The organism is Flavobacterium algoris, assembly GCF_048158525.1.
Taxonomy (GTDB): Bacteria; Bacteroidota; Bacteroidia; order Flavobacteriales; family Flavobacteriaceae; genus Flavobacterium; species Flavobacterium algoris.
This window is the reverse complement of record NZ_JBLNKT010000005.1, coordinates 57,672-115,342: the sequence shown is the minus strand read 5'-3', so window position 1 is coordinate 115,342 and position 57,671 is coordinate 57,672. Positions and strand designations below refer to the sequence as shown.

General features: G+C 33.2%; 52 protein-coding genes and 1 pseudogene (2 of these 53 cut by a window edge). 22 read left to right on the top strand and 31 right to left on the bottom strand.

The window, feature by feature from the left end:
• The 17 genes from ACM55I_RS04255 to ACM55I_RS04175 all read right to left on the bottom strand — a co-directional run.
• Positions 1-152: the beginning of a LysR family transcriptional regulator gene (locus ACM55I_RS04255; protein ID WP_416845525.1), read on the bottom strand. Its footprint begins 745 nt before the window's first position; the window shows 152 of its 897 coding nt (coding positions 1-152); its start codon is at positions 150-152; the stop codon falls past the left edge of the window.
• A 31-nt stretch (positions 153-183) separates the two neighbouring features.
• Positions 184-2,211, bottom strand: coding sequence for a hypothetical protein (locus tag ACM55I_RS04250; RefSeq protein WP_416845524.1), 2,028 nt, complete (start codon positions 2,209-2,211; stop codon positions 184-186).
• 87 nt (positions 2,212-2,298) lie between these two features.
• A complete protein-coding gene (gene fabG / locus ACM55I_RS04245; RefSeq protein WP_416845523.1) occupies positions 2,299-3,045 on the bottom strand; it encodes a 3-oxoacyl-[acyl-carrier-protein] reductase in 747 nt (248 codons plus the stop codon).
• 261 nt (positions 3,046-3,306) lie between these two features.
• Entirely contained in the window at positions 3,307-6,006 is a 2,700-nt protein-coding gene (locus tag ACM55I_RS04240) for a T9SS type A sorting domain-containing protein (RefSeq protein WP_416845522.1), read from the bottom strand.
• Positions 6,007-6,144: 138 nt separating this feature from the next.
• Positions 6,145-6,567, bottom strand: a complete 423-nt coding sequence (locus ACM55I_RS04235; RefSeq protein ID WP_314896715.1) for a hypothetical protein — start codon at positions 6,565-6,567, stop codon at positions 6,145-6,147.
• A gap of 216 nt (positions 6,568-6,783) precedes the next feature.
• Complete coding sequence (gene sucD, locus ACM55I_RS04230) at positions 6,784-7,656, bottom strand: succinate--CoA ligase subunit alpha (protein WP_035672307.1); 873 nt, start codon at positions 7,654-7,656, stop codon at positions 6,784-6,786.
• An 86-nt stretch (positions 7,657-7,742) separates the two neighbouring features.
• Positions 7,743-8,105 carry a nuclear transport factor 2 family protein gene (locus ACM55I_RS04225; protein WP_416845521.1) on the bottom strand — a complete coding sequence of 121 codons (363 nt, stop codon included), beginning with the start codon at positions 8,103-8,105 and terminating at the stop codon, positions 7,743-7,745.
• A gap of 2 nt (positions 8,106-8,107) precedes the next feature.
• On the bottom strand, positions 8,108-9,037 hold the full coding sequence (locus ACM55I_RS04220; RefSeq protein WP_416845520.1) for a UDP-3-O-(3-hydroxymyristoyl)glucosamine N-acyltransferase: 930 nt from the start codon (positions 9,035-9,037) through the stop codon (positions 8,108-8,110).
• A gap of 90 nt (positions 9,038-9,127) precedes the next feature.
• On the bottom strand, positions 9,128-9,694 hold the full coding sequence (efp, locus tag ACM55I_RS04215; RefSeq protein ID WP_416844515.1) for an elongation factor P: 567 nt from the start codon (positions 9,692-9,694) through the stop codon (positions 9,128-9,130).
• Positions 9,695-9,864: 170 nt separating this feature from the next.
• Positions 9,865-10,650, bottom strand: coding sequence for an acyl-ACP--UDP-N-acetylglucosamine O-acyltransferase (lpxA, locus tag ACM55I_RS04210; RefSeq protein WP_416845519.1), 786 nt, complete (start codon positions 10,648-10,650; stop codon positions 9,865-9,867).
• Between the two features lie 86 nt (positions 10,651-10,736).
• A complete protein-coding gene (locus tag ACM55I_RS04205; RefSeq protein ID WP_416845587.1) occupies positions 10,737-12,125 on the bottom strand; it encodes a bifunctional UDP-3-O-[3-hydroxymyristoyl] N-acetylglucosamine deacetylase/3-hydroxyacyl-ACP dehydratase in 1,389 nt (462 codons plus the stop codon).
• Positions 12,118-13,161: a UDP-3-O-(3-hydroxymyristoyl)glucosamine N-acyltransferase gene (lpxD, locus tag ACM55I_RS04200; RefSeq protein ID WP_416845518.1), complete on the bottom strand. Its 1,044-nt coding sequence runs from the start codon at positions 13,159-13,161 to the stop codon at positions 12,118-12,120. Before lpxD ends, ACM55I_RS04205 begins: the two co-directional genes overlap by 8 nt.
• A gap of 40 nt (positions 13,162-13,201) precedes the next feature.
• A complete protein-coding gene (locus ACM55I_RS04195; protein WP_416845517.1) occupies positions 13,202-14,431 on the bottom strand; it encodes an HD domain-containing protein in 1,230 nt (409 codons plus the stop codon).
• A gap of 153 nt (positions 14,432-14,584) precedes the next feature.
• Positions 14,585-15,379 carry a 3-keto-disaccharide hydrolase gene (locus ACM55I_RS04190; protein WP_416845516.1) on the bottom strand — a complete coding sequence of 265 codons (795 nt, stop codon included), beginning with the start codon at positions 15,377-15,379 and terminating at the stop codon, positions 14,585-14,587.
• 362 nt (positions 15,380-15,741) lie between these two features.
• Positions 15,742-15,909, bottom strand: coding sequence for a hypothetical protein (locus ACM55I_RS04185; RefSeq protein ID WP_416845515.1), 168 nt, complete (start codon positions 15,907-15,909; stop codon positions 15,742-15,744).
• A gap of 149 nt (positions 15,910-16,058) precedes the next feature.
• On the bottom strand, positions 16,059-16,538 hold the full coding sequence (locus tag ACM55I_RS04180; RefSeq protein ID WP_416845514.1) for a DinB family protein: 480 nt from the start codon (positions 16,536-16,538) through the stop codon (positions 16,059-16,061).
• Positions 16,539-16,620: 82 nt separating this feature from the next.
• On the bottom strand, positions 16,621-16,899 hold the full coding sequence (locus ACM55I_RS04175) for a toxin-antitoxin system YwqK family antitoxin (protein ID WP_416845513.1): 279 nt from the start codon (positions 16,897-16,899) through the stop codon (positions 16,621-16,623).
• A gap of 548 nt (positions 16,900-17,447) precedes the next feature.
• Between ACM55I_RS04175 and porX the strand changes: the two genes are divergently transcribed.
• The 5 genes from porX (at position 17,448) to ACM55I_RS04150 (ending at position 21,677) form a co-directional block, all read left to right on the top strand.
• Positions 17,448-19,001, top strand: a complete 1,554-nt coding sequence (porX, locus tag ACM55I_RS04170) for a T9SS response regulator signal transducer PorX (protein ID WP_039108168.1) — start codon at positions 17,448-17,450, stop codon at positions 18,999-19,001.
• A gap of 82 nt (positions 19,002-19,083) precedes the next feature.
• Positions 19,084-19,491 (top strand): tRNA (adenosine(37)-N6)-threonylcarbamoyltransferase complex ATPase subunit type 1 TsaE, encoded by a 408-nt coding sequence (gene tsaE / locus ACM55I_RS04165; protein ID WP_416845512.1) that lies wholly within the window; start codon positions 19,084-19,086, stop codon positions 19,489-19,491.
• An 8-nt stretch (positions 19,492-19,499) separates the two neighbouring features.
• On the top strand, positions 19,500-19,973 hold the full coding sequence (locus ACM55I_RS04160; protein ID WP_416845511.1) for a GNAT family N-acetyltransferase: 474 nt from the start codon (positions 19,500-19,502) through the stop codon (positions 19,971-19,973).
• Between the two features lie 93 nt (positions 19,974-20,066).
• On the top strand, positions 20,067-21,266 hold the full coding sequence (locus ACM55I_RS04155; RefSeq protein WP_416845510.1) for an alanine dehydrogenase: 1,200 nt from the start codon (positions 20,067-20,069) through the stop codon (positions 21,264-21,266).
• Positions 21,267-21,302: 36 nt separating this feature from the next.
• A complete protein-coding gene (locus tag ACM55I_RS04150) occupies positions 21,303-21,677 on the top strand; it encodes a DUF4258 domain-containing protein (protein ID WP_416845509.1) in 375 nt (124 codons plus the stop codon).
• A 232-nt stretch (positions 21,678-21,909) separates the two neighbouring features.
• On the opposite strand, the gene ung is transcribed toward ACM55I_RS04150, so the two are convergent.
• Complete coding sequence (gene ung / locus ACM55I_RS04145; RefSeq protein WP_416845508.1) at positions 21,910-22,581, bottom strand: uracil-DNA glycosylase; 672 nt, start codon at positions 22,579-22,581, stop codon at positions 21,910-21,912.
• A 112-nt stretch (positions 22,582-22,693) separates the two neighbouring features.
• Between ung and ACM55I_RS04140 the strand changes: the two genes are divergently transcribed.
• The 3 genes from ACM55I_RS04140 (at position 22,694) to ACM55I_RS04130 (ending at position 25,550) form a co-directional block, all read left to right on the top strand.
• Positions 22,694-24,859 (top strand): endonuclease MutS2, encoded by a 2,166-nt coding sequence (locus ACM55I_RS04140; RefSeq protein ID WP_416845507.1) that lies wholly within the window; start codon positions 22,694-22,696, stop codon positions 24,857-24,859.
• Between the two features lie 72 nt (positions 24,860-24,931).
• Positions 24,932-25,348, top strand: a complete 417-nt coding sequence (locus tag ACM55I_RS04135) for a thiol-disulfide oxidoreductase DCC family protein (protein ID WP_416845506.1) — start codon at positions 24,932-24,934, stop codon at positions 25,346-25,348.
• Positions 25,349-25,424: 76 nt separating this feature from the next.
• Entirely contained in the window at positions 25,425-25,550 is a 126-nt protein-coding gene (locus tag ACM55I_RS04130) for a hypothetical protein (RefSeq protein ID WP_416845505.1), read from the top strand.
• Positions 25,551-25,615: 65 nt separating this feature from the next.
• Here ACM55I_RS04130 and ettA read toward each other — a convergent pair whose 3' ends face one another.
• Genes ettA through holA form a run of 3 tightly spaced genes read right to left on the bottom strand, consistent with a single transcriptional unit; the run spans position 25,616 to position 28,601 of the window.
• On the bottom strand, positions 25,616-27,310 hold the full coding sequence (ettA, locus tag ACM55I_RS04125) for an energy-dependent translational throttle protein EttA (protein WP_039108176.1): 1,695 nt from the start codon (positions 27,308-27,310) through the stop codon (positions 25,616-25,618).
• A 44-nt stretch (positions 27,311-27,354) separates the two neighbouring features.
• Positions 27,355-27,537 (bottom strand): CAL67264 family membrane protein, encoded by a 183-nt coding sequence (locus ACM55I_RS04120; protein ID WP_416845504.1) that lies wholly within the window; start codon positions 27,535-27,537, stop codon positions 27,355-27,357.
• A gap of 59 nt (positions 27,538-27,596) precedes the next feature.
• Positions 27,597-28,601 (bottom strand): DNA polymerase III subunit delta, encoded by a 1,005-nt coding sequence (holA, locus tag ACM55I_RS04115; protein WP_416845503.1) that lies wholly within the window; start codon positions 28,599-28,601, stop codon positions 27,597-27,599.
• Between the two features lie 91 nt (positions 28,602-28,692).
• On the opposite strand from holA, the gene ACM55I_RS04110 reads away from it, so the two are divergent.
• From ACM55I_RS04110 to ACM55I_RS04100, 3 genes are all read left to right on the top strand, one after another.
• Entirely contained in the window at positions 28,693-29,142 is a 450-nt protein-coding gene (locus ACM55I_RS04110; protein ID WP_416845502.1) for a type I restriction enzyme HsdR N-terminal domain-containing protein, read from the top strand.
• A 13-nt stretch (positions 29,143-29,155) separates the two neighbouring features.
• On the top strand, positions 29,156-30,142 hold the full coding sequence (locus ACM55I_RS04105) for a glycosyltransferase family 2 protein (RefSeq protein WP_416845501.1): 987 nt from the start codon (positions 29,156-29,158) through the stop codon (positions 30,140-30,142).
• A gap of 74 nt (positions 30,143-30,216) precedes the next feature.
• Positions 30,217-31,050 carry an OmpA/MotB family protein gene (locus tag ACM55I_RS04100; RefSeq protein WP_416845500.1) on the top strand — a complete coding sequence of 278 codons (834 nt, stop codon included), beginning with the start codon at positions 30,217-30,219 and terminating at the stop codon, positions 31,048-31,050.
• A gap of 301 nt (positions 31,051-31,351) precedes the next feature.
• Here the strand turns inward: ACM55I_RS04100 and ACM55I_RS04095 are convergent, their stop codons facing one another.
• The 3 genes from ACM55I_RS04095 to ACM55I_RS04085 form a co-directional block, all read right to left on the bottom strand.
• Positions 31,352-31,972 carry an L-threonylcarbamoyladenylate synthase gene (locus ACM55I_RS04095; RefSeq protein WP_416845499.1) on the bottom strand — a complete coding sequence of 207 codons (621 nt, stop codon included), beginning with the start codon at positions 31,970-31,972 and terminating at the stop codon, positions 31,352-31,354.
• 109 nt (positions 31,973-32,081) lie between these two features.
• Positions 32,082-34,418 (bottom strand): ATP-dependent helicase, encoded by a 2,337-nt coding sequence (locus tag ACM55I_RS04090; RefSeq protein WP_416845498.1) that lies wholly within the window; start codon positions 34,416-34,418, stop codon positions 32,082-32,084.
• Positions 34,419-34,537: 119 nt separating this feature from the next.
• Positions 34,538-35,305 (bottom strand): sulfite exporter TauE/SafE family protein, encoded by a 768-nt coding sequence (locus tag ACM55I_RS04085; protein WP_416845586.1) that lies wholly within the window; start codon positions 35,303-35,305, stop codon positions 34,538-34,540.
• Positions 35,306-35,436: 131 nt separating this feature from the next.
• On the opposite strand from ACM55I_RS04085, the gene ACM55I_RS04080 reads away from it, so the two are divergent.
• Positions 35,437-35,958: a DUF7935 family protein gene (locus ACM55I_RS04080; protein WP_416845497.1), complete on the top strand. Its 522-nt coding sequence runs from the start codon at positions 35,437-35,439 to the stop codon at positions 35,956-35,958.
• 162 nt (positions 35,959-36,120) lie between these two features.
• On the opposite strand, the gene ACM55I_RS04075 is transcribed toward ACM55I_RS04080, so the two are convergent.
• A complete protein-coding gene (locus tag ACM55I_RS04075) occupies positions 36,121-38,184 on the bottom strand; it encodes a M1 family metallopeptidase (protein WP_416845496.1) in 2,064 nt (687 codons plus the stop codon).
• A 104-nt stretch (positions 38,185-38,288) separates the two neighbouring features.
• On the opposite strand from ACM55I_RS04075, the gene ACM55I_RS04070 reads away from it, so the two are divergent.
• Positions 38,289-39,026, top strand: a complete 738-nt coding sequence (locus ACM55I_RS04070; RefSeq protein ID WP_416845495.1) for a Dph6-related ATP pyrophosphatase — start codon at positions 38,289-38,291, stop codon at positions 39,024-39,026.
• 73 nt (positions 39,027-39,099) lie between these two features.
• On the opposite strand, the gene ACM55I_RS04065 is transcribed toward ACM55I_RS04070, so the two are convergent.
• From ACM55I_RS04065 to ACM55I_RS04050, 4 genes are all read right to left on the bottom strand, one after another.
• Positions 39,100-40,584, bottom strand: a complete 1,485-nt coding sequence (locus tag ACM55I_RS04065) for an aminopeptidase P N-terminal domain-containing protein (protein WP_416845494.1) — start codon at positions 40,582-40,584, stop codon at positions 39,100-39,102.
• Positions 40,585-40,831: 247 nt separating this feature from the next.
• Positions 40,832-41,254, bottom strand: a complete 423-nt coding sequence (locus ACM55I_RS04060; protein ID WP_416845493.1) for a hypothetical protein — start codon at positions 41,252-41,254, stop codon at positions 40,832-40,834.
• 208 nt (positions 41,255-41,462) lie between these two features.
• The gene (locus ACM55I_RS04055; protein ID WP_416845492.1) at positions 41,463-42,008 is read right to left on the bottom strand and encodes a DUF1697 domain-containing protein; all 546 of its coding nucleotides are present in this window, start codon (positions 42,006-42,008) and stop codon (positions 41,463-41,465) included.
• Positions 42,009-42,188: 180 nt separating this feature from the next.
• Positions 42,189-42,635: a NanQ anomerase/TabA/YiaL family protein gene (locus tag ACM55I_RS04050; RefSeq protein ID WP_416845491.1), complete on the bottom strand. Its 447-nt coding sequence runs from the start codon at positions 42,633-42,635 to the stop codon at positions 42,189-42,191.
• Positions 42,636-42,939: 304 nt separating this feature from the next.
• On the opposite strand from ACM55I_RS04050, the pseudogene darT reads away from it, so the two are divergent.
• The 8 genes and pseudogenes from darT (at position 42,940) to ACM55I_RS04010 (ending at position 54,859) form a co-directional block, all read left to right on the top strand.
• A pseudogene (darT, locus tag ACM55I_RS04045) lies at positions 42,940-43,529 on the top strand (type II toxin-antitoxin system toxin DNA ADP-ribosyl transferase DarT).
• A gap of 1 nt (position 43,530) precedes the next feature.
• On the top strand, positions 43,531-44,568 hold the full coding sequence (gene darG, locus ACM55I_RS04040; protein WP_465245404.1) for a type II toxin-antitoxin system antitoxin DNA ADP-ribosyl glycohydrolase DarG: 1,038 nt from the start codon (positions 43,531-43,533) through the stop codon (positions 44,566-44,568).
• A 247-nt stretch (positions 44,569-44,815) separates the two neighbouring features.
• On the top strand, positions 44,816-46,921 hold the full coding sequence (recG, locus tag ACM55I_RS04035; protein WP_416845489.1) for an ATP-dependent DNA helicase RecG: 2,106 nt from the start codon (positions 44,816-44,818) through the stop codon (positions 46,919-46,921).
• Between the two features lie 306 nt (positions 46,922-47,227).
• Entirely contained in the window at positions 47,228-48,289 is a 1,062-nt protein-coding gene (locus ACM55I_RS04030; RefSeq protein WP_416845488.1) for an efflux RND transporter periplasmic adaptor subunit, read from the top strand.
• 100 nt (positions 48,290-48,389) lie between these two features.
• On the top strand, positions 48,390-51,485 hold the full coding sequence (locus ACM55I_RS04025) for an efflux RND transporter permease subunit (protein WP_416845487.1): 3,096 nt from the start codon (positions 48,390-48,392) through the stop codon (positions 51,483-51,485).
• Between the two features lie 172 nt (positions 51,486-51,657).
• The gene (locus ACM55I_RS04020) at positions 51,658-52,968 is read left to right on the top strand and encodes a TolC family protein (protein ID WP_416845585.1); all 1,311 of its coding nucleotides are present in this window, start codon (positions 51,658-51,660) and stop codon (positions 52,966-52,968) included.
• Positions 52,969-52,996: 28 nt separating this feature from the next.
• Entirely contained in the window at positions 52,997-53,860 is an 864-nt protein-coding gene (locus tag ACM55I_RS04015) for a bestrophin family protein (RefSeq protein ID WP_416845486.1), read from the top strand.
• Between the two features lie 72 nt (positions 53,861-53,932).
• On the top strand, positions 53,933-54,859 hold the full coding sequence (locus tag ACM55I_RS04010; protein ID WP_416845485.1) for an AraC family transcriptional regulator: 927 nt from the start codon (positions 53,933-53,935) through the stop codon (positions 54,857-54,859).
• A 3-nt stretch (positions 54,860-54,862) separates the two neighbouring features.
• Here the strand turns inward: ACM55I_RS04010 and ACM55I_RS04005 are convergent, their stop codons facing one another.
• Both ACM55I_RS04005 and ACM55I_RS04000 read right to left on the bottom strand, forming a co-directional pair.
• On the bottom strand, positions 54,863-55,237 hold the full coding sequence (locus tag ACM55I_RS04005) for a DUF779 domain-containing protein (protein WP_416845484.1): 375 nt from the start codon (positions 55,235-55,237) through the stop codon (positions 54,863-54,865).
• Positions 55,238-55,433: 196 nt separating this feature from the next.
• The gene (locus tag ACM55I_RS04000; protein WP_416845483.1) at positions 55,434-56,939 is read right to left on the bottom strand and encodes an aldehyde dehydrogenase family protein; all 1,506 of its coding nucleotides are present in this window, start codon (positions 56,937-56,939) and stop codon (positions 55,434-55,436) included.
• A 294-nt stretch (positions 56,940-57,233) separates the two neighbouring features.
• Between ACM55I_RS04000 and pheT the strand changes: the two genes are divergently transcribed.
• On the top strand, positions 57,234-57,671 hold the 5' portion of the coding sequence (pheT, locus tag ACM55I_RS03995; RefSeq protein WP_416845482.1) for a phenylalanine--tRNA ligase subunit beta. 1,983 nt of this gene lie beyond the right edge of the window; 438 of the gene's 2,421 nt are visible here — the first part of the coding sequence; it begins with the start codon at positions 57,234-57,236; the stop codon falls past the right edge of the window.

Below are 57,671 nucleotides of genomic sequence, written 5' to 3'. Positions count from 1 at the left end.
CCGTTTCTTTCAAAAAGCTTGATTTTATACTCTTCTTCCAGCTCTTGAATATGCTTCGAAATGGCAGGTTGCGTAATGAATAATTCCGTTGCGGCTTTGGTAAAACTCAATCTATTGGCGACAGTAAAAAATACTTTTAATCTAAAATCCATGATTTATATTTTTATTAAACGCAATTTAAATTTATAACAATCCGTTATATTTTCTAACAAACCATTCGGTTGAAAGAAAAATCGAAATTAAAACGAGCAACCAAACCCAATCAATCAAAGGTGTTTTGGTCACAGTATTCTTTTGAACGGCTTTGTATTCTTCATTATCCAAAAGCGATTTTATTAACACCTCAATTTGATCCGGAAAATAAGCTTTACCTTGTGTTTGCGAAGCTAATTGTGTCAATTTTTCTACATCAGGGTTAACGAATTGCTTTTCTATATCAAAATCCAGTATTTCAAAATGATTGGAATAGGTAGTTTTTGAATTCAATTCTTTTACCAAAAAATCATAATTCCCAGCCGTAAGTCCATCAAGATTAACTTTATAGGAATTATTGCTTTTTAATAAATCGTAATTTTTAGTTTCTTTGGTTTTAGTATTAGTTACAGCAATTGTCAAACGAGCTTTCTCATCAAACTCATAGTTTTTATTGAAAAATTGCGCAGAAATTTCAATTGCATCTCCTGAATTATAGAAACTTTCGTGTTCGACAACGAGTGATTTTTTTGAATTATTAGAAGCCAAAAACTGGATAATCTTGTCTATAAATACATCAAACTTATCAAAAGACTGATTATCAATATGACTTTGTAGACGCCATTTCCAACTATTTTCCCCTAAAAAATAAGCCGTTCGCTTGCCTTGATTTTCAGTAAAAGCCAATAATGGGTAATTGGTAGCAATGTTTCTTATTTTGGAAGAAAGCAATACCGAAACGTTTCCATTTGTAGTTATATTTCCAAAAGGATTTTGCAGAGGAGGGAAATTTTCGAAACCAATATTATCAATTGCAAATAGATTAAATTGAGAATTAAATACCGCCAAATAATCTTCTTTTTGACCACTCATTTTGAAAGACAAATTATTCTGTTGTTGATTCAAAAAATTGAAGTCCGTATTGTTTCCGGTAATAATGAACGTGTTGATACCAGCCAATTTAGCAGTGTCAAAAATAGATTTAAATTCAGGTGTAGGTTGGTACAAAATTAAAATTTTATAATCTTGTAATGATTTGATATCATTAGGCTTAATTAAAGTTACTTTACGTTGTGCATTAGTTTCAATTGCATGTTTTAAAGCACCAATATCGGGATGGTTTATAGCAGAAATAATGGCGATATTCGTTTTCTGGTCAATCACTTCTACCGCAAAATTCTTGGTATTATTATAGGTGTTTTTTTCTTTTTCTTTAGATGAAATCGTAGCTTTAAAAACTTGCAATCCTACTTTATTAGCGGGTAAAAGTACATTTATAACTGCTGTTTTTTTCGATGGAGAAAAGGAAACTGATTGTTTACTAAAAACCGAATTTCCTTGTGAAATGATAAAATCCGCGGTTACATTTTTGGTTCCTGAATAGTGCAAAAAAGCTTCTACTGGAAACTTATTTTTATAAAAAGCATATTTATTGACATTCAATTGATCAATTTTAAAATCCAAAAAAGTGGTTGTATCGCCTACAATTAATGGAAATACTTTATTGGCGGCAGCAAAAGCATAAACATAATCGTTACCCGAAGTTTGGTTTCCGTCAGTTATGATTACGGTTGGAAAAATAACATTTTTGTTAATGCTTTTCAGGTTTTTGGCTACGGCATCCAGATTAGTTTGTGTTCCTTTAAAATCAAATTTTTCCGATGCTTGAAATTCACTGTCAAATTGATACGATTGAATATCAAATTTATCTTGCAATGCTGCATTCGAAATCAATTTTTGATACAATTCTAATGCTTTTTCATTCCCTTTCAAGAACGAGATGGAACTGGAATTATCAACAACAATTGGCAATGGTGTTTTTACTGTCTCTAAAGTATTTTTAGTTAGTATTGGATTAATCAACAGTAATAATAGTCCAAAAATGGACATAAAACGCAAAAAAGCCAAAAACAAACTAACTGTAGATTTGTTTTTGGCTTTGTATAAATATTGAAAAAAAGATAGACTACCAGCTATTACTAACGAAAGTAGTATTAATAAAAGGGTAGTTGTTGTCATTCTTTTTTATTTTAAATGATGAATTTTAAATTTTAAATTCTTCCTCATTTGAAATTTTAAATTCATCATTTATAATTTATAATTATTTTAGGTGAGCATTCCTCCGCAAACATTCATAACCTGCCCGGTTACATAAGCGCTCATATCTGAGGCAAAGAAAAGACACGCATTAGCAACATCTTCAGTAGTTCCGCCACGTTTCAACGGAATTCCGTCTCTCCATCCTTTTACGACATCTTCGTTCAATTTGGCCGTCATTTCGGTTTCAATAAATCCTGGGGCAATTACATTGCAACGAATATTACGAGATCCTAATTCCAGTGCCACTGATTTTGAAAAACCAATAACTCCTGCTTTAGAAGCGGCATAATTGGTTTGACCCGCATTTCCCTTCACGCCTACTACAGAACTCATATTGATTATTGATCCGGAACGTTGTTTTAAGAACGTTCTTTGAATCGCTTTGGTCATATTAAAAACCGATTTCAAATTCACATCAATTACTTGATCAAAATCACCTTCAGACATGCGCATCAAAAGGTTGTCTTTAGTAATTCCGGCGTTGTTTATTAGAATATCAACAGTTCCAAATTCAGCTAAAACCGCATCTACAAATATTTGAGCTTCATTAAAATTAGCAGCATTTGATTGATATCCTTTAGCTTTAATTCCTAAAGCGTTCAATTCATTTTCAAGAGCCAAAGCTGATTCTACTGATGAACTATAAGTAAATGCAACATTTGCACCATGTTTCGCAAAAACTTCTGCAATTCCTTTTCCAATTCCGCGGCTTGCACCTGTAATTATGGCAACTTTTCCTTCTAGTAATTTCATGTTCTAAAATTAGTTTAATTTTTATTTGTAGCTATTCCTGCTATTCGTTTCAATCTTTTATGTTTTAAAGAAAAACATAAAAGGATTTCCACTGCTATCAGGGCTATTTTACACCCGTCAAATATAGCAATAATTGTGGTTTGAAAAAAAATTACAAACCCAATAACATTTAAACAGCTATAGTTTTCTGTATTAATTATTTAAAAATTAAAATAAGGCTTATTAATTAATTATTCTATTAGATAACGTAACATTTGAAACTTAATTTTTAATAATCTTCGTACTTGAAGTCCCTTTATCCGTATTCATTTTCAAGAAATAATTTCCAGTTGTTAGTTTAGAAACATCAATTTTTGAAATGTTTCGTGCATTCGGAACTGCAATTACTAAATGTCCTAAAATATCATAAACAGCCATTGATTGCACTTCAATCGTATTTTTAACATCAATATTCAAAATGTCTTTTACAGGATTTGGATACACATTAAAATAATCAGCAAACTCAAAATCTGAAATTCCTAATGTTTTGAAAGTAGATGTTGCTTTATTAGTCAGAATCGGGAAATTATAATCAAAATAAATATTCGCTTCATTCGCAAAAGAATCGCCTATAAGAAGAGTTGGCTGCGTTTTGATTTTAAAAGCAATATAACCGTCATTTGTTGTATTATCAAAAGGAAGATTGATGTTTTCAAAGATAAATTCCACTTTGTTACCATCGGATATTTTGGTAGTGAAGTCATGACTGGCTTTGGTTGGAACTAAAGTTGAAATATCAAATTTTGTCAAATCAATCAAATCTTTCACCACAATATTTTGGGCTGGATAGGTTCCTGTATTTTCAAAACGGATCAAATAATGCACATATTCACCTATCAGATTTGGAGTAATGACATCGCCTTCCAAGCAGGTTTTATTATTTGGATCAAAAGAACCAACAACTGTTTGTTTAAAATCAAAAGTATTATCAATTGGCGTTTCGTCAGTTTCTAATGAATTGATTGTTGTGGTATATCCTAAAATATCTCCATTATTTACCGGCGGTATTTCTGCGGGAGTATTTACGTTTAACTTAATAGAAATTTCTCTGGTTTCAAACGGTGCCAAATTTGTAAAATTCCAAGATAAGTTATTCATTGTTTGGCTAAAAGGAACTGGAGTTGCTGAAACTAAATCTAAAACTGCATCATTAAAAGTTTGATTTACAGAGCCAGATTGTGTAATATTCCCCTTGTTTTTATAAATGATTTTATAGGTAGCATCAAATCCGGGTCTCGCAGCTTCTAATGGAATTAAAGTGATTTCTAAATCTTTATGAGTAGCAATTGGAGTGATACAAAAGTCCTGAATAAATGGACTCGTTTCTAATGGAAAACTAACATTTACTGATGTTGGTGAAATTGTAAAATAGTCAAAATTCTCTAATATTGGAGTAATAGTATAAGTACCTTCTTGAACTTTTAAAGCATAATTTCCCGATGAATCGGATATTACAGTTCCTGTTGTAGTTCCATCAGTAATAGTAAATTTAATATTTGCAGCAGTAATATCTGATGCGTCACAACCATTATTATTACTATCTAATCTATTCTTTCCTTGAATAGTATAATTTACACCTCCTGAATTATAGGAACAATAACTACCCACTGCACAATTAGTATAATTATAACCTGAAATTTTTTGTGAAATAGCTTCTAATTCGGTTTCATCTCCACAAATATATTGTAGTTTTGGACAGTTATAAAAATTTCTGCCGTCTAACTGAATATTTGGTAAATCAGTTTCTAAAAAAGTCAGATCTTCAATTATTCCGTTTTTTAAACTAATGAATTCTAAATTAGGGCAATTGGAAACATTTATTCCATTAAGATTTTTTAAAATACTTAAATCAAGTGAACTAATAGGTGTATATCCAATCCATAATTTTTGGAGATTTGGTGTTTTCGAATAGTCTAAAGGTGTTAATGCATTATAACCTGCGTATAATTCTTCTAAATTAGTTGAATTAGATAAATCAATAGTAGTTATTTGATTTTTCCAAAATCCTAAATATTTAAGCTCAGGCAATCCTGTTACATCTATGCTAGTTAATTGATTTCCTCCACATTCTAAGTCCGTTAGATTGATTGGTCCAGTTAAATCCAAAGAAGAAATTTTATTTGAATTGCAATTTAAAGCATGAAGATTACTTAATCCTGATACGTTTAAACTTGTTAATTGGTTTCCGTTACAAAATAAATTTGTAAGATTGTCTAAACCGGTCAAATCTAATAAAGCCAATTGATTATCAGAACATTCTAAATAGGACAACTGACCTAGATTAGCAACATTCAAATTGACTAAATTATTTTTGTAACAATCTAGAGACCTAAGACTACTATTCTGATTTGATAAATCCAATGTGGAAATTTTATTATTTTGGCAGTCTAAAATATCTAAATTACTTATACCGGTTAAATCCAGTCCAGTTAATAGATTGTCATTACATTGCAATACATAAAGATTGTTTACTCCCGTAAGATTTAAACTGGTTAATTGATTTTCATCGCACCCCAAAGAAGTTAAACTACTTAATCCTGAAATATTTAGATTTGTTATGAGATTAGTAGAACAAAACAAACTGTCTAGTTTAGTAAGTTTACTAACATCTAAACTAGTTAATTTATTATCAGTACACTGTAAAATAATAAGATTTGTAAAGAATTCAATACCTGTTAAATTTGAAATTTCGAAATTATTAAGGTATAAATTGGAGACGTTTAAGGCTTCGTTTATTTGAATTTCTCCATCACTATTGGCATCAATAATCATTGGATTACTATTACTATCTGTAGCAATGGAATTAAAAGTACTGGCGTTTAATAATTTTGCCTTAAAATTTACATCAGGAATAGTAATAATCTGTGCACTCGCAATTGAAAATAAGCTAAAAGTTAAAAATAGAAAGTAGAATTTTTTCATTTATATTTATTTTTAATGTAAATATAAAAAAAATAAATAGATTTTTCTTACTAAATAGATTTTAATATAACAATAAAGGTTCTCAATTCCAATGTTTTAGAACTGAGAACCTTTATTGTTATATTAAAATTTAGCTATTTAAAAAGCAACATTCCATTTTGGTAATCTTCCATTTTCGTCAAGGAAATTTTGTAAAACTTGTCCTTCTACGAATGTTGGTATTGCTTTAGTCTTATCGTTGAAAGTCTCATACCATACTACTTCCAAAGTACTGATATCTTCGATTTTCATTTGTGCTGGCCAAGAATATTTTCTTCCTGTTTTTGCAAACTGATGTCCTTCTACAATTTTATCTTTTAAACCACCATTTTTAATTTTCAAAGTTCCGTTGTTCTGAACAGTTCCGGTAGAACCAACCATAATTAACTCTTTTTCATCCCCTACTGAATACACTAAAAATACTCCAGATCCTTCTGAAGCATTGCATACTTCTTCTAAACTATCGTCTATAGTAAATGAAAACTGATTGCTAACTTTGAATTTTTTTAACTCTTTGTACATATTATTTTATTTTTATGTGAATTGGCTTCGGCAAAAAAATACCCCACAAAATCGTGAGGCCCATTAGAAACCATTCGTTTATGTTTGCTCTTATTAGTATTACATCTGAAAAAACAGATCAATTTAATAAAGTGCAAAGGTATTTCTTTAATTCAGTTTATACTAAAAAAGCCCCACAAATTGTGAGGCTTTTAAAATATTTAATTCTCGGTTAGATTAACCTAAAACTTCTTTTACTTTTTTACCAATTTCAGCTGGTGAATCCACAACGTGAATACCACATTCTCTCATAATTTGTTTTTTAGCTTCGGCAGTATCATCAGATCCACCAACAATAGCACCTGCATGTCCCATTGTACGTCCTGGAGGAGCCGTAACTCCTGCAATGAATCCTACAACTGGTTTACGGTTTCCATCAGCTTTAATCCAATGAGCAGCGTCAGCTTCTAATTGTCCACCAATTTCACCTATCATTACGATACATTCTGTTTCTGGGTCATTCATCAATAATTCAACCGCTTCTTTTGTCGTAGTTCCAATAATTGGATCTCCACCAATACCAATTGCAGTAGTAATTCCTAATCCTTGTTTTACTACTTGGTCAGCTGCTTCGTACGTTAATGTTCCTGATTTAGAAACAATTCCAACAGTTCCTTTTTTGAAAACAAAACCTGGCATAATACCAACTTTAGCTTCTCCTGGAGTTATTATTCCTGGACAGTTAGGTCCTATTAATCTAGCATTTCTTTCTTTAACATAACTATTTGCTTTTATCATGTCAGCCACAGGAATTCCTTCCGTAATTGCAATAATTACTTTTATTCCTGCATCAGCAGCTTCCATAATTGCATCAGCAGCAAAAGCTGGCGGTACAAAAATGATAGTAGTATCAGCTCCTGCTTGTTCTACAGCATCTTTTACAGTATTAAAAACAGGTCTGTCTAAGTGAGTGGTCCCACCTTTTCCCGGAGTTACACCACCAACAACGTTAGTACCGTACTCAATCATTTGAGAAGCATGGAAAGTTCCTTCGCTTCCTGTAAATCCTTGGACAATTATTTTGGAATCTTTATTAACTAAAACACTCATGATATATATTTTATGTAGTTTTTAAATTTGTGATACAAAAGTAAGGTTTTGTAAATTATTTTGAAGCCTTTTTTTGTCAAAATGTATTATGATAATTGACTCATTTGGTAGCCTCTGAACAATTTATTATCTTTTATTTGCCAAATAGTAATAAAATGTGCCAATAACATTTCTTCTCGTGGGTTTTCAATTGTTTTTACAAAATGAGAATACCGTACCGAAATTAAATCTTTTTCTGCAATAATATGGCTTATTCTAACTTTAGAGCGAACATAAGCTTTACTTAAATCATTCGCTAAATGGAGTAACGATTCATAATTCAATTGAACAAATCCTTTACTGCTATTCCATTCAACAATTACTTCGGGATGCAAAAAATCTTTCATGACTTCGCTGTCAATTAGTGCATCCGATTTATAAAATTTCTGAACGATTTCTTTAGCAGACATAATTATTTTAGTTTATTTAAAATTTCTGGTATCTTTTTAATATTAGCCAGCTGCTTTAATTTCTCTCTTGATTCTTCAATTGGTGTCCCAAAATAAGATTTACCGCCTTCTACTGATTTTGTAACGCCTGTTTGACCAAGTATGACAGCCTTCGCTCCTATTGTAATTCCGCTAGTGGTTCCTACTTGTCCCCAAATTGTAACTTCATCTTCAATAATTACGCAACCTGCAATTCCCGTTTGTGATGCAATCAAACATTTTTTTCCAATCACAGTATCATGACCTACATGTACCTGATTGTCAATTTTTGTACCTTCGCCAATGGTTGTATCACCAGTAACACCTTTGTCAATAGTACAAAGTGCTCCTATCCCGACATTGTCTTTGATTACTACTCTTCCGCCGGAAAGTAATTGATCGTATCCTTCGGGGCGTTTTTTATAATAAAAAGCATCCGCACCCAAAACCGTTCCTGCATGAATGATTACATTATTTCCAATTACGGTATAATCATAAATTGATACATTGGAATGTATTAAACAATTTTCTCCAATAACAACATGATTTCCAATAAAACTATTAGGCTGAATTACAGTTCCTGAACCTATTGAAGCTGAAGTGGCTATTGAAACATTGGAAAATTGAAAAGGCTTGAAATAATTCGTTAATTTATTGAAATCTCTAAATGGATCATCCGAAATCAACAATGCTTTTCCTTCTGGACATGTTACATTTTTATTTATTAAAACTATAGTAGCTGCTGAATTTAATGCTTTATCATAATACTTGGGGTGATCCACAAAAACTATATCTCCAGATTCGACAACATGAATTTCATTCATTCCAGTTACTGGAAAATTTTTATCACCAACATATTCACAGTTGATAATAGTCGCAATTTCTTCTAAAGAATAAATTTTTTGGAATTTCATTTATTTAGTTTTTAGTTCTAGTTTTAAGTCTTAATTTTCAATCGCAATGACACAAAATCTCTACTGCGACTGAAAACCGAATACTCTAAACTATTCCTTAACGCGTTCCATGTAAGAACCCGATGTAGTATCAATTTTAATTTTGTCACCTTCATTTATAAACAAAGGAACATTTACAGTTGCACCTGTTTCAACAGTCGCTGATTTTGTTGCATTTGTGGCAGTATTTCCTTTAATTCCTGGTTCAGCATAAGTCACCTCAAGTATTACTGAAGCTGGCATATCTACTGAAAGTGGTAAATCAGTTTCTGTATTGATACTTACCATTACATTTTCTCCTTCTTTCAATAAATCTGGTGAATCTAAAATGTTTTTATTTAAAGTAATTTGTTCGAAAGTTTCCGTGTTCATAAAATGAAAATCATCACCTTCAGGATATAAATATTGAAATTTATGGTTTTCTACTCTAACTTCTTCTATTTTATGTCCTGCAGAAAAAGTATTGTCCAATACTTTTCCATTCGTCAAACTTCTAAGTTTAGTTCTAACGAAAGCCGGACCTTTGCCTGGTTTAACGTGAAGAAATTCTATGATTTTGTATATATCATTGTTGTATTTTATACACAATCCGTTTTTAATATCTGATGTAGATGCCATTTTTATGTTTATTTGTTTCCCCACCGCGGCCCTCCCCGAAGGGGAGGGAGAATAGATGGAAATGTGTTACTTATTATTTTATATTATTACTTTATTTTGTATCATGCTATATTTTTTAGAATATAGTTACGGTTACACTCCCTCCCCTTCTGGGAGGGCTGGACTGTGAATTAATAATTCCCTGAATATCCTTTCATTATTCCTCTTGACGAATTTCTGATAAAATCAATAATTTCATCTCTTTCCGTAGTAGCTTCCATCTCAGCTTCGATAATATCTAATGCCTGAGAAGTATTATAATTTTTCTGGTATAGAATTCTATAGATATCTTGGATTTCTCTGATTTTTTCAGTTGTAAAACCACGTCTTCTTAATCCAACAGAATTAATTCCAACATATGATAAAGGCTCTTTAGCCGCTTTTGTATAAGGCGGAACGTCTTTTCTTACCAAAGAACCACCTGAAATCATCGCATGATCTCCAATACTAATAAATTGATGAATTGCTGCCAAACCACCAATAACTGCAAATTTACCTACTGTAACGTGACCAGCTAAAGCTACTCCATTAACAATAATAGCATTGTCACCTATGTGACAATCGTGAGCTATATGCGCCGTTGCCATTACCAGACAATTATTTCCTAAAGTAGTTTGTCCGGATGCAATTGTACCTCTATTAATTGTTACACACTCTCTAATTGTACAATTATCGCCAATTATCGCTAAAGAATCTTCTCCTCCAAACTTCAAATCCTGCGGTACCGCCGATATTACTGCACCAGGGAAAATATTACAATTTTTTCCAATTCTCGCGCCTTCCATAATGGTAACATTCGAACCTATCCAAGTTCCATCTCCAATAACTACATTATTATGAATGGTTGTAAAAGGTTCTATGACTACATTTTTGGCGATTTTTGCGCCAGGATGAACATATGCTAATGGTTGATTCATCTGCTTTTTTGTTTTTATATTTATTAGAGAAAAAAAATAAATCACTTGCTCTTTTTCAAACGAAGTAATAATTTTTCAATCTAAATCTATTGTTTTTTGGCAATTTGCGCCATTAACTCTGCCTCAGCAACTAGTTTTCCATTTGCGTAAGCATTCGCTTGCATATGACAAATTCCTCTTCTGATTGGTGTTATTAAATCACATTTAAAAATTAAAGTATCACCAGGTAACACTTTATGTTTGAATTTGACATTATCAATTTTCATAAAATAAGTCAAATAATTTTCTGGATCCGGAACGGTGCTTAATACCAGAATCCCTCCTGTTTGCGCCATGGCTTCTACAATAATAACGCCAGGCATTACTGGAGCACCTGGGAAATGACCAACAAAAAAACCTTCGTTCATGGTAACGTTTTTCAACCCTACAATATGACTTTCGGACATTTCTAAAATTCTGTCAATAAATAAAAATGGAGGTCTGTGAGGAAGAACCGACATAATTTTATGGATATCCATTAATGGTTCTTGATGTAAATCATAAACCGGCACAAAATTTCTTTGTTCTATTTTTATAATTTTAGCCATTTTTTTTGCAAATTGAGTATTCACAAAATGTCCTGGTTTATTGGCTATTACTTTACCTTGAATTCTAGTTCCTATTAAAGCTAAATCACCTACCACATCAAGCAGTTTGTGTCTTGCTGCTTCATTTGGATAATGTAATGTAAGATTATCTAAAATACCATTTGGTTTAACGGTTATTTCGTCTTTTCCAAAAGCGATTTTCAAATTTTCCATTGTAGTTGCCGATATTTCTTTATCTACGTACACAATGGCATTATTCAAGTCACCTCCCTTAATTAAACCATTTTCTAACAATGATTCTAATTCATGCAAAAAGCTAAACGTTCTGGACTCCGATATTTCAGTTTTAAAATCAGAAATACTTTTCATCGTAGCATTTTGGGTTCCCAAAATTTTAGTACCAAAATCCACCATAGCAGTGACAGAATAATGATCGTTAGGCATTACTAAAATTTCACTTCCAGTAGCTTCATCAGTAAAAGAAATAACTTCTTTTACCACATATACATTTCTTTTAGTGCCTTGTTCTTCTATTCCGGCTTCCTCGATAGCTGCTACAAAATACTTAGAAGAACCATCCATTATAGGTAGTTCAGAAGCATTTAATTCAATAATGACATTGTCTAAATCGCAACCAATTAATGCAGCTAAAACATGTTCAGGTGTTTGTATTTTAACCCCTAGTTTTTCTAAATTGGTTCCTCTTTGTGTGTTTACAACATAATTTGCATCAGCTTCAATAATAGGTTGCCCTTCTAGATCTACTCGAACAAAAGTGAAACCATTATTGACTGGAGCAGGTTTAAAAGTCATTGTAACTTCTTTTCCTGTGTGTAATCCAACTCCAGTTAGTGAGATTTCTGTTTTGATGGTCTTCTGTTTAACCATTTTTTCCATTTTTTTGGTTTAATATTTGTTTTTTTAATTCTTCTATTTCCGCAACAATTTTAGGCAAATTCCTGAAATGAACATAGGATTTACTAAAATCGTTGTAACCAAATGCAGGGCTTCCTTGCAAGACTTCATCATCTTTTATATTCCTTCCTACACCTGATTGTGCTTGAATTCTAACATTATTCCCAATGGTCAAATGTCCTGAAATTCCTACCTGACCACCAATCATACAATTTTTGCCGATTTTTGTGGAACCCGCAATGCCCGTTTGAGCAGCAATTACTGTATTCTCACCAATCTCAACATTATGGGCAATCTGAATTTGATTGTCAAGCTTTACTCCTTTTCTTATTATTGTAGATCCCATCGTAGCCCTGTCAACAGTAGTACAAGAACCAATGTCGACATTATCTTCAATAATAACATTCCCTATTTGCGGAATTTTAGTATAGGTACCATCTAGATTTGGTGCAAAACCAAAACCATCTGCACCAATAATTGCTCCTGAATGTATTGTACAATTTTTACCAATAACGGTCTCCGAATAAATTTTTGCGCCAGCGAATAATATTACATTATCGCCCACAACAACATTATCTCCAAGGAAACAATTAGGGTAAATTTTTACATTTTCTCCTAAAACCACATTTTGACCAACATAACTAAAACTACCAAGATATAAATTATCTCCGTATCTTACACTTTGTGAAAGGAATGACGGTTGCTCAATCCCCGTTTTATTTAACTTTACTTGATTGTAATATTCTAATAATTTTGAAAATGAAGCATAAGCATCTTGCACCTTTATTAAGGTAGTTGTAATCTGCGATTCAGGTACAAAAGTGTCATTAACAATTGTTACTGTTGCTTTTGTAGTATATATATAATTAAGATATTTAGGGTTTGATAAAAAAGTAAGTGAACCCTCAACACCTTCTTCGATTTTAGACAATCTAAAAACTTCTGCCATGGGATTCCCAACAACTTCTCCTTCTAAAATCCCTGCTATTTGTTCTGCTGTAAATTTCATTGCGACAAAAATATAAAAAAATAGATTTTAAATGTTCATTTTATACAAGTTGTTTTGGGAAACATATATAATATTTAGTCACCAATTTAGATAATGATTTTAAATTCAGCTGATCAGAAGATTCTATAACATCTTCAATTGTTCTGTCTTTTTTCAAAATCCGTATGGGTTCCGCTTCTTTACTGTAGGCTTGGTTCTTTATTTTACCTTTGAAAATAAAATAATTAGCCTCCAATAAAGAAATATTATTTTCCAATGCAAAACGTTCTTTCAAAGGTTGCAACTCTTCAATATCAACTTTTTCACTGGTTAATTTTATTTTTAATAGATCACGATTAACAATCATTTTACTCAATGATGACAGTATAAAATCGTCCTGTTTTTGCCAAGATTTTAAAGCACTTATAATATCAAAATCATCCAATTGAGAAAATAAATCTAAATTTTCAGTGTCAAAAGTGTCTAAGGTAACTCTATTTTTCATAAAAAACAGCAACGGTTCGCTACAAGGCAATTGGATTCCTTTTAATGTTAGTTCTTTGGCGCGTTTTAAGACTTTCGTCAAAATTAACTCTGCTACTAAACTCGTTTTGTGCAAATACGCCTGCCAATACATTAAGCGTCTGGACATTAAAAACTTCTCTACAGAGTAAATTCCTTTCTCTTCAATGACCAAAAAATCATCCACCACATTCATCATTTGAATCAGTCGTTCTGAATTGACATTTCCTTCTGCCACACCCGAATAAAAACTGTCTCGTTTCAGGTAATCCATTCGATCCATATCCAATTGGCTCGAAATCAATTGCAACATAAATTTCCTGTCATATTCTCCCTTAAAAACCTGAATGGCTAAACTCAACTGACCGTCAAATTCAACATTCAATTGGTTCATAAACAACAATGATATTTCTTCATGATGAACATCTTCAACAATGCTCTTTTCCATTGCATGCGAAAACGGTCCGTGACCTATATCGTGTAATAAAATAGCAATATACAGAGCATTTTCCTCTTCTGGAGAAATCAAAACGCCTTTAAAACGCAATACGTCAACTGCTTTTTGCATCAGGTGCATGCAACCTAATGCATGATGGAAACGAGTGTGATTCGCTCCAGGATAAACCAAATACGATAAACCCATTTGGGAAATACGGCGCAAACGCTGAAAATAAGGATGCTGAACTAAATCGTAAATTAAGGCATTGGGGATGGTAATAAACCCATAAATGGGATCATTGAATATTTTTAGCTTATTGATTTGACTCACTATAACTTTATTTTTTTTGGTGAACAAATATAAGGAAATTAGACTTTAAAACAGAAAACGTTTGTTAGAACGATTTTGAATCAAATAAAATAGACGTTCCTGTTCGTACAAATACTAAAAAAGGAGAGTTTTTAGCTCTCCTTATCATTGTTTTTAAAGTTTTCTAATCCAGATATTTCTGAATTGCGTTTTGCAACCATGTTCTTGCAACGCAATTACATCATCACCATGTGATAAAGGATAATTATGTAAACCAATATAAAGTGTTAACCCACTGATAGTAGCATTGTTTTGAACTAAAACTCCATTATGTAAAACTGTTATTCTTGCTGGAGCATCTAGTCTTCCATCAGCTTTAAAACGCGGCGCAGTATAGACAATATCGTACGTATTCCATTCTAAAGGCGCTTTCATTGCATTGACTAAAGGCGGTACATCTTTATAAATACTTCCAGCTTGACCATTACTATAAGTTCTGTTGTTATAAGAATCCAATACTTGAAGTTCGTATCTGTTTTGTAAAAATATACCACTGTTTCCTCTCCATTGTCCGCCATCAACAACTGCATCTGGCGCGCTCCACTCAACATGCAATTGACAATCTCCAAATTGCATTTTAGTTTGAATCGCTCCTGAACCCGGCACGACTTCCATATAATCCTTATCTACTATTTTCCAAGCGGCTGATTGCGTTATGTCTTTTTGACTCACCCATTGATCTAAGTTTTTACCATCAAATAACACAATGGCGTCTGAAGGAGCATCACCCATTTTTTTAGCTGGTGTTATTACTTTTACCTGCGGTTCCCAAATCTCAGTCATTTCGGGTTTCATAGGCATCGGATTAACTGCTGGAGGAGTGTTTACATAATCATGTTGTGCCATGGCAACGGTCACTGAAAACAAAGCGATACTTAAAAAATAGTTGCTAATTTTATTCGATTTCATAAATAATTTGGTTTAGTTTCATAAAACTATAAAATTAGAATAAAATCGTTCTGTTTTACATTAGGAACGAAAAAAATATTTCCGGCATTAGTTTCTTGTTTTTTGTATGTAAATCATAACGTTCTTATCAGATTGGAATTATTCAGTCAGTAGATAAAACTGCATATCCATAATTACCTGATCAGCATGATTTTAATGGAGGTAATTTTCTGGCATGGACATCTCTTATCATCCCTTTTTTTTCAAAACGTTGATGGATCCAATATTCCCAACGGTACAACTTGCTTCAATTCGATGTGTATTAAGTTCAATAAATACAAATGCAATACGGATAAATTCATCTTTTTTTCAATAGAATGCAATTAATACTCATCATCCTCATCTAGTTCTGATTCTTTTCTAATTGTAGTATCTGTATTAAAAAATTTGGTTGCGTCTTTTTTATCCTTTTGATTATTTTTAATTAAGTATAGAATTAAAGCAATTGCACCAACTAAAACTACAGCTATAATAATCCAATTTATTTCCATTTTTTTTGTTTTTAGTAAAGTTACAGAATTATAAAAATAAGTAAATTTTGAAATGTTATTAAATGATTAAACCGTAAAAGTAGTAGTTCTAATTTTTTATAAATGACCAAAGCTCTTCCTTTATTACTAACAATATCTATTCTTTATCCTTATAATGCAATTTTAAATTTTTCAATTTGTCGTCTATGACGTAAAACATGTACGATTGCATGTTCCATTAATTGTTCAATGTCATACAATTGTTGCCAAGAAGTCATTATTTTTTTTGTATTATCCAGTTCTTCCAAATCACTATCACTTAAATTGGCTAATGTATTATATGTGAATTCAAGAACGTCATCCAGATTTTTTGTGTATTCAACTATTGACGTATGATTCACTTTTACCGGTCGTTTACTATTTATGTTTTTCGAATTTTGAATGTAAATACAATACGAATAGCCTGAACTTATAACATGTGAAAGTATAGTTTGAATTGATTTGCAGTCCGTATTCTGAGTTTCATTATCTATTACAAATACTAAGGTCGTTTCTGAAATATCTTGAATTACATACTGCAATTCATTAATTGCTTTTTTGTATTCAGCAAGTAAAGCATGAATTGCATTTTGGTTTTTTTTTTCATTCATTTGTAATCTTATTTTTTTTAAGCTTGGTAATTCCAATTCTCGTCCAGGCATACGGTCACTCCTTTACTATCGTTTTTAACAATCATTTTTTAATGATTTTATCGTTTTCAAAAGTCTCTTGATATTCTACGTGATCGTTTCTGTTATACCTAATAATAGAAACGTTTTTCTTGCTATTTTTGAAATTCCCAATTTGCCAAAGTTGCCCAGTCTCCCTATAAAACAGCCACTCTCCTTCCATCAGTCCATTAATAAAAGTACCTTTTGTTTTCACTTTTCCATTTTTGAAAAAATAAGTCAATTTATCCCCAACTAACTCATGGTTTATTTGTCCGTTTACGTAGTGTTTTTTATCTAACATTTGAATCAAATTTTATTATTTAATAATTAGTCCTATTTAAACTCGAGTAGTATTTCTACAATCAAATCGAAAATATACTCGAGCAGTCATAATATGAAACTAAACTAAGACTTACTGAAAATACTTCTAATTTCATGTTTTCTTCTTTTTAATGTGTTTTTTTATATTTCAAGCATCTAAATTACGAATAACTATATTAATAAATTAATTGCAAATAATACAATCCCGTTTTGTTTTCTGATAAATTTTCTTACCCAAATAGTAGTTATAAAACCCAATTGTTATCGCAGCTGCGTGAGGGATGGAAGCGGCATCCTTTCCTTTTTTCTTTAAAAAGGAAAGATACAGCATACAGCCCGCCCCAGACGGAGTTTACGGAGGATGGGGCACGCCCGAAAACAATTTCAATGCGAAAAATTCTTATCTTTGTTTAAAAATACGAGCAACTATTGCGCGAAAAATTATCATAATATTAGCAACTAGCCGTTGCAAAAAACAGTAAATTGGCACTTTCAATTACTACTTTTGAACACTTGTTAATACGAATTATGGATAAAATAAAAATACTTTGGGTGGATGATGAAATCGACCTTTTAAAGCCACACATATTGTTTCTGGAAAAGAAAAATTACGAAGTTACTACTTGTAATAACGGTCGTGATGCGGTTGATATTTTTGAGGAAAACAATTTTGATATTGTTTTTCTGGACGAAAATATGCCCGGAATGAGCGGCTTGGAAACGTTGTCGGAGATGAAAGAGAAAAAATCTTCGGTTCCCATGATTATGATTACTAAAAGTGAGGAGGAATACATCATGGAGGAAGCGATTGGCTCTAAAATTGCCGATTATTTGATTAAACCCGTAAATCCAAATCAGATTTTGTTGAGTTTGAAGAAAAATCTGGATCATTCCCGATTGATATCGCAAAAAACAACCTTGGATTATCAGAAGGAATTTAGAAAAATCACCATGGAAATGGCGATGGTGAATTCCTATGAAGACTGGATTGAATTGTATAAGAAATTGATTTTTTGGGAGCTGGAATTGGAGAATATTAACGATCAAAGCATGGTTGAAATTCTGGAATCCCAAAAAACAGAAGCCAATTCGCAATTTGGAAAATTCATTGAGCGCAATTATGAAGATTGGTTTAAACCAAAAGCGGATAAACCAGTGCAATCGCACACTTTATTTAGAGAATTAGTGGTTCCTGAAATTGTTAAAAAAGATAAACCAATTTTGTTTGTGGTCATTGATAATTTGCGTTACGATCAATGGAAAGCTTTTGAAAGTGTTGTTAGCAATTATTATAAACTGGAAAAAGAAGTTCCGTATTATGCAATTTTACCAACGGCTACACAATATGCAAGAAATGCTATTTTCTCAGGGTTGACGCCACTTGAAATGGAAAAACAGTTTCCGCAATATTGGAAAAATGATCCAGAAGAAGGCGGAAAAAATTTGTATGAAGCAGAGTTTTTGTCTGCACAATTGAAACGTTTGGGATTACATATTAAGGAAGATTATTTCAAAATTACCAATCTTGCCGGAGGTAAAAAACTTGTCGAAGGTTTTAAAGCGTTGAAAAACAACGATTTGGTTACCGTGGTTTACAATTTTGTAGACATGCTTTCGCATGCCAAAACCGAAATGGATGTGGTAAAAGAACTTGCCTCCGATGATAAAGCATATCGCTCGCTGACGTTGAGTTGGTTTAAAAATTCTCCACTTTTGGAAATTATCCAACAGGCACAGAAAATGGGATTCAAGTTGATTTTAACTACGGATCACGGAACTATAAACGTGAAAAATCCGTCGAAAGTAGTGGGTGATAAGAATACCAGTTTGAATTTACGTTACAAAACTGGACGCAGTCTGACTTACGAACACAAAGATGTTTATGCGGTGAAAGAACCAAAAAATATTGGTTTACCAACGATAAATATGAGCAGTTCTTATATTTTTGCAAAAAATGATTTGTTTTTAGCATATGTAAACAATTACAATCATTATGTGAGTTATTATAAAAATACGTATCAGCACGGTGGAATTTCATTGGAAGAAATGATTATCCCATTTTTAGTTTTTAATCCGAAATAAAAAAGTGGCCAGTTTGTAGTGTTCAGTTTGCAGAAAGCCGAGATTACTGAACACTAATCACTGAATAATGAATACTTAAATTATGAATGTTATTTTTTCTTTAGACCAACTCGAGGAAGTTGCACAAAAAATCATAGCCAAAAACCCAAAAAAAGTGATTCTTTTTCATGGAGAAATGGGCGTTGGCAAAACCACATTAATAAAACAATTGTGTAAAACTCTTGGAGTTATAGGGGCTACAAGCAGTCCAACTTTTTCTTTAGTTAATGAATACCAAACTACTAACAATCAAATCGTTTATCATTTTGATTTTTATAGATTGAATCATGAAGTCGAAGCGTTGGACATGGGCGTTGATGATTACTTGTATTCCGGGAATTTGTGTTTTATAGAATGGGCGGAAAAGATTCCGAATTTAATTCCTGAAGCCCATTCTGTCATTACCATTGAACTGCTTCCTAATGGAAAACGCTCTTTAGAATTAAAATAAAAATTACTATGAATTTAGAAAACACAGTTGAAATCATTCCTTTTACCACCGCTTTAACTGAACCTATAAAAACCTTAAATATAGAATGGCTAAAGAAATATTTCAAGGTGGAACCCAAAGATGAAATCGTATTATCGAATCCCCAAGGCGAAATCATTGACAAAGGCGGAATGATTTTTTATGCAAAATACAGTGACAAAATCATTGGTACGGTTTCCTTAATAAAAATCGATGAAACCACATTTGAATTGAGTAAAATGGCAGTTACAGATGGTGTTCAAGGACTCGGAATAGGAAAAAAACTGATGGTTTATTGCATGGATGTCGCTAAAAAGGAAGGCATTAAAAAGCTTATTTTATATTCGAACAGGAAATTACTGCCAGCAATCCATTTGTATAAAAAATTTGGTTTTGTAGAAATAGCTTTAGAAGGAGGCGTTTACGAAAGAGCCGATATTAAAATGGAAAGAATCATCCGCTAATTTTAAATTTTATCATCGATACATTTTCCAGCACTTCAATAGCCTTTTTCTAAAACTTTTTCCGTAAATTGTACCCTAAATTTTACAGCACTAATGCCAATAACGATAACACCATTTACTAAACAGCAGTTATTACCTCAAGAAGAAAAACTCGAGATACGAAGACGAAAAAGTGAACTTTTTATTGGAATCCCAAAAGAAACCAGTTATCAAGAACGCCGCATTTGTCTGACTCCTGATGCTGTAAATACACTGACCTATCATGGCCATCGGGTAATGATTGAAGCTGGTGCAGGTGAAAGTTCCAGTTATTCGGATAAAGAATATTTTGAAGCGGGAGCCGAAATCACTAATGATACCAAAAAAGTATTTAGTTGTCCCATGATACTTAAAGTAGAGCCCGCTACCCTCGCCGAAATTGAAATGATGAATCGGGAAACGATTCTGATATCAGCAATTCAATTAAAGACCAGAAAAAAGGCTTATTTTGAGGCTCTAGCCAAAAAGAAAATCACTGCACTTGCTTTTGAATACATAAAAGATGAAGACGGTACCTATCCGGCAGTCAAATCATTGAGTGAAATTGCAGGAACCGCCTCGATTTTAATTGCAGCCGAATTAATGATTACCAATGAATTTGGAAAAGGGTTATTATTTGGAAATATTACCGGCGTTCCTCCTACTGAAGTTGTTATTTTGGGCGCAGGAACCGTTGGAGAATTTGCTGCCAGAACCGCTATTGGTCTGGGCGCAACGGTTAAAGTATTTGATAATTCGATCACCAAACTCCGCCGATTGCAAAATAATCTAAATCAGCGTGTTTTCACTTCTACCATTCAACCGAAATCTTTATTGAAAGCATTGAGGCGATGTGATGTCGCTATTGGCGCCATGAGAGGCATGGAACGTTGCCCGGTTGTAGTAACAGAAACTATGGTGGAATACATGAAAAAAGGGGCCGTTATCGTAGATGTAAGCATTGATACCGGTGGTTGTTTTGAAACTTCGGAAGTGACTTCGCACGAAAAACCAACCTTTATCAAGAATAATGTTTTGCACTACTGTGTACCCAATATCCCATCCCGTTATTCAAAAACAGCTTCATTGTCCATCAGCAATATAATCACTCCTTATTTGTTACAAATTGCCGAAGATGGCGGAATTGAAAGCGCGTTACGATGTAATAAAGGATTGAAAAACGGCGTTTATCTGTATCATGGAATCTTAACAAATAAAGCAATTGGTGATTGGTTTGATTTACCTATTAACGACATCAATTTAATTGTTTTTTAAACAAACTTTCTTTTACCTTTGCCCAAAAATTAACACATGAAATTCGTACATCGTTTTGCTTATTATCTTATTGGTTTAATATTAGGATTGTTTTTTGTCGCCGCAATTTTCAGTGGAAAAGATACCCGTTGCAATTATTTTCCAAATGCAAGAGTATTAAATGACTTAAGAAATAAACCTTTTGCTTATTCTGAAAAAGCATCCCAAATATTAGCCGAAAAATGGATTGATACCATTGACATAAAAAACACGTTGCAATACGGCGATGTTGACTTTGACAAAAGCAATACCGAATTTCATAAAGGGAAACTATACGTGATTGAAGGCAAAACCATGAAAGGTCAAGAAATTATCCTAAAAATAAAAAACGAAGAAGGCAAAGCTACTTTAGAAGATATTATAAAAAAATAAACTCTTTAATTATTCTTGTTTAGAATTTAATTCTGCAAATAACAGTATTTCAATTTGGGCGTGACCCTACAGATTGCTTCGTCGTTCCTCCTCGCAACTTCGGGTCGTGCTGTACGTTCCCGCTTTTTATGGAGAGGCTGAAACGCCTCTCAAAAAAAGAGCTCCACTGCCATCACTCACGCGGAGCAATGTAAATAAGTTTTTATATCTTTAAATAACGTAATTAATCTACTCAAATCCAGTCGATTGTTGCTATTCCATTTTGTTTCAAATAGGCATTTGTTTTGCTGAAATGTTTGTTCCCAAACCACTTTCCTTGATTCGCACTCATAGGCGATGGATGACCCGATTCCAATACCAAATGTTTGTATCGGTCTATTTTGAGTCCTTTTTTATGGGCAAAATTCCCCCAAAGCAAAAAAACCACATGCTCTTTTTCATCCGAAATTTTCTGGATGACAGCATCCGTAAAAACGTTCCATTTTAAATGTTTATGGCTGTTTGGGTTGTCTTCTCGCACAGTCAACGAAGCATTCAGAAGCAAAACGCCCTGTTTCGCCCAAGTTTCAAGATTGCCAGAAGTAGGCAGAAAAATAGTTCCTAAATCATCCCCTATTTCGCGGAAAATATTGCGCAAAGAAGGCGGAATCCTAACTCCATCATTTACCGAGAAACACAACCCATTGGCCTCGCCTTTTCCGTGATACGGATCCTGACCGATAATAACTACTTTTACATCTTTGAAACTGCAGTAGTTAAAAGCGGCAAAAATTAATTCTTTTGGAGGATAACAAGTATGAATTTTACATTCTTCAGCAACGGTTTCCATTAAATCTTTAAAATAAGGTTTCTGAATTTCATCTGATAAAATAGATTGCCAAGAAGGATTGAGGTTGGGTTGCATATAAATTATTTTACCGTAAAGTTCGCAAAGTTTTTCGCAAAGTCCACTAAAAAATTAATGCATTTCACTTTGAATCTTTGTAACTTTGAAACTTTACAACTTAGCTCATAAAATGATATCCATCACCGAAAAAACGTTACAAGATTTACAATTCCCAACCGTTCTCGATACTATTTCGACGATTTGTAATACTGATATTGGAAAACAAAAAGCATTAGAAATCACGCCTTTCAACGATAAGGAAACCTTGATGCAAGCATTAATGCAAACCTCTGAATATGTTTCCTCTTTCCAGAATAACAATGCCATTCCTAATCATGGTTTTGATGCCATAACGCATGAAATTAAATTTCTTGCCATAGAAGACAGCTTTCTGGAAGTGGGGAGTTTTAGAAAAATTGCTACCATTTCATCCACTGCTAATTTCCTATTGAGTTTCCTGAGAAAATTTGAGGATTATTATCCAAATCTTAACGTAAGGGCATCAGAAGTCGAATTGACTAAAGATATCATCACGATGGTCGACGAAGTAGTCGACAAATATGGCGAAATAAAAGACAATGCCTCACCGGATTTATTAGATATTCGTCGGAATATGAATGTAGTTCGTGGCAAAGTCAATCAAAGTTTTGGGACAGCATTAACGCAATACAATGCTTTAGGTTATTTAGATGACATTAAAGAAAGTTTCGTTCAAAACAGACGAGTATTGGCAGTTCTTGCTATGTATCGCCGTAAAGTAAAAGGATCAATTCTGGGCAGTTCCAAAACGGGAAGCATTGCGTATATTGAACCTGAAACCACACTGAAATATTCCCGTGAACTAAGCAATTTAGAATATGAAGAAAAAGAGGAAATCACCCGAATCCTAAAGCAATTATCAAATAAAATCCGCCCTTTTTTATCGTTGCTTATTCAGTACCAGGATTTCTTAAGTGATATTGACGTGATTGCTGCAAAAGCAAAATATGCCAATAAAATCAATGGAATTTTACCAACAATTACCGAAGATCGCCGACTCTATTTTAGAGATGCCTACCATCCTATTTTGTATTTGAATAATAAGCAGAAAAATGAAATTACCCATCCGCAGACTATTGAATTAAATCAGGAAAGTAGAATCATTGTGATTTCAGGTCCTAATGCTGGAGGAAAAACCATTTCATTGAAAACGGTTGGACTACTTCAATTGATGTTGCAATCCGGAATGTTGATTCCGGTACACGAACGCAGTGAAACGTTTTTGTTTGATCGTATTTTAACAGATATTGGAGACAATCAATCTATTGAAAATCATTTAAGTACATACAGTTACCGATTAAAAAACATGAACTACTTTTTGAAGAAATGCAACAAGAAAACTATGTTCCTGATTGATGAATTTGGTACCGGTTCTGATCCTGAATTAGGAGGCGCATTGGCCGAAATTTTCTTGGAAGAGTTTTATCATCGGGAAGCCTTCGGGATTATTACAACGCATTATTCGAATTTAAAAATTCTTGCGAATGAATTGCCGTGCGCGACGAATGCCAACATGCTTTTTGACGAAAAATCATTAGAACCTTTGTATAAATTGGTTTTAGGACAAGCAGGAAGTTCCTTTACATTTGAAGTGGCGTTGAAAAACGGAATTCCATTTAGTTTAATAAATCGAGCGAAAAAGAAGATTGAAGTGGGAAAAGTGCGTTTCGATAAAACGATTGCTACACTCCAAAAAGAGCGTTCGAAAATGGAAAAAACCTCACAAACACTAAAAGAAGAGGAAACAAAAGCGCGTGAAGAAGGCAAGAAAATGGAAACTATTAATGTAAAAATAAAACAAAAACTGGAAAGCTATCAGGAATTGTATGACAGCAACCAAAAAACGATTTACATTGGCCAAAAAATAGAAGATATAGCCGAGAAATATTTTAATAATAAAAACAAAAAAGACTTGATTGGGGAGTTTTTGAAAATTATTGAAATCGAAAACTCCAAACGCAAAAAAGCCACTCCAAAAGAGGCCAAAGCTATTATTGAAAAGAAAAAAGAAGTTATACAAGAAATCACTGTTCATGTAGAAGAAATTCGTCAGGAAAAGAAAGAGAAGAAACTAAAACCAGTAGTTGTAAAACCAAAAGCTATTCTTAAAGTTGGTGATCGTGTCCGAATGCTGGACGGTAAATCAGTGGGAAGTATTGATAAAATTGAGAAGAACAAAGCAGTGGTTAATTACGGCGTGTTTACTTCGAAAGTAAGTTTAGAGGAATTGGAATTCGTAGAAGCAGGTAAGAAGTAAGCAATCACACTAACAAGGACAAAAGTTGAGCAACTAAATGAGATGACGCCCGTTACTCGCAATGACAAAAAAATGAAAAACCTCCCTAAAGATAAAAAAATAATCCTGTTTGATGGCGTCTGCAATCTCTGCGATTCAGTGGTACAATTCATCATTAAACATGATAAAAAAGATGTTTTTAGGTTTGTGGCACTACAATCAGATTTAGGACAAGAAATCATTAAATACATTGGAATTGACACTAAAAAAATTGATAGTATAATTCTCTACCAGCCCGGAATCGCTTATTACTACAAATCAGAAGCTGCATTAGAAATTGCTAAAAATTTAGGCGGGATTTATTATTTTGGAACTTTATTTTCTATTTTGCCTATTTCTTTTAATAATTATATTTACGATTACATCGCTAAAAATCGGTATAAATGGTATGGAAAAAAGGAAAGTTGCATCATTCCTACAAAAGAACTTCAAGCTAAGTTTCTAGAATAAAATTATTAATTATGATAATTATCATACATTACTTTTAACAGTAATTCTATATTTGACCAACCTTAAAATTTGAATTATGAAAGACACATCACTTTTTTCTTGGGATAACGGTTCATTTATAATGATTGTCGTATTCGGTTTGGTAGTAATAGGATTAGTTGCCGCTGTTTTAATTATGATAAATTCTGATAAAAAGAAATAATAGCACAAAAAAATAGGATGTCTTTTACAGACATCCTATTGATGATATTAACAATATTCGGAAGATTAACTTCTGATTAATTTTCTGTACTTCAATCGTTTCGGAGTTAAATCACCACCCAAACGTTTCTTCTTATTCTCTTCGTATTCAGAGAAACCACCTTCAAAATAATACACTTCAGAATTTCCTTCGAAAGCTAAAATGTGTGTACAAATTCTGTCCAAGAACCATCTGTCGTGAGAAATCACTACCGCACAACCTGCAAAATTTTCCAAACCTTCTTCTAATGCACGAAGCGTGTTAATGTCCAAATCATTCGTAGGCTCATCTAATAAAAGTACGTTTCCTTCTTCTTTCAAAGTCATCGCAAGATGCAAACGGTTGCGTTCTCCTCCAGAAAGTGTAGATACTTTTTTATTTTGATCGCTTCCCCCAAAATTAAATCGGCTTAGATAAGCTCTTGAATTTACCTGTCTTCCACCCATCATAATCAATTCCTGACCATCACAAAAATTTTCCCAAATTGATTTATCAGGATTGATATTAGAATGCGCTTGATCGACATATGCGATTTTTACTGTTTCTCCAATAGCAAACTCCCCAGCATCAGGTTTTTCTTCACCCATAATCATTCTGAAAATCGTTGATTTACCAGCTCCGTTTGGCCCGATAATCCCAACGATACCAGCTTGAGGAAGCGTAAAATTTAAATTGTCATATAGTAATTTATCACCATAGGCTTTTGCAACACCTTTGGCTTCAATTACATTGGTTCCTAAACGAGGTCCGTTTGGAATATAGATTTCTAGATTTTCATCTAATGCTTTTTGATCTTCATTTAGCAGTTTATCGTAATTCTGTAAACGTGCTTTTTGTTTTGTTTGACGGCCTTTGGCTCCTTGACGAACCCAGTCCAACTCCCTTTCTAAATTCTTTCTGCGTTTTGAAGCTACTTTTTCTTCCAGTGCCATACGGCTTGATTTTTGGTCTAACCAAGAAGAATAATTCCCTTTCCAAGGAATACCTTCACCTCTGTCTAATTCTAGAATCCAACCAGCAACATTATCCAAGAAATATCTATCGTGCGTTACTGCAATTACAGTTCCGGCGTATTGTGCTAAATGTTGTTCCAACCAAAGAACACTTTCAGCATCCAAGTGATTCGTAGGCTCATCCAGAAGCAATACATCAGGTTGTTGTAACAACAAACGACATAAAGCCACACGGCGACGTTCACCACCAGAAAGATTTTTAATTGGAGTATCAGCATCTGGAGTACGTAACGCATCCATTGCTATTTCTAATTTAGTATCGATTTCCCAAGCTCCAAGTGCATCAATTTTATCTTGTAATAACGCTTGACGGTCCATCAATTTTTCCATTTTATCGGCATCTTCGTAAACCTCCGGAAGACCAAAGCTATCGTTGATTTTATTGAATTCGTCTAATACTGCCATTGTTTCAGCAACTCCTTCTCTTACAATTTCAATAACCGTTTTGCTGTCATCTAAAATAGGCTCTTGTTCTAAATAACCTACGGTATAACCTGGCGCAAAAACCACATCACCTTGGTAGTTTTTGTCAACACCTGCAATAATTTTTAATAAAGAAGATTTTCCGGATCCATTTAAACCCAAAATACCAATCTTAGCTCCATAAAAAAAACTCAAATAGATGTTTTTAAGTACTGGTTTATCCGCTCCTTGATAGGTTTTACTCAATTTCGACATTGAGAATATCACTTTTTTATCGTCTGCCATTTTTTTTAATTTAAAAATTTAACATTTAACATTTAAAATAACTATTAAAGTCTGCCTTTAAGCGAACTAAAAACCCAAGCATTAGCCAAAAAGCCAACCCCTGCGGCCGCAAATCCCCAACCGGCTACATCATCATATCTGAAAGCGCCTAAACCTATAAGCAACAAACCCATTATGATCATTATTAAAGTAGCCCAACCTAAGATAGTATTTTTATTCATTCCCATATTTAGGTAAATTATTTTGTCTCGAAGTTTCGGAGTGCAAATATCGGTAATTTTAGCCGCTAATTAAATATTTTATAAAGCATTTCTCTTAATAAATCCGATTGTGACAACGCATTAGCACCAACACCTTTACTTTTTACATCAATATCCCTTAAAGCCCCAATAATTTGACTCACTTTTTTCATTGGATAATTCTTCAACGCCACATCATATTCTTTCAAAAAGAAAGGATTTACGCCTAATACTGCGGCAACATTTTTAGGATTTCTATCTTTTAATCCGTGGTATTTCAGTAATTGAATAAAAAAACCAAAAACCAAACTGGTAGTCATCACCATGGGATTGTCTTTTGGATTTTGGGCAAAATTTTCGGCAATGGTGTAGGCTTTTAGTTGGTTTCGTTCTCCTAATGCTTTTCGCAATTCAAATACATTAAAATCTTTACTGAAACCTATATTTTCCTCAATATGCTTTGGAGTTATTGTACTTCCAGCAGGCAGAATAATCTGTAACTTTTCGAGTTCGTTGTTTATTTTGCTTAAATCCGTCCCTAAAAATTCCACTAACATGGCATTTGCCTTAGGTTCAATCGAATATTTTTTCCCTGCCAAAACACGTTTAATCCACTCGCCTACTTGGTTTTCGTATAATTTTTTACTTTCATAAACGACACCATGCTTCGCTAATAGTTTTGTCAATTTTTTACGTTTATCCAACGTCTTATATTTGTAACAAAAAACCAAAACAGTTGATGACATTGGGTTTTCGGCATAATTTTCCAATTTATCAATCGTCCGAATCAAATCCTGTGCTTCTTTTACAATCACAACTTGGCGTTCTGCCATCATCGGATACCTTTTAGCGGTTGAAATAATATCTTCTATTGAAACATCCCTTCCATACAAAACAGTTTGATTAAAGCCCTTTTCCTCTTCGGTTAATACTTTTTCTTCTATATAATCAGATAATTTGTCAATATAATAGGGCTCTTCTCCCATCAAAAAATAGATGGGTTTGATGTTGCCGCTTTTTATATCATTTACAATTTTTACAACCTCGTCCATTTCTTTTTGTTTAAAGTTTAAAAATTAAAGTTTGTTGCTTCTAATGAAACTTTAAACTTTAAATTTTAAACTTATTTAATACTTTTGCTTTATGCAAAAACTAAATTTTCAACTTTATAACTTTCGGTTCAAAAATAGCGAAAATAAAGTCTCCATTTTTGATGAAATAAGGAAAAAATTTATCATTCTTACACCTGAAGAATGGGTTCGTCAGCATGTAGTCCAGTTTTTATTGGAAGAAAAAAAATATCCTAAATCATTGATAAATGTAGAAAAAGTACTAAAAGTCAATGGCTTGCGCAAAAGATACGATGTTGTAGTTTTTAATCCTGATGGTTCTATTTTCATTTTGATTGAATGCAAAGCACCCGAAATAAAAATTGCACAAGCGACTTTCGACCAAATTGCCCGTTACAATATGACGATGCAAGCACAATTTTTGATGGTGACCAATGGATTGAATCATTACTTTTGCCAAATGGATTTTGAAAATGAAAAATATCAGTTTTTACCTGAATTACCAATGTATGAAATCCAATAATCAAATAATCTAAATGAAAATAGCTGTTGTCATACTCAATTGGAACGGGGTACAATTATTAGAACAATTTTTACCTTCGGTAGTACAATATTCACCCGAAGCTACTATATATATTGCCGATAATGCTTCAACAGATGATTCCATTTCATTTGTATTGGCTAATTTCCCATCTGTTAAAAATGTAAAAAACGATACTAATTTAGGTTTTGCCGGCGGTTATAATGAAGCATTGAAACACATTGATGCAGAGATTTACGCTTTGGTCAATTCCGACATTGAAGTTACTAAAAATTGGCTACAGCCTATTCTTAAAACTTTTGAAAATGAAGCCGAAACAGCTATTATCCAGCCTAAAATATTAGATTTTAAGCGTAAAGAATATTTTGAATATGCTGGTGCTGCGGGAGGATTTATAGATGAATATGGTTATCCTTATTGTCGTGGGCGCATTTTTGATACTTTAGAAAAAGATAACGGGCAATACAATGATAATTGTGAGATATTTTGGGCTTCCGGAGCGTGCTTTTTTATACGAAGCTCAGTTTATAAGGAATTACAAGGTTTTGATGCTGACTTTTTTGCCCATCAGGAAGAGATTGATTTATGCTGGCGTGCAACCAATAAAGGATATAAAATAAAATACAATTCGGAATCTATTGTTTATCATGTTGGCGGAGCCACTTTGCAACAAGGAAATCCAAAGAAAACGTATTTGAATTTTAGAAATTCCTTATTAATGTTGACTAAAAATTTACCTAAAAATAAATTGTACTGGATTCTATTTTGCAGGATGATTCTGGATGGAATTGCCGGATTACAATTTCTTTCTAAAGGAAAATTCAATCATTTTTTAGCGATATTAAAAGCACATGGTTCATTTTATCTATTGTTTTTAAGTAATTTAAAAAAAAGAGAGAAATTTCAATCGAAAAAATACTACAATACAAAAAGCATCGTTTGTTCCTATTACATTAACAATGGCAAGGTTTTTGCAAAATAATTTTAACATTAATTTATGTATAACTTCTAACATTTAAAAACTAAATTTACAAATCAAATCTTTAAAAAAAAATTATGAGAAAAATAGTAATTGCCTTATCAGTATTGGCCCTTTTAACTTCTTGTGTTTCTAAAAAGAAATACACTGACTTAGAAGCCAGAAACAAAGAAACCCAAGATTTATTGAATTCTGCTACCGTAAAATTAAATTCTTGCTTGGAAGAAAAAGCGGGACTTTCAGCTACTGTAGCCGGTTTAAAAGAACATAATCAAACATTGATCAATACGTCAAAAGACATGACGGTATTGACCACTAAAGGGGCTGAAAATATTGAGAAAGCTTTAGAATCTATCAAAGAAAAAGATTTGAAAATCAGCAGAATGCAAGATGCATTAACTAAAAAAGACAGTGTTACTCTTGCTGTTGTAACTAGTTTAAAAAGTGCTGTTGGAATTTCTGACCCAGATATCGAAATAAATGTTGAAAAAGGAGTTGTATTTATCTCTATTGCAGACAAATTGTTATTTAAAACTGGAAGTTATGATGTAACGGATAAAGCAAAAGCAGTATTGGCTAAAGTGGCTAAGGTTGTGAATGACAAACCTGATTTTGAATGTATGGTTGAAGGACACACGGATAGCGTTCCTTACCTTGGAAACGGTGTTTTACTTGACAACTGGGATTTAAGTGTGAAACGTTCTACTTCTATAATTCGAGTATTGACGAATCAGTTGGGTGTTAAACCAGAGCAATTAATTGCGGCGGGAAGAAGCTCTTACGTTCCTTTAGTTGCAAATGATTCTGCTGAAAACAGAGCTCGTAATAGAAGAACACGTATCGTTGTATTGCCTAAAATTGATCAATTCTACGAAATGATTGAAAAAGAAATGAAAAAACAAAAACAATAGTTTCTGTTTGCAAATTGCAGTTGCAATTTAAAACAAAAAACGTCTCGACATTCGAGACGTTTTTTTTTGCTTTTTCAATTTTCATTCTTGTTTAAATGAATGACCAAATACTAGCGTAACACTATTAAACAATAAAAGCAGGTCAATGACCTACTTTCTATGCATCCATAATTTTTTTTAATAACCAATTAAATATAATCAAGAACAACATTACTTTATAGTAAAACCTAGATAGTATTTAAATCCGTTCTGTAAATATTAATACTATCCCTGCAAAAATTTTGCCATAAATTTAAATTTATTATAAAATATCCAAACTTCCTTTTCCTTCTCTTACCACAATAGGTTCATCACCAGACAAATCAATAATAGTCGATCCCACATTATCACCATAACCGCCATCAATCACCAAATCAACGAGGTTTTGCCATTTCTCAAAAATAAGCTCTGGATCTGTGGTGTATTCTATCACGTCATCATCATCGTGGATTGAAGTGGAAACAATTGGATTACCTAATTGACGAACAATTTCCAGTGCAATCGCATTATCAGGAACCCGAATACCAACAGTCGTTTTCTTTTTGAATTCTTTTGGTAGGTTATTATTTCCCGGTAAAATAAAGGTGTACGGTCCTGGCAAAGCTCTTTTTAAGAGTTTAAAAGTAGCGGTATCAATTTGCTTTACATAATCCGATAAATTGCTCAAATCGTGACAAATGAAGGAGAAATTAGCTTTATCCAGCTTAATTCCTTTTATCTTAGCAATGCGTTCGAGTGCTTTGGTATTGGTAATATCACATCCTAATCCGTAAACGGTATCTGTTGGATAAATTACTAAACCGCCATCTTTAAGAACTTTAACTACTTTAGCAATTGCCGCTTCGTTAGGTTTGTCTGCGTATATTTTTATAAATTGAGCCATGAGATTGAAGATTTTGATTAACGATTTTTTGATTTCCTGATTTAAAATTTCAGACATCTAGTTCTAGATTTACTCTGTTACTCAACACTGAAAAACTGACAACTGAATACTATCCTATAATATCCAATTTTGCAAATCGCAATAATAATTTCTTGATTCCACCGATTTCAAATTTTATTTCGGCTTTTTTATCAGCGCCAACACCTTCCAAGTTGACGACATGTCCTTTTCCAAAGCGTTCGTGCATAACCACATTTCCTGCAACGAGTTTGTTATCAAATAAATTTGCACTTCCAGAAGAAGCGGTATTACTAGAAACTGGTTTCAATTTACGAATATTTATATCCAATTTGGGTTCATTATCGGTAACCTGTTTTGGAGGTGTACTTCCTATTGGTTTTGCCAAACGCAATTTGGATTTATCTACATCACCAAAAATATCACTATCAATCATTGGTTTATAACGGTAATTATTTTCAGGAGGAGTCATATATTCTAAATACTGACTGTCGATTTCCTCAATAAAACGCGAAGGTTCACTATCCGTTAATTTTCCCCAACGGTAACGGGATTGTGCGTATGTCAAATAGGCTTGATGCTCCGCTCTTGTCAAAGCCACATAAAATAAGCGACGTTCTTCTTCCAGTTCGCTCCTGGTACTCATACTCATAGCACTCGGAAATAAATCCTCTTCCATCCCTACCACGAAAACATGAGGAAATTCCAATCCTTTGGCTAAGTGAATCGTCATTAACGCTACACGATCTTCGTCGCTGGTATCTTTATCTAAATCCGTCGCCAAAGCCACATCTTCCATAAACTCAGATAATGCACCACGGGCGCCATCAACTTCTTTTTGTCCTTCGGTGAAATCCTTGATACCGTTTAATAATTCTTCAATATTTTGGATTTTAGCCATTCCCTCAGGAGTTGCATCTTTCTTTAATTCCTGAACCAATCCCGTTTTCTTGGCAACGTGATCAGCAAGATAAAAGGCATCCTGATTTTCATTTATGGCTTGAAAACTTTGAATCATAGTAACAAAATCAAGTAGCTTTTGTTTGGTTCCCGAATTCAGTTTTAAGTCTATTCTCTCAATATTTTGCATCACTTCAAAAATAGAACGCTTGTAATGATTGGCCGCAATGGTTAATTTTTCGATTGTAGTATTCCCAATTCCACGAGCCGGATAATTGATTACCCGAACCAATGCTTCCTCATCTTTCGGATTGATAACCAATCGCAAATAACACAATACATCCTTTACTTCTTTCCTTTGATAAAATGAAAGTCCACCATAAATTCGATACGGAATATCTCTTTTTCTCAACGCATCTTCCATTGCACGAGATTGTGCATTGGTACGATACAAAATAGCAAAAGCACCATTATTTAATTGGTTTTGCATTTTTTGCTCCCAAATGGTACTAGCAACAAATCGACCTTCCTCGTTATCGGTTAAACTGCGGTGCACTTTTATTTTCGGACCAAAATCGTTGGCTGTCCAAACTATTTTATCAAGCTTGACTTTATTTTTATCGATGATAGTATTAGCCGCTTCAACAATATTTTTTGTTGAGCGGTAATTTTGTTCCAATCGAAAGGTTTTCACCCCTTCATAATCTTTCTGGAAATTAAGGATATTATTGATGTTTGCCCCACGAAATGCATAGATACTTTGTGCATCATCACCTACCACACAGATATTCTGAAATTTATCTGATAATGCTCTAACAATCAAATATTGAGAGTGATTCGTATCTTGGTACTCATCTACCAATATGTAACGAAAACGGTTTTGATATTTAGCCAAAACTTCTGGAAAACGAGTCAACAACTCATTAGTTTTCAATAACAAATCATCAAAATCCATTGCTCCTGCTTTGAAACATCGGTCTACGTAATTCTGATAAATTTCCCCCATTCGAGGTTTTTTAGACATGGCATCAGCTTCTTGCAAATCAAGATCATTAAAATAAGCTTTTACCGTAATCAAACTATTTTTAAAATTGGAAATCCTACTTAAAACCTGTTTTGGTTTGTATACATCTCTGTCCAATTGCATTTCTTTGATAATTCCTGAAATTGCACGCAGTGAATCTTGAGAATCATAAATAGTAAAATTCGAAGGATAGCCTAAATGTTCCGCTTCTGAACGAAGAATTCGAGCAAAAACAGAGTGAAAGGTTCCCATCCAAAGATTTTTGGCCTCACCAGCACCTACAATATCAGAGATACGCTTTTTCATTTCTCGAGCTGCTTTGTTGGTAAAAGTCAAAGACAAAATGCTGAACGCATCTATTCCCTGATTCATCAAATAAGCAATTCTTATGGTCAACACCCGCGTTTTACCAGAACCTGCTCCTGCAATAATTATCATAGGACCGTCTTTTTGTAAAACGGGTTCGCGTTGCGCTTCGTTTAGTTGATCGATATATTTATGCATGGAAATTTTTAAATTATATTATGCAAAAATAGCGATTTTGAATGAGGTTTTAAGTACCAAAAAATAACAATTGGTTAATTCATTTTGCTATTCATTTTAATAAGATATTCTTGTATTTATTATTTGAAAAACACATCGTAGGCAAATCGAATTAATGTACCGATTACAACAACCAAAAAGAAAATCCGAATAAAACTATTCCCTTTGTTTATAGCTAGTTTTGCCCCAATCCATCCGCCAATAGCATTACTGGCAGCCATTGGTATTGCTATTGCCCAAATAATTTTGCCTTTCAAAATAAACAGACAAATGGAACCAAAGTTAGTCGAAAGATTCACCATTTTAGCATTTGCGGAAGCGTGCAAAAAATCAAATCCCATGATAGCGATAAATGCCACGACTAGAAAACTACCTGTTCCAGGACCAATAAACCCATCGTACAAACCCACTATAAAACTGATTCCAATCGCATTAAGGATTTGTGTTCTGGGCGAATGTGTCTTTTCAACATGTTGCCCAAAATTCTTCTTTGCGTAGGTATAAACCACTAAAAATGAAAGGACAACCAGCAATAATGGTTTCATAAAATCATTAGTCACATAGGTCAATAATGTTGAGCCTAAAAATGCCGAAGGAAAAGCTAACAGCATCATAATCCCAAGCAATTTCCAGTTCATATCTACCTTTTTAAGATATTGATAAGCCGCAAAAGAGGTACCGCTAAAAGCAGGAACTTTTAAGGTTCCAATAACTGTTGAAACTGGTAAATTAGGCAATAATATCAACCCCATAGGTGTTTGTATCAGTCCGCCGCCGCCTACAATAGCATCTATAAATCCTGCGGCAAAAGCGGCTAAACAAAGTAAAACTAACACGTACGTTTCCATTCTAATAATCGAGATTAAATATTCTGGTATAAATGGTAAAAATACTATTCGAATTGATTTATTGCTAATAAAATCAAGTTGATTTATACTCAAAAAAGTATATTTTTGCTTTAATAAATCTTAAAATAAAAATGGAATCAATACCAATCATAGAATTACTAAGTTATACTTTACCGGCAGTTGTTACAGGGGTTGTGGCCTATTATTTTTTTGATCTTCATACCAAAAACGAGGAAGGAAGACGCCGTTATTTATTAAACAAAGAAGCACAAAAAAACGCTTTACCCTTACGTTTACAAGCTTTTGAGCGCATGACGCTGTACATGGAACGCATCAATCCTACAAAATTATTGATTCGAATTGCTCCTCTTTCACAAGATAAAAACGATTATGAAAATCTTATAATTGCACAAATCGAACAGGAATTTGAACATAATTTGACGCAACAAATTTATATATCTGATGAATGTTGGACTATTATTGTGACAGCTAAAAATGCTACAATTCAAATGATTCGTAAGGCAAATAGGAACGACCGTGTGGATAGCGCAGATAAATTGCGTGAAGTGCTTTTGAATGATTTAATGGAAAAACAATCTCCCAGTAATGCGGCTTTGGCGTATATCAAAAACGAAGTGGGGCAATTGTGGTAGAATATTGTCACCATCCGTTTTGTTTTATTCCAACAAAATTCAATAATAAAACCATTTCTTAAATGAACTTATATTCCTTATATGGTGATAAATACAAACCATATAAGGAATATAAGTTCATTTAAGTAAAAAAAATAGCAGACAAAATTCTATGTTTAATTGCTATTCTTTCACTAACCGATTTAATTGAAATTGTTCGCTTTCATTTAAATTCGGCAGAATTCTTTCGAAAGAAACTCTCATCATAGCATTCTTCAATAATCTTCTAATGTTATCTCTTCCAAATTTCGAAAATTGCCACATGTGATGTGTTGTCGCTTTTACCAAATTTAGCAATACTTCATCATTGATTATATTAAAAGCAAGTAGTTTCTCTAAAGCATCTTGACGAATGGTTGCTTCGTAATTAGACGATGAATAATTAATTAATTCATCTATTAATTGTTCTTTATTTATTGAATAATTAGGTGTCGATAATGCTAACGATAACCATAAAGTTCGCAGATTAAAGTCACTAAAACCGATCCATTCTTTTGATTTATCCAAATATCTAGCGCGTTGTTCCGGAAAATTATTCCATAAATTATATAATACTATTTCTTGTGTTTGATAGGATTTATCATTGAGTAAAGTTTCATATTGCAATCTAAAACTTTCCGGAATTTCATTTAGTGATGCTGCAACCGCTTGACGTACTTTTATGTTTTTAGTTTCCAAAGCCAAGCTTAAAAGAGTCACTTTATCTTCAAATTTTTCTAGTTTCAATTGATTGACTATTGCTTCTTTAACCGTAAAATAAACATCAGATTGTAGTATTTTAGCGAAAAAAACTTCTTTCTCCGACAAGGATTTGTTTTTTAATTTTTCCACTTCAAACAATACCTGAATTGATTTATTTTTATTCAATAAAGCATTAGCCTCTAGTGTATTAAAACTAGTTGTTTTAAGCCATACTTTACTAAATTTATTCAAGTCATAATGTGACACTTTTTTTATTTCAGCAAAGAAGTCTTGCGTATTTACCGTTTGAAATGAATGGTTTTTCAAATAGCCTTTTACTGCTTTTTTAAAAGCTTTATCGCCTATTGCTTCGTGTAAAACATACAATGCCCAAGCGCCTTTTTGATAGAAAGTCAACGAACTGGCTTTTGCGTTCAAAACTGGAATTGTATCGGTTCTGGAAGCAAACTTTAATTGTTGCGCTGATTCATATAATTTGGAATAAAAATAATCTTCGCCGTAAATTTCCTTTTCAGCCAATAAGGCATAATAGGTTGCAAAACCTTCCTGAAGCCAATGATGCTTGCTGCTTTCGGCAGTGACTAAATTACCAAACCATTGGTGCGCCAATTCATGTGCATTCACATTCGTATAGCTTCGGTCTTCAAAACCTGTTAAATCAACCACATATCGCGTGGAGAATAAAGTTGCCGAAGTATTTTCCATTCCGGCATACAAAAAATCACGAACGGGAGCTTGTTTATAAATTTCCCAAGGATACTTCACTCCTATTTCCTTTTCCAAAAAATCAAATAACTGCTTTGAATACCGATACGTTGGTTCGAATTTCGATTTGTCTTTGGATTCATAGTACATTTCTAAAGGAATTCCTGAATTTGATTTTTGTGTTTGCTTTTCAAATTTCCCAATGGCAAGCATCAGTAAATAAGAACTCATCGGTTTTTGCATGTTGAATCTCCAATATATCATCGAATTGTTATTCACCTTGTTTTTTAAGATTCCGTTAGAAATCACTTGGTATTTGGAATCAACAACGACTTCTAAACTAAAAATTACTTTCTCATTCACATCATCAAAACTTGGCAACCAATTGCTGGTGTTTTTTCCTTGTCCCTGTGTCCAAATTTGCACATTATCATTCTCTTCAGAACCAACAAAATACAAGGCTTGCTTTGGCTTGGCAACATAATTAAAACTAATATTATTTGTTCCTTTTTTGAAAGCGGACATCAATAAAATTTGCTTTCCATTAGTAGTAAATTGAATTTCTTTTTGATTCAATTCTACATCTGAAAAATCCATATTTTGTGCGTCAATTTTTATGGTATCTACTGGTTTTAAAACATCAAACCAATAACTAATTGTTCCTCTTACCGATTTATCTTTAGCATTAATTGTTATTTGTCCATGAACAGTTTTAAAATCTACCGACTGGGTTTGTTGGGCGAATGTTATTGCAGATAGTAGTAGGAAAAGGTATTTCATTGATTACAAAGGTTAAAACTGAGATTTCCAAAGTTACAAAGGTTTGCCAAACTAATAGAACAAATTTTGTAAGTTTACCCACAGAAAAACCTCAAGAAAACCCATTGAAAAAGAAAGCCCTATTTAATTGGAGCAGCGGAAAAGATTCTGCGCTTGCCTTATACAAAACATTCCAAAATTCAGAATTCGAAATTACCTGTTTGCTTACCAGCGTAAACCAGCAGTTCCAACGTATTTCTATGCATGGTGTTCGGGTGGGATTATTGGAACAACAAGCCAAAAGTATTGGATTGCCACTTGAAATCATGCAAATTCCTGAAATGCCCACAATGGAAGTCTATGAGAAAGTCATGCAGGAAACATTGTCAAAATTAAAAGACCAAGGCGTTACACATTCTATTTTTGGAGATATATTTCTGGAAGATTTACGCAAATACCGAGAAGGCAAATTAGCCGAAATAGGTTTCGAAGGTGTTTTCCCGCTTTGGAAAATTCCAACGCAAGATTTGATTCAAGAATTTATAAATCTGGGTTTCAAAACGATTGTTGTTTGTGTAAACGAACGATTTTTAGACAAAAGCTTTGTAGGTCGTGTTATCGATCAGGATTTCATTAACGATTTACCTGAAAACGTGGATGTATGCGGAGAAAATGGCGAATTTCACACGTTTACTTTTGATGGCCCGATTTTCTCTAAACCGATAGATTTTGAAATTGGAGAAGTTATTTATAGAAAATACGAAAAGCCAAAAGAACAAGATTCCTCTAATACCGCTTGTGACACGAGTGCTTCTGATGCGTATGATTTCGGATTTTGGTACTGTGACTTAATAGCAAAATAATTTTCAATAAAAAACTCCGAAGTCATGTTAGACAACGGAGTTTTAATTTTTTTAGATAATCCTAAAGAAGGTTTTAATCCAATTTTGGTAAAGAAAAACTATCAAAAACACTTTTTTCTTTCATAAGAGCTTCAATTTCATTTGATTTTCTAGGTGCTTCTCCAGATAAATTAACAGGACCATTAGCTGTAATTAAAATATCATCTTCGATTCGCACTGCTATTCCCCACCATTTTTTATCACAATCGCTTCCGTTAGGGATATAAATTCCCGGTTCTACCGTGAGCACCATATTTTCTTCAAAATTATTATACAAACCTGGATCATGAACATCTAACCCAATGTGATGTGAGGTCCCATGCGGAAAATACTTTCTAGATTCATCTGCTGTTTTAGTAATTCCTAATTTGATTAAACCATCACTGATTATTTTACGTGCCGCCACATCAGTAGCGCTGATACTGTTTCCAATTTTTGCAGTGGCAATTCCTGCTTCTTGAGCATCATAGACTAAATCATAAATTAGTTTTTGCTCGCTAGAGAATTTTCCGTTCGCAGGAATAGTTCGAGTTACATCCGCACTATAACCATGATATTCAGCCCCTAAATCCATTAGAACCAAATCATTTTCCACTTTCATTTTGCTGTTTTCAATATAATGCAATACACAACCATTATTTCCGGCTCCCACGATTGATGGATAGCCTTCAAACTCACTACCATACTTTTTATACACAAATTCATGTACACCTTGTATTTCACTTTCAGACATTCCCGGATGCATCGCTTTCATAATTTCACGTTGTCCCATTGCTGAAATTCGAACCGCTTTGGTAAGCAAAACCATTTCTTCTTTGGATTTTTTCTCACGCAAACTCGCCATGAAAGTTATAATCGATTTGGTATCGGTATTTGCTTTTTTTGCAGTAATACTTTTTTTAGTATTAATTTCATTTTGCAAATTAGAATCGGCTTGCTTTTCTACTTTTACATCATATCCAATTTGAGTTTTAAAAGCTTCAATCAATTTGTATAAATCGGCTTTATCCCGTTTTGAATTTCGGCTATCATTTTCAAATTCCTTAAATAGCACATTGTTAAAACTCATATAATCAATCCCAGAGTTGAGAAACTCTTTCCCGTTTAGCGCTACCTCAAAACCTAAATCTTTTTTAGCCCCTTCTGTTCCTAAACGTATTCCGGTCCACTGCTCCGCTTTTGGATTTTTTTCCTGAACGTAAAGCATTTCATTATAGGTTTTTCCATCTTTATCCGTTTGATTATTCGAAAAAACTACTAAAACACAATTCGGTTCTTTGTATCCGGTTAAGTAATAAAAATCAGGATCTTGATGGTACACATAATCAACATCATTAGCTCGGTTGCGAACAGGATTTCCAAAAAATACTGCCACACTATTATTTGGCATTTTTTTACGCAAAGCCTCTCTACGTTCTTTGTGAAATTGAGCCGATAAGTAATCGTTTGGAGTTCCATTTTGAGCAATCGAAGTACAGACAAAAAGTACTGTGAGGATAAAAGAAAGTCTAAAAGTCATCTGTTTATAAGTTAGGTTTTAAATGCTACAGCTACGCTTCTGTATTGTTAATTAGAAGTAAATGTAAATAATTTTGTGTTTATTATGTAACTTTTTCATTCAGAATTGTTTGTTATTTAAGTCTAAAAAAAGAGAAAGAGCACACAAAAGTTAAAAAACTTCGAGTACTCTTTTCAAAAGTGCCACATAATCCTAGAATTAACCCTAACCAAATCTTATGAAAAATGTTGTAACCTGCACTTATAATTTACTTTTTGTATTCTAATCCAGGCCCATCACAGTTTTTCCAAGTATTTGACAAGTTGTTGTTATCCGTAAAATAAAGTATCTCTTTTTGATTTCCATAACAGCTGCCTATAAGCTCACTATCATTGGGATATATTAATTCTAAATACATTCCGTCCGAATGACTTGTAGCAGCGTAAGTTCCCGAAATGGTAATTTTAATCCCATTTCTTTCTCTTGATTTTGTAAATGTTCCATTAGTGTTGAACAAATAAAACTCTTGCCATTCCATAGCTGTGCCCATCGTTTCGGAATTAGGAATAGAACCCGACATTTTTACCAAAGTCCATTTTCCATGATAACCCATACTATCCGTTGCCACGGAATCCTTTGAACAGGAATTAAAAATAGAAAGGAAAGTAACAAGAATGACAAAATGTTTCATGTATCCGTTTTTATAACTATTAGTTGGATAACAATAATCATAAAAGGTTGCGTCAAATTATAATTATTTTTTTCTAAGGTCAAAAAGGGTTTAAATTGGTATTATTTATTGATTCGTTGTCATGTATAAATGAAACGCCGCAGATTCTCTGATTATAAAAAAATCAGGGAATATGCGACATATTTTTTTACTTGAAAAGCGTTTTATTTTATCTTTCCTCGTACATTTTCAGCAACTGCGTCACGGTATTCCAGTTTCGGATAGTTGCGGTAACATTCAGTTTTTTCTCGATGTATTTTTGATCAAATCTAGTTTTCCCAGCTCCAACAGCGTATTTAATAAATATTCTGCTGCCATCAATACTAGCTTCATCCGGCTTGAATTGACTAATTTTCAAATCATTTATACTGGTGCTTTGTAACGCTGTAGAAATAAACGCCACGTATAATTTTTTAATGTCTATGTCTTTTTCTTTCAAAAAGGGATTGTTATTGAAACACGCTTCTAAATCCGTAGAGCTTATAACCACAACAGGCACTTCATGACCAAAAGCCTTGAAAATTTCCTGCTTTATTTTGAAACCAACAGCTGCAGCATTTTCTTCTTCGGTATCCACAAAAACATTTCCTGATTGTATATACGTTTGCACATTTTGAAAACCAATGGCTTCCAAAGTCGTTTTTAGTGCCTCCATTTTTATCATACTGTGACCGGAAACATTTATACCACGGAGTAATGCGAGATGAGTTGTCATTATTTAGCTTTTTATTTTGCGAAGATATTGTGTTTGGAGCAGAATTCGTAATTTAATTAATTGGGATTACTGATAAAAATAAGCTCGCTCAAGAAGACTTAAGCGAGCTTATTTTTATAGTTTTTTATCTTTAGCAAAGTTGTCGATTGTTGCCATTGCTAGCAAGGAATAAATTCAGTATCAAATTTGCACCTTTATAACAACTTTTTTTACTTTAGAAATCTGATCCGCTTTTACACAAGGTCTATGAAGATCATCCGGGAAAAATATAGTAAACATTCCTTCTTCTACTCTAATTAAAGAGGAGTCACCTTCATAGAAAGAATAATCTTTTTCTTCATCCGTAAGGATCAATTTTTGATTTTTTTTAGTCGTAACTCCCATCAATTCAACTCCTTTTATCACATATTGAATATCGATATACTTCGTATGTCCTTCTAACTTACAATCTTCAGCTTCCTTGGTGTCATATTCTTGTACAATTGCAAAAACAGCATCATTGTCAATTTGATATTTACCCGACTCTATTTGAGTTAAATCGGTGTTTCTAATAAATTCAAATCCTTTAGCGATTCTTTCGCTCAGGTTCTCATATAGTTTATAATTTTCAATTTTATCTAGTATCATTTTATATTTTTAATTGATCAGTAAGTTGTCACGATAAACTTTTTTATTTTTGCGAAGATATTGAGTTTAAGTCAAAAAACACAATTTCGCTTTTGATTAAACTTATGTTTAATTTTAAAATTTAACCATTAATATTAAATAAAATTAAGTTTTGAAACTCTTAAAGTTAACAAAATTCAACTTCATAATATCTTAGCAAAAAAAAATTAAATTAGTTATTCGTTTGATAATTGTAATGAAATAAGTAAGTTTGATGTTGAAATATATTTAAGTGCCGGATTTAAACAAAATTTATCTTTTTAGAATGTTACACATAGACAATATTAGTCATGTGTGGCAATATGGAATAACAAAAATAGATTCAATTAATGCAAATGTTAATTATCAACCTATTGGAGATGGAAGTTTAATAAGAAATCGAAATAGTTTCTTAATGCCAAACGGCAAAACTATTGGAAATTATATTCCTTTTTATTTTTGGAATAGAATGCCAATGTTGTACGTGATTCAAAATGGATTTAATGGCGTTAAAGCTACAAAAGCGGAAGATATTGTATACTATGTAACCTCTGTTTCGCAGATAATACAACATGGGATAGATTATGTATTTAGTGATGGTCATGCAGTAGATAGTTTTAGCAGTTTTTATTTACCAATAAATGTATCGAATATTGATACATTAATCGATTTAAAAGCTATTAAAGATTCATATTGGAAGACGATAATGATTTAGATAAAAAAAGACGAAAAGAAGCAGAATTTTTAGTCGCCAGTGACATACCACATTCTGCGAGTAATATTTTTGCAGTTTATAATCAAACTGCAAAAAACAAACTTCTTCAATTAGGAATACCAGATGATAAAATTTTAATAAAAAGCGAATTCTATTTTTAATATGTTAAAATTTGTAAAAGGGAATTTATTGGAAAGTGAAGCAGAAGCTTTAGTTAATACCGTAAATACTGTTGGAGTTATGGGTAAGGGAATTGCGTTGCAATTTAAAAATCAATTTCCTGGAAACTATAAAATTTATATTAAAGCTTGTAAAAACAATGAATTTAATATAGGTGAATTATTAGTCACTGAAGAGCATTCTCTTTTAAATGGAAATAAAATAATAATTAATTTTCCTACGAAAAATGATTGGCGTAAACCATCAGAATACGACTATATTGAAAAAGGATTAATAAAACTTGCCGAGTTAATCAAAAATAGAAATATTAAATCAATAGCAATTCCTCCTTTAGGCTCAGGTAATGGCGGTTTAGATTGGAATAAAGTTCGTCGAATGATGGAATATTATCTAAGAGATATAGATTCAGATATAATAATATTTCAACCAAATAATGCAATAGAAGAAGTTTTAAAAAAAGAACGTGTTAAGTTAACACCTGCAAGAGCAATGTTATTGGCTGTTTTATTTGATTTAGTAAGAAATGGTGAATTTGTATCAGAATTTGCAGCTGAAAAAGTAGCATATTTTTTACAGCGTTTTGGCGCAAGAGAATCTTTTAAATTAGATTTTACACCAAATTTTTATGGTCCATATTCCGGAAAAGTAAAACATGTATTATATTATTTGAATGGAAGTTATATAACCGGTTATAGTTCAAAAGATAAAAAGCCCTTTGAGGAAATTTTTTTAAGAGCAAATACAGAAAAAGAAATATTAGATTTTTTGAATATGTCTGAAAATCAAAATCATAAAATAGTCGTTGACAAAACCAAAAAATTCTTAAATGGGTTTTATTCTTCATTTGGTCTAGAATTATTATCAACAATAGATTTCATAATAGATACTAAAAAGACAAAATCAGAAGAAATTATTATAAATCATTTAGAACAGTGGAGTGAAAGAAAAAAAATGTTATTTAAAAACCCAAAATTTATAAAAATAGCAATCAATAATATAGAAAAACATCATAATCTTTAATTTATATTTATTAAAGTAGAAAAATCTTTAAATACTGTTTAAAAGATAAATTCTAAGTCTTTGATTTTTTTTATGTTTTTTAAATAACTCATAGAAAATAATTAAATATTACAAATTTACCTATCCAAGCATTCCCATTTCAGAATTTCCAAACAAAAAACTACTTTCGCTCCATCAAATTAAAAACCTGTTGTAATCCGCATTTTGCTTTTGCAAATCCGTTTCATCCGTGTCCAAAGAAATCTAAATGCAAAACCTCCTACTCACTCCCATAGAATACCTAAAAGGCGTTGGTCCCAATCGGGGCGAATTGCTGCGTAAGGAATTGGGGATTTATAAGTACGTGGATTTGGTTAATTTTTTTCCAAACAGATACATTGATAGGACGCGGTATTACAAGATCAACGAACTGCAAAACAATAGTGCCGAAGTTCAGATTATCGGTAAAATCATCAATATCAAAACCGTGGAATTTGGCAGGAATCAAAAACGGTTGGTAGCGACTTTTGTGGATGATACGGGCCAAATGGAACTCGTTTGGTTTCAAGGACACAAATGGATTGGAGAGAGTTTAAAGCTCAATGAAATCTGTGTGATTTTCGGGAAATGCACCTCTTTTGGAAATGCTTTCAATATGGCGCATCCAGAAATTGAGTTAATGACAGAGCACGAACAAAGCCTGCGTTCAGCTATGCAACCCGTTTATCCTTCAACAGAAACCTTGACGAATCGCGGGATTTCGAACCGGGTGATTAATAAACTGATGCAGCAATTGTTTCTGGAAACACAAGCGTTGTTCACGGAAACTTTACCAGATTATTTAATCAACGAATTAAAACTGATTCCTAAAAAAGCAGCTTTATTCAACATACATTTTCCAAAAAGCGCAGATGTTTTGGCGAAAGCCAAATTCCGATTAATATTCGAGGAATTGTTTTTTATTCAGTTGCAATTAATAACAAAAAACCTGATTCGGAAGCATAAAATAAAAGGACATCCGTTTGCAACCGTAGGCGAATATTTCAATGATTTTTATCAGAATCATTTGCCTTTTCAATTGACAAATGCCCAAAAAAGAGTAATCAAAGAAATACGAACCGACATGGGCAGCAACGCCCAAATGAACCGTTTACTGCAAGGTGACGTAGGTTCCGGAAAAACCATTGTGGCTTTTATGAGTATGCTTTTGGCACTCGATAATGGCTTCCAAGCGTGCTTAATGGCACCCACGGAAATTCTAGCAAATCAGCATTTTATTGGTTTATCCGAATTGGCCGAAACTTTAAATATAAATATTAGAATCCTAACGGGTTCCACCAAAATAGCGCAACGCAGAATCATCCATGAAGAACTGGAAAACGGTGCGTTACATATTCTCATCGGAACGCACGCTTTACTGGAAGACAAAGTAAAATTTAAGAATTTAGGCTTAGCCGTGATTGATGAACAACACCGTTTTGGCGTAGAACAACGCTCTAAATTGTGGAAAAAAAATACAATTCCGCCACACGTTTTGGTGATGACTGCCACTCCTATTCCCAGAACTTTAGCGATGAGTTTGTATGGTGATTTAGACATCTCAGTGATTGATGAATTGCCACCGGGAAGAAAACCGATTCAAACCGTTCACCGTTTTGACAGCAACAGATTGAAGGTTTGGAAATTCCTGCGGGACGAAATTGCTTTGGGCCGTCAAATCTATATTGTTTATCCGTTAATTCAGGAATCCGAGAAAATGGATTTCAAAGATTTAATGGACGGTTACGAAAGTATTTCCAGAGATTTTCCGTTGCCGCAATATTCGATTTCAATCTTGCACGGAAAAATGAAACCGGCAGATAAAGATGCCGAAATGAAACGCTTTTCGGAAGGAAAAACCAATATTATGGTCGCCACAACGGTAATTGAAGTTGGCGTGAATGTTCCTAACGCCAGTGTGATGATTATTGAAAGTGCGGAACGGTTTGGATTATCACAATTGCACCAACTTCGGGGTCGCGTGGGTCGTGGTGCGGAGCAAAGTTATTGCATCCTGATGACGAGCCATAAATTGAGTTCTGACAGTAAAACTAGAATGGAAACGATGGTGCAAACTAATGATGGTTTCGAAATTGCCGAAGTCGACTTGAAACTTCGTGGTCCCGGCGATTTAATGGGAACGCAACAAAGTGGTGTTTTAAATCTTCAAATTGCCGATTTAGTAAGAGACAGGGATACTTTGGCATTAGCCAGAAATTATGCTTTAAAATTACTTAAAGAGGATGCTGGAATGCAAAAACCGGAACATGCCGCTTTGAGAGCTATTTTCATAGAAATGACCAAAAAGAAAAACATTTGGAATTATATTAGTTAAATAAATATAGGAAATACATTTCTTAAATGTTTAAAACTATCATTAATTCCTCCCCAATGAATTAATTCTCCGAAAAATGTTTCTTTTTTCAATTACTGATTAAACCATTTCATCTTTTAAAAGTCTTATTTTCAATAGTATTGTGGGTATTTCTATTAATTTGTGAATACTATTTTTTGTTAATATTAATATTTGTATGTACAAACGTTAAATAAAAATTAACAAATCCACTAATCTCAGTTCTATAACCTAAATTTGTTTTTTAACTAAAAAACTGATACTTAATCCTACTTTATACCATAAAAAATGAAACTAAAATACCTTGTTTACACCTTACTACTTGTTGGAATTGGTAGTTTTATTGCCTATCGAATTTCAACAAACATTTCCAAAAATGATAACTCAAAAGATAAAAACGGGAAAGACAAACCCATGAACGTAAGTGGGATAATTGTTAAGACGCAAACTTTTGATAATAATCTGTCGCTTTCTGGATCTATTGAAGCAAATGAACAAGTAGAAATCAGAAGTGAAGTTTCTGGTATTGTTGAAGGTATTTATTTTCAGGAAGGCAGTAATGTCAGCAAAGGACAAGTACTTTTTAAAGTGAATGATATTGAGCTAAGAGCGCAATTGAGACAAATGACCACCAAAGAGGGTTTAGCATCCGAAAACGAAAGAAGAGCCAAATTATTATTGCAAAAAGAGGCCATCAGTCAAGAAGAATATGATGTTGCCAAAGCAGATTTAAGATCGGCACAATCACAAAGTCAACTGATAAAAGCTCAAATATCAAAAACATCCGTAAGAGCACCATTTTCAGGAAAAATAGGACTGCGTTCTATTTCGCCTGGAACGTATATCACACCAACTATTCTAGTAGCAAAATTGGTAAATATTGGTAAACTAAAAATTACTTTTTCGATTCCTGAAAAATATGCAACTCAAGTAAAAACAAATACGCAATTAACTTTTACTATTTCAGGTTCACCTGAAAAATATAATGCTAAAGTTTATGCCATCGAGCCAGGAGTTGAAGTAGCAACAAGAACATTACAAGTTCGAGCAATTGCAGAAAACAGAAACGGCAAATTATTACCGGGAACATTTGCGAATGTTGAATTGCCTTTGGATATCATTAAAGACGCCATTGTAGTTCCTTCTGAAGCTATTATTCCAGTACAAAACGGGAAAAAAGTTTTCATCTCAAGTAATGGAAAAGCTAAAGAAGTAATGATAGAAACCGCAACAAGAACCGATGCTTCTATTCTGGTTCTTTCAGGATTGAAAGCTGGAGATACTGTTTTGACAAGTGCTGTAATGTCATTAAAAGATGAAATTCCTGTTAAGGTGAAAGTTAAGTTATGAGTTAATAAATTATGATTTATAATTTATTGTACCTAAAATATAAATCATAATTAAGAAGCAACAATTCCTAATTCATAATTACTAATATATAATTCAAAAAATGAGTTTATCTACTACAAGTATAAGAAGACCCGTATTTACCATTGTCATTAATTTAGCAATTGTATTATTTGGTCTTATTGGATATAGCTTTCTGGGAGTTCGTGAATTTCCTTCGATTGACCCGGCCCAAATTTCGATTCGGACAAACTATGCCGGAGCCAATTCAGATATCATTGAATCCCAAATTACTGAACCGCTCGAAAAAGCCATTAACTCAATTGACGGAATCAGAAACGTTACTTCTTCGAGTGCCCAAGGAAGCAGTAATATTACAATCGAATTTAATTTAGATAAAAATCTGGAAGAAGCTGCCAATGATGTGCGTGATAAAGTGTCTCAAGCCGTCAGAAGCTTACCGCAAGATATTGATGCTCCTCCAGTTGTTTCTAAGGCTGATGCCAATGGAGATGCCATTATTTCGATGACGGTACAAAGTGATACCCGAAATGCATTGGAACTTAGTGATTATGCCGAAAATGTAATTTCCCAACGATTAGAAACGATTCCAGGAGTTAGTGGTGTCCAAATTTGGGGACAAAAACGATACGCGATGCGCTTGTGGATTGACCCTGTGAAATTAGCGTCTTATGGCTGTACGATTTCGGATGTTCGAGATGCGTTGAATAAACAAAATGTGGAACTCCCTTCCGGAAAACTGACTGGGAAAAATACAGAACTTACCGTTAAAACCGTTGGAAATCTATCCAAGCCTGAAGAATTTAACAACATCATTATACGTTCAGTTGGTGAAAAAGTAATTCGCTTAAGCGATATTGGAACAGCAAGTTTAGGTCCTGAAAATACCGAGACTCAGATGACACAATCAGGCACTCCTTTAGTTGGTGTGGCTATTGTGCCACTTCCTGGAGCTAATTATTTAGACATTTCAGCTGCTTTTTATAAAGAATTCGAAAAATTAAAAAAAGACTTACCTAAAGATATTAAGTTAAATATCGCCATAGACAACACCATATTTGTAAAAAAATCAGTTATTGAAGTTGCCGAAACCTTAGGGATTTCTATCATTTTGGTAATTTTAATTATCTATTTATTCTTTAGAGATTGGGCTATTGCTTTCAGACCTTTAATTGATATTCCCGTTTCGTTGATTGCAACATTCTTTATTATGTGGCTTTTTGGATTTTCTATAAATGTATTGACTTTACTGGCAATTGTTCTTGCTACTGGTCTTGTCGTCGATGATGGAATTGTGGTAACCGAAAATATTTTCAAGAAAGTAGAAGAAGGCATGACGCCTATAGAAGCAGCAATAAAAGGATCTAATGAAATATTTTTTGCAGTAATTTCGATTTCGGTAACCTTAGCCGCTGTATTTTTACCTGTAATTTTCCTCGAAGGATTTGTTGGGCGGTTGTTTAGGGAATTCGGTGTGGTTATTGGTGCAGCAGTACTAATTTCAGCATTTGTATCATTGACCTTAACCCCAATGTTGAATGCCTATTTGATGAAAGGTGGTGAACAAAAAAAATCAAAATTCTATATTCGTACAGAACCGTATTTTGAAAAACTAAACAGTAGTTACGCTAGTGCTTTACAGCGTTTCATGAAAAGAAAATGGTTAAGTTTTCCTATTTTGATTGCTTGTTTTGGACTGATTTATTTGTTTTTTAATATTTTGCAAAAAGAAACTGCACCATATGATGACCGTAGTGGATTTGTAATGCGAATGTCAACTCCTGAAGGATCTACCTATGAGTATACCGATCGTTTCATGCAGGAAATGTCAAAATTAGTAGATGATTCCATTCCTGGAAAAAAAGTGAGTTTAGTGATTACTTCACCTGGATTTGGATCTTCGTCTGTGAATAGTGGATTTATTAGGGTTTCTTTGGTAGAACCAAACGAAAGGAAAGATTCTCAGAAAGAGATAGCAGAAAAATTGACTAAATGGTCCAAACAATATCCTGATGCAAAAACCTCGGTAATTGAGCAACCTACAATCGCTGTAAACAGACGTGGAGGCTTACCGATTCAATACATCATTCAAGCTCCAAACTTTGAGAAATTAAGAGAAAAAATTCCAGTATTTATGGATGAAGTGGGTAAGAATCCAACTTTTGCAGTAAGTGATGTAAATTTAAAATTCAATAAACCAGAAGTCAATGTAAGTATCAACAGAGAAAAAGCGGAGAGTTTAGGAATATCTGTGATCGATATTGCACAAACCCTACAGCTTTCTTTAAGTGGTCAACGTTTTGGTTACTTTATGAGAAATGGAAAGCAATATCAAGTAATTGGACAATTTAATCAAGAAGACCGTTCAAAACCATTGGATTTAACTTCAATGTATGTCAAGAACAATAAAGGGGAATTGATTCAAATGGACAATGTGGTAACCATTGAAGAAAAAAGTAATCCTCCACAATTGTATCATAATAACCGCTATATGTCGGCAACTATTTCTGCTGGTCTTGCTCCAGGCAAAAGTATTAGCGACGGTATTGATGCCATGAATGAAATAAAAGCCAAAGTTTTAGACGATACTTTTACTACCGATTTAGGTGGTGAGTCACGAGATTATGTAGAAAGCAGCTCGAATACTTCTTTCGCATTTGGTTTGGCTTTACTATTGATATTTTTAATTTTGGCAGCCCAATTTGAAAGCTTCATTGATCCGTTTATTATCATTTTAACAGTACCAATGGCCGTTGCCGGAGCATTATTCTCCTTATGGCTATTCAACCAAACCTGGAATATTTTCAGCCAAATTGGAACCGTAATGTTAATTGGTTTGGTAACCAAGAACGGAATTCTGATAGTCGAATTTGCGAATCAGCTACGAGAACAGGGAAAATCTAAAATTGATGCAATTTTAGAAGCTTCAGAAGCCAGACTTCGTCCAATTTTAATGACCAGTTTAGCTATTTCATTAGGGGCTTTACCTATAGCGATGTCGCTTGGTGCAGCTTCAACCAGTAGAATTGGAATGGGAGTTGTGATTGTTGGCGGAACTATTTTCTCTTTGGTTTTAACATTATTCGTTATCCCAGCCATGTATTTAATGTGGTCGAAAGCCAGAAAACATTATCCTGAATTTGATCACATCGAAGAATATGAAAAAGCAGTAAAATAACATATTTCCTTTTTCATTTATATCAAAAAACTTAAATGAACTTAAACATCTTATATGTTTTAAAACATATAAGATGTTTAAGTTCATTAAAAAAAATAAATACTTTTTTAACTCTTTCAAATATTTTTTTGTTTGCAAGAATTTAATGATCTTAAAAAGATATTGAATTATGATGAATACCAAATTACTATTAAGAAGTTTAATTTTGATACTCTTTTGTATTGTCAAAGCCAATGCTCAAGAAGTATTAACGGTTGAAGATGCCGTAAAAATTGCATTGGAAAACAATTATGAAATCAAAATTGCATCGAACAATCTATTAATAGACAAGACCAACGTAAGCTCAGGAAATGCGGGAATGTTGCCAAAAGCTACGGCTACTATTGTAGACAATAATGGTATTCAAAACATTTCACAAACCCGATCAGACGGCACTGTTAACAAACTTGATAATGCTAAAAATAATAGTTTGACTTATGGTGTGGGTTTAGATTGGACTGTTTTTGACGGATTAAAAATGTTTGCAAAAATGGACCAATTAAAAGAGTTGCAAAAATTGGGAGAAGCCCAGTTAAAACTTACTATAATTACAAAAATAAGTGATGTCAATGCGACCTATTTTGATTTGGTACAACAACAACAGCAATTGTCAGCATTAGACTCAACAATTGTTATTTCAAATCAGCGATTGACTTTGGCACAAAACCGATTTACAATTGGAAAAGCATCAAAACTGGAAGTTTTAAATGCACAAGTGGATTTAAACACCGATAAAGTTACGCTATTGAGACAAAAAGAATTATTTACCAATACTAAAATTCTATTGAATCAAATTCTTGCCAGAGATACTAAAATTGATTTTAAAGTGGTTGATAGGATTGTTGTTGACAATAAATTATTGCTTGCCGAATTAAGCGCTTTGGCAGAAAAACAAAACCCGCAATTAGAAACCCAAATCATTAATAAAAGAGTTTCAGAATTGCAATTGAAACAAATAAAAGCGGCGCGTTATCCAACCGTAAAACTAAATACTGGTTATAATTTTTCTGATAGTCAATCCAGTCTTGGTTTTACCACACAATCTTCTGCCAGAGGATTGAACTATGGTTTTAGTGCTTCATTGAATTTATTTGATGGATTTGCACAAAACCGAAACGAAAAAATTAGTAAGATTCAAATTGACAATTCAAAAATAGCAATTGATCAACAAAATTCAGCACTAAATTCACAGTTAGCAACTTCCTATCAAACCTATTTAACCAATTTAGAATTGATTGCTTTAGAAGAAAAGAATGAAGCTATTGCCAAACAAAATTTGAATATCACATTGGATAAATTCAGAATTGGTACAATTACAACCTTAGAATTCAGAACAGCACAACTGAATTATGTCAATGCAAAAGTACGCTACAGCAATGCTCAATTTCAAGCTAAATTATCTGAAATTGCACTGAAAGAATTAGCTGGGAATCTCAGTTTTTAATTTAAATTTGGATAAAATTTTAGCCTAAATGATTTCATACAATACAAAAGACTGGTTTACTTTTATCTTTCGTTTCCATAAAGCAGACACCTTTAGAACCTTATTCCCAATAATGCTTGCCATCGGCGCTTATTCTGGAATTATAGGGTATTTAGAAGTCGAATACTGGCAATTAGCAGACAACAGTTACGTGAAGAATATTACCATCATGCACGGAATGTTGGGTTTTGTAATTTCATTATTGTTAGTTTTCAGAACCAATACAGCCTATGATCGCTGGTGGGAAGGACGCAAATTGTGGGGAAGTTTAGTCAATAACAGTCGGAATTTTGCGCTCAAATTATCGGTAATCTTACAGGATGAAAAAGATCGTAATTATTTTCGAAAAATGATTCCGAGTTATGCATCGATTTTGCATAAACATTTGAACGATACCGATACCAGCAAGCAATTATTTGACGATGTGGATTTAGATATCGACCATCACAAACACAAGCCCAATCAGGTAGCGCAAATGTTGTTTCAAAAAATCAATGATTTATATACTTCAAAAAAAATAACCGGGGACCAATTGATCATTTTAAATGCTGAAGTATCATCCTTCACTGATATTTGTGGTGCTTGCGAAAGAATCAAAAACACGCCTATTCCCTACTCTTACAGTGCTTTTATTAAAAAATTCATCTTCTTTTATGTGATGACTTTGCCTTTTGGCTATTCTTTCAGTCTTGGTTATTATGTAGCGCCGGTTGTCGTTTTTATCTTTTATGTTTTGGCCAGTTTAGAGTTAATTGCCGAAGAAATCGAAGATCCTTTTGGAACTGATGAAAATGATTTACCCACTCATAAAATTGCCCTAAACATAAAAAAACATGTGGAGGAATTAATTTAAAATGTGTTAAACTGTGTTCCAGTTCTAGTTATTTTCATTAAATTTAAACTTTGTCTTCTTTAAGTTTAAACTATGAATAACAATCGTGCTTTTATAAATCCACCGCATTTATCTAACGAGAAATCGTTGAAAACATTAGTAGAAAATAGAACTGTTTATTCCTTAAACCATTGTGAACTGAATCTTTTCGAAACCTATGAATCTTCTGCATTAGTGCCTTTGAAGTTTAATGATTTGGTCGTGACAAGCATGTTAAGAGGCAAAAAAGTAATGCATCTTTTTGATGATCCAGGCTTTGATTATTTACCCGGCGAAACCGTTGTTATTCCTTCGAATGTGGAAATGAAAATCGATTTTCCTGAGGCTACAAAAAGTAATCCTACGCAGTGTTTGGCTTTGGCGATAGACCAAACTAAAATTATCGATACACTCCAATTCTTAAACGAACGGTATCCAAAAGAAGGCAATTCTCAATTCTGGCAATTGAACTACCAAAATTATTTCTTCTATAACAATGTAGAACTGGCAACGACTATAAACAAATTGATCAAAGAATGCATGAGTACTTCGATTACCAAAGATGCTTTGGCCGATTTGACTTTGCAAGAATTATTAATTCGAATTATTCAAACGCAAACTGCAAAAGCAATTGATGACGGTTTATTTACAGATCCCAAAAATCCTATTACCCAAGTGGTAGAATTCATCCGATTGAATTTGAAGGAAAACGTCAGTATGAAACATTTGAGCGAAAAAGCATGCATGAGCACCACTTCTTTTTACAGACTTTTTAAAAGAGAATTAGGGATGAGTCCAATAGAATTTGTAATCCGCGAAAAGATAAGATGCGCCAAACAATTGCTCAAAAACCCTACGATACAAATCAATGAAGTTTGCTATTTATCTGGATTTGAAGATTCCAATTACTTTATTCGGTTATTTAAAAAATATGAAGGAATTACCCCTAAACAATATCAATTGTTATATGTAATAAACTAGATATTATTCAATATATTTTAGAGGCTCAAGCGATTTTTCTTCTTGTGGTGTGAAAATTCGGTATTCAATTCGGAATGTTTTCTTTAATGGCGTTTCCAAAGAAAATCCGCCTGCTCCAAAAGCATCCATTACATCCAAAGTAAAATGAGCGTGTTTCCAATATTCGAATAAATCCTTATCCACCCAGAATTCGGTGTTTTCTATTATTCCAATACATACATCGCCCATTCTCTGGTAGAAACCGCCTTTTTCAAAACATTGTGGTTGTGTTCCCTCACAACATCCTCCTGCTTGATAAAACATCAAGTCTCCATGTTTATCCTGTAATATTTTAATTAATTCTATTGCTTTTTCTGTGGCATCGATTCTTCTTGTCATTGTATGTTTATTTAATAGATTGTCCGCTAAGTGAGGCTAAAATTTATTATACTTCTTAACCATTAAGAAGTATAATAAATTTTCTAAATAAAAAAATCTAATTAGTCGTAGTAACGGTTGGTATAATTTATTTAAAATAAAACCTGACAAATTATACAATCTGTCAGGTTTACGATTAACCAATAATCTGCAACTACTAAAAGAAACCTAATTTCTTTTTATCATAAGAAATCAACATGTTTTTTGTTTGACGATAATGTCCTAGCATCATTTTATGATTTTCACGACCAATTCCTGATTGTTTGTACCCTCCAAACGGAGCACCTGCTGGATAAGAATGGTATTGATTAATCCAAACTCGACCAGATTGAATGGCTCTTGGAACCTGATAAATTTCATGTGCATCACGCGTCCAAACTCCAGCTCCTAAACCATACATCGAATCATTTGCAATAGCAATAGCCTCTTCCGTTGTTTTGAAAGTAGTCACAGCCAAAACAGGCCCGAAGATTTCTTCCTGAAAAATACGCATTTTATTATGCCCTTTGAAAAGAGTTGGTTTGATATAGTAACCACCTGCTAAATCCCCGTTTAATTGGTTTTCTTCACCGCCAATTAACAATTCGGCACCTTCTTCTTTTCCTAATTTAATATAGCTCAGGATTTTCTCTTTTTGAACTAATGATGTCTGAGCTCCCATCATAGTGGTTCTGTCCAATGGATTTCCTAATTTAATTGCCGCTGTTCTTTCAATAACTCGGGCAATAAATTTTTCATAAATATCCTCATGGACTAATAATCTGGAAGGACAAGTACAAATTTCTCCTTGATTTAAAGCAAACATTACTGCACCTTCAATCGCTTTATCAAAGAAATCATCATCAGCATCTCCTACAGATTTCATGAAAATATTTGGGGATTTTCCACCTAATTCTAATGTTACTGGAATAATATTTTCGGTAGCATATTGCATAACTAAACGACCTGTAGGTGTAGAACCCGTAAATGCGGCTTTTGACACTTTTTTGTTAGTTACTAAAGCTCTTCCAAGTTCTGCGCCAAAACCATTTACAATATTTACAACTCCTGGAGGAAGAATATCACCTATCAATTCCATTAAAACTAAAATAGAAATTGGTGTGCTTTCCGCGGGTTTTAAAACTACGGTATTTCCTGCTGCCAACGCCGGAGCTAATTTCCAAACGGCCATTAAAATTGGGAAATTCCAAGGAATAATTTGTGCAATTACTCCCAAAGGCTCGCTTAAAGCAATAGAAACGGTTTGTGAATCCAGTTCTGCAATAGAACTTTCCTCTGCACGAATTACACCAGCAAAATATCTGAAATGGTCTATCGCCAAGGGAATATCTGCCGCTAAAGTCTCCCGGATTGCTTTTCCGTTATCTATGGTTTCAACGGTAGCAATGTATTCTAGATTATCTTCAATAACTTGTGCGATTTTATTCAATAAATTACTGCGTTCTGTAACAGATGTTTTTCCCCATGTTTGAAACGCTTCATGTGCTTTATCAACAGCCAAATCAATATCAACTTTAGTCGAATGTGCGGCTCTTGTAAATACTTTTCCATCAATTGGAGAAACAACATCAAAATATTTGCCACCGATTGGCGCAACAAATTTTCCTCCTATATAATTATCATACGTTGCCTTGAATTCAGGTCTTTTTACTATATTATCCATGTCGTTATATATTTTATTTTATCAAAAATAGTCTGCTATTCATCATTAGAATAGCACAATTCATTCAACTAGTAGCATTAAATTTTCATATGTGTTTTTTTAACGTTATTTTATTATTTTATTCTTATATATTTATATCTAATACTATTAAATCATTATTTTTACTACTCCTGAAATGTGACAAATCAGTTATAAAAAACCAAAAAAAATGTTTCTTACTCCAACCTGCAATCCTTATATTTGCACAAGAGACCGAAGGTCGAACTGACGAAGTAATCGCATTAAAATTGACAGATGAAAATATCTTACAACTGGTTAAAACAATTCATTAAAATAGACTGGAAATCCGAAGAAACAGCAGCATTGCTAACCGATTTAGGTCTGGAAGTAGAAATTGTTGATAAATACCAATCGGTAAAAGGCGGATTAGAAGGCATTGTTGTAGGACATGTCCTTACCTGCATCCAACATCCGGATGCCGACAGACTGAAAATAACTACTGTAGATTTAGGCAATGGTATTCCTGTACAAATTGTATGTGGCGCCAGTAATGTTGCTGCAGGACAAAAAGTACCCGTTGCTACAATTGGAACTACATTATATGATGCGGCAGGTGTGGCTTTTTCGATCAAAAAAGGAAAAATACGCGGACAGGAAAGTCACGGAATGATTTGCGCCGAAGATGAATTAGGTCTTGGTGAAAGTCATGATGGAATTATGATATTGGATGAT

Bases quoted from the DNA above. Each gene is read 5' to 3' on its own strand.
- ung (WP_416845508.1), bottom strand. From the start codon at position 22,581: ATGCAACCCAACCTCAATCCTTCTTGGCAATCTATTTTATCAGATGAA.
- ACM55I_RS04235 (WP_314896715.1), bottom strand. From the start codon at position 6,567: ATGTACAAAGAGTTAAAAAAATTCAAAGTTAGCAATCAGTTTTCATTT.
- darG (WP_465245404.1), top strand. From the start codon at position 43,531: ATGTTAAAATTTGTAAAAGGGAATTTATTGGAAAGTGAAGCAGAAGCT.
- ACM55I_RS04160 (WP_416845511.1), top strand. From the start codon at position 19,500: ATGAATTTAGAAAACACAGTTGAAATCATTCCTTTTACCACCGCTTTA.
- ACM55I_RS04030 (WP_416845488.1), top strand. From the start codon at position 47,228: ATGAAACTAAAATACCTTGTTTACACCTTACTACTTGTTGGAATTGGT.
- ACM55I_RS04140 (WP_416845507.1), top strand. From the start codon at position 22,694: ATGATATCCATCACCGAAAAAACGTTACAAGATTTACAATTCCCAACC.
- ACM55I_RS04010 (WP_416845485.1), top strand. From the start codon at position 53,933: ATGAATAACAATCGTGCTTTTATAAATCCACCGCATTTATCTAACGAG.
- ACM55I_RS04155 (WP_416845510.1), top strand. From the start codon at position 20,067: ATGCCAATAACGATAACACCATTTACTAAACAGCAGTTATTACCTCAA.
- ACM55I_RS04130 (WP_416845505.1), top strand. From the start codon at position 25,425: ATGAAAGACACATCACTTTTTTCTTGGGATAACGGTTCATTTATAATG.
- ACM55I_RS04135 (WP_416845506.1), top strand. From the start codon at position 24,932: ATGAAAAACCTCCCTAAAGATAAAAAAATAATCCTGTTTGATGGCGTC.
- recG (WP_416845489.1), top strand. From the start codon at position 44,816: ATGCAAAACCTCCTACTCACTCCCATAGAATACCTAAAAGGCGTTGGT.
- ACM55I_RS04000 (WP_416845483.1), bottom strand. From the start codon at position 56,939: ATGGATAATATAGTAAAAAGACCTGAATTCAAGGCAACGTATGATAAT.
- tsaE (WP_416845512.1), top strand. From the start codon at position 19,084: ATGAATGTTATTTTTTCTTTAGACCAACTCGAGGAAGTTGCACAAAAA.
- lpxA (WP_416845519.1), bottom strand. From the start codon at position 10,650: ATGAATCAACCATTAGCATATGTTCATCCTGGCGCAAAAATCGCCAAA.
- holA (WP_416845503.1), bottom strand. From the start codon at position 28,601: ATGGACGAGGTTGTAAAAATTGTAAATGATATAAAAAGCGGCAACATC.
- ACM55I_RS04060 (WP_416845493.1), bottom strand. From the start codon at position 41,254: ATGAAACATTTTGTCATTCTTGTTACTTTCCTTTCTATTTTTAATTCC.
- ACM55I_RS04220 (WP_416845520.1), bottom strand. From the start codon at position 9,037: ATGAAATTCCAAAAAATTTATTCTTTAGAAGAAATTGCGACTATTATC.
- ACM55I_RS04205 (WP_416845587.1), bottom strand. From the start codon at position 12,125: ATGGTTAAACAGAAGACCATCAAAACAGAAATCTCACTAACTGGAGTT.
- ACM55I_RS04090 (WP_416845498.1), bottom strand. From the start codon at position 34,418: ATGCATAAATATATCGATCAACTAAACGAAGCGCAACGCGAACCCGTT.
- ACM55I_RS04050 (WP_416845491.1), bottom strand. From the start codon at position 42,635: ATGATACTAGATAAAATTGAAAATTATAAACTATATGAGAACCTGAGC.
- ACM55I_RS04110 (WP_416845502.1), top strand. From the start codon at position 28,693: ATGCAAAAACTAAATTTTCAACTTTATAACTTTCGGTTCAAAAATAGC.
- porX (WP_039108168.1), top strand. From the start codon at position 17,448: ATGGATAAAATAAAAATACTTTGGGTGGATGATGAAATCGACCTTTTA.
- ACM55I_RS04005 (WP_416845484.1), bottom strand. From the start codon at position 55,237: ATGACAAGAAGAATCGATGCCACAGAAAAAGCAATAGAATTAATTAAA.
- ACM55I_RS04105 (WP_416845501.1), top strand. From the start codon at position 29,156: ATGAAAATAGCTGTTGTCATACTCAATTGGAACGGGGTACAATTATTA.
- ACM55I_RS04055 (WP_416845492.1), bottom strand. From the start codon at position 42,008: ATGACAACTCATCTCGCATTACTCCGTGGTATAAATGTTTCCGGTCAC.
- ACM55I_RS04240 (WP_416845522.1), bottom strand. From the start codon at position 6,006: ATGAAAAAATTCTACTTTCTATTTTTAACTTTTAGCTTATTTTCAATT.
- ACM55I_RS04190 (WP_416845516.1), bottom strand. From the start codon at position 15,379: ATGAAATCGAATAAAATTAGCAACTATTTTTTAAGTATCGCTTTGTTT.
- ACM55I_RS04185 (WP_416845515.1), bottom strand. From the start codon at position 15,909: ATGGAAATAAATTGGATTATTATAGCTGTAGTTTTAGTTGGTGCAATT.
- ACM55I_RS04250 (WP_416845524.1), bottom strand. From the start codon at position 2,211: ATGACAACAACTACCCTTTTATTAATACTACTTTCGTTAGTAATAGCT.
- sucD (WP_035672307.1), bottom strand. From the start codon at position 7,656: ATGAGTGTTTTAGTTAATAAAGATTCCAAAATAATTGTCCAAGGATTT.
- ACM55I_RS04015 (WP_416845486.1), top strand. From the start codon at position 52,997: ATGATTTCATACAATACAAAAGACTGGTTTACTTTTATCTTTCGTTTC.
- ACM55I_RS04020 (WP_416845585.1), top strand. From the start codon at position 51,658: ATGAATACCAAATTACTATTAAGAAGTTTAATTTTGATACTCTTTTGT.
- ACM55I_RS04175 (WP_416845513.1), bottom strand. From the start codon at position 16,899: ATGTTAGATAAAAAACACTACGTAAACGGACAAATAAACCATGAGTTA.
- lpxD (WP_416845518.1), bottom strand. From the start codon at position 13,161: ATGAAATTTACAGCAGAACAAATAGCAGGGATTTTAGAAGGAGAAGTT.
- efp (WP_416844515.1), bottom strand. From the start codon at position 9,694: ATGGCATCTACATCAGATATTAAAAACGGATTGTGTATAAAATACAAC.
- ACM55I_RS04120 (WP_416845504.1), bottom strand. From the start codon at position 27,537: ATGGGAATGAATAAAAATACTATCTTAGGTTGGGCTACTTTAATAATG.
- fabG (WP_416845523.1), bottom strand. From the start codon at position 3,045: ATGAAATTACTAGAAGGAAAAGTTGCCATAATTACAGGTGCAAGCCGC.
- ettA (WP_039108176.1), bottom strand. From the start codon at position 27,310: ATGGCAGACGATAAAAAAGTGATATTCTCAATGTCGAAATTGAGTAAA.
- ACM55I_RS04180 (WP_416845514.1), bottom strand. From the start codon at position 16,538: ATGAATGAAAAAAAAAACCAAAATGCAATTCATGCTTTACTTGCTGAA.
- ACM55I_RS04025 (WP_416845487.1), top strand. From the start codon at position 48,390: ATGAGTTTATCTACTACAAGTATAAGAAGACCCGTATTTACCATTGTC.
- ACM55I_RS04065 (WP_416845494.1), bottom strand. From the start codon at position 40,584: ATGACTTTTAGACTTTCTTTTATCCTCACAGTACTTTTTGTCTGTACT.
- ACM55I_RS04100 (WP_416845500.1), top strand. From the start codon at position 30,217: ATGAGAAAAATAGTAATTGCCTTATCAGTATTGGCCCTTTTAACTTCT.
- ACM55I_RS04095 (WP_416845499.1), bottom strand. From the start codon at position 31,972: ATGGCTCAATTTATAAAAATATACGCAGACAAACCTAACGAAGCGGCA.
- ACM55I_RS04150 (WP_416845509.1), top strand. From the start codon at position 21,303: ATGAAATTCGTACATCGTTTTGCTTATTATCTTATTGGTTTAATATTA.
- ACM55I_RS04085 (WP_416845586.1), bottom strand. From the start codon at position 35,305: ATGGAAACGTACGTGTTAGTTTTACTTTGTTTAGCCGCTTTTGCCGCA.
- ACM55I_RS04080 (WP_416845497.1), top strand. From the start codon at position 35,437: ATGGAATCAATACCAATCATAGAATTACTAAGTTATACTTTACCGGCA.
- ACM55I_RS04075 (WP_416845496.1), bottom strand. From the start codon at position 38,184: ATGAAATACCTTTTCCTACTACTATCTGCAATAACATTCGCCCAACAA.
- ACM55I_RS04225 (WP_416845521.1), bottom strand. From the start codon at position 8,105: ATGTCTGCTAAAGAAATCGTTCAGAAATTTTATAAATCGGATGCACTA.